Raw genomic sequence first — 54587 nt, 5'->3', positions numbered from 1 at the left:
TCCGCTTCGCTTCTTGCGTTCGCGGCTGCGCCTGGCTCTGCGGGGCTCAGGCACTGAACGCATTCCGCTTCGCTTCTTGCGTTCGCGGCTGCGCCGCATGATCACAGAGAAAAGGAGGCGGATTTGAAAGCGAGCTTTCAATCCGTCACCCTTTCTCTGTGATCATGTGCCTGTTAGCTAACGCGAAATATCAACCTTTGGGTTGATGGACCCTTGCTTTGAAACGTGTTATAATGGTGGAAATCATAATTAGGGAGGTATGTCATGTCCAATCGATTGCAAGAACTGGGGCAACGCATGGGCGAGGGATTCGCGGCTTTTAAGGAATCCGTCGAGGCCAAGCTGTCTGCAGAAAATGCCATGACGCCGGAGCAACGTATACGGAATGCGGAGGCTGAGCTGGCAGGACGCCGGGCTGCGGAGAGTTCGGCCATGCGTAAGCTGGAGGATTGTCGGGACGAATCGGAGAAGTACAAACGCTATGCTGAGGAGGCGGATGCGTCCGGGGATGGTAAGGCCCTGCGGCGTTACGAATCCGCCTTGGCGGATCTGGCGGCGAAGCTGCCCCAGCTGGAAAAGGACTACCAGGATGCCGCAGTGCGTCGGGAGGCTTGTGAAGAAATCATTGCCGGCTTGGGCCTGAATGCCCAGCAGAATGAGGTTTAGCCCATGGCAGAACAAGTGAAAACCGAAAGCTTCATCTGCCCTTCCTGCGGCGGACACATGAAGTGGAACATCAAGAAGCAGGCCTTTGAGTGCGAATCCTGCCGGACCCCAGGAGAGGTGGATCTCTCCGGCGCGGGTATTGTCCACCACGATTACGCGGATTATACCGACCGGGAGGCCAAGAGTGAAGGCTATCCTGGCGAAACCACCGCCATTTGCCGCAATTGCGGTGCGGAAATCACCTTTGCTGCCAATGAGACGGCGACGGTCTGCCCCATGTGCAGCTCCCCCCAGGTGGATGCGCAGAAGCAGATGGCCGGAGTCCCTCCGGATGGGGTGGTGCCCTTTAAGGTGGACAAGGCCGATGCCCAGGAGGCCTTTAAGAAATGGGTGAAGAGCCGCTGGTTCGCCCCCAATAAGCTCAAGGAATCCTACCAGCAAGGAAAGCTGGACGGGGTCTATCTCCCCTTCTGGACCTACGATGCTCACACCGAAGCCCAGTATTGGGGCGAAGGCGGAACCTACTATGAGGACGAGGATGATGAAGGCAATACCTCGACCACCACAGTATGGACCCCGGTGAGCGGCCACGTATCTGCGGATTTCGACGATATCCCTGTGTGCGATGGCTCCGAACGCACCCAGGATGTGGTGGATGGCATCCTGCCTTACTCCACCGAAGGTGGGGCCTGCGTTTATAGCCCCGCCTTCTTATCCGGGGTGGGTGCCGAGCATTACGACAAGGGTGCCGTTGAATGCTTCCCCAAGGCGGAGGCGCAGATGGAAGCGACCCTGCGCAGCATGGCGGACCAGGAAATCCGGCACAAGGGCTACGACACCGCCAATGTCAAAAGCCTGGAGATGGAGCACCACGACTTAACCTACAAGCACATCCTGCTGCCCGCCTGGGTGTCTGCCTTCGCCTATCGGGGCAAGGAATACACCTACATGATCAACGGGGAAACCGGCAAGGTCAGTGGCAAGCGCCCGTACAGTGCCCCCAAGATTATCGCGGCGGTTATCGCCGGACTCATTGCCCTCTTCCTCATCTACAATATCTTTTTAAAGGATGCGGAAGCGAAGGAATACACCTACCCGGAACCCACGGTTTCCGTGGTGGAAATGCAGCAGCCCCAGGCCGCTTCTACCCTGGTGGATGACGGCGGGACCGGGATCCTTTGGTATTCCCCCGCTGCCTGATACACGCATTCAACTAAATAACGCATAAAGGAGATACACGACTATGGCTTGGTTTGGACAAGGTAAAGACACCATCGAATGGGAAGAATTCCGCGATGACGTGTTATTCTATAAGTGGCCCAAGAAGGAAATCAAAAAAGGGGCCAAGCTCATCATCCGCACGGGGCAGAAGGCCATCTTCTACGCCAACGGCGCCGTGGAAGGGGTTTTCGAAAATCCTGGCACCTACGATATCGCCTCGGAAATCGTCCCCTTCCTCTCTACCCTCAAGGGCATCATGGACCTTCGCGGGGATTCAGGCATGCGGGCGGAGGTCTACTTCGTCAACAGCAAGGAGCTGCTCCTGCCCTGGGGCACCCGCCAGCGCATCATGATTCCCACGCCGGAGGTACCCGCCGGCATCCCCGTGGGCTGTAATGGCAACCTGGTCATTACCTTCCGGGATTACAATATCTTCATCGAAAAGGTAGCAGGCATTAAGGATACCTACGCCCTGGAAGATGTGGCGGAACGCATCCTCGGGGAGCTCAACCCCATCGTGGCGGAAGCCATCCTGGGCGGCCAGGGCTGCATCGGCGTCAACGCCCTCCTGGGCCTCCAGATGAACAGCCGGGCCCTCAGCAAGAAGGTCTGCGAGGAGCTGGATAAGGAGCTCTTCGATATCGGCCTGGGGGTGGCGGATGTCACCATCCAGAACTTCAACTACCCCGAAGAGGTCCAGAAGATGGCTGAAAAGGCCGCTGGACAGGCCTTTGTGGGAGATGTGAATAAATACGCCACCATCGCCATGGCCGACGGCATGGCCCAGGGTGGGGATAATATGGGCGCCATGGGGGCCCAGATGGCCATGGGCATGCAGATGGCCCAGCAAATGGCCGGGTCCATGGCCCAGCCCCAGCAGCCCGCCGCCCCCCAACAGGCGGCCCCTGCCGCCGCACCCGCTGGCGACCGCTTCTGCCCCAACTGCCGCAAGATGGTAGCCGGCAAATTCTGCCCGGACTGCGGCACGGAAACGGTGTAGGTCCGCCGTTAATTACTAAAATTATTATGGTTTATCACTAAAAGAGGGGGGCGCTGACGAACAAAGGGAGACCTCTTATTCGTCAGGGCCTAAAACTTTGGTTCTCGTATTTTTATCCGCTCCCTTCCCTTGGTTTGTCGGCAGTCTGACCAGGGCCCTTAACCAGGGCCCTGGTTTTTTGATGGTGGAGAGTGCCTTTACCCGATACAGTTCATAATGATATTAATCATCATCTCTTTCTCTTCCGGCCGTGATTCAGCGATCATGATGGTTAGTGCAACTAATGTATAATCTGCAAGCTGTGGTTTTTAGTCACCAGATACAGAAGGTTGGCTGCTTTTTCTTCTAGGGACGGGTAAATATCCTCTCCGGCAAAGCTCTGGTAGATATTGCCAATGCTACCTTTGAAGGAATCATCCTTTTCTCTTCCAAACAGCTCGGATTCTGAACCGAAGCGCATGGCATCAATGACACTTTTACACTCTCCATAACCTAAGATGTAGGTGGCGTCCTTCCCACTTGGCTTCTCCATTCTTTGATGATCATAATCATCCAGCAAATCAAGGGCAAGGTTATATTTTTCAATGACAGACAGTACTTGCCTGGCTTCCAGGGCGTTTTCGGCACGCTGCATTAGCCGCACTACCTTCCCCAATTGCTTCAGACGATTGTCGTTGACGGCGTAGCCTTTGAGGATGTAGTCCTTCAACACCGTGTTGGCCCAGCGGCGGAATGCGATGCCACGTTTGGAGTTGACACGATAGCCAACGGAGAGAATAATATCCAGATTGTAAAAAGCCACGGTCTGCTTAACGCCATCAACACGCATTTTTTGCGTGTTGTTCCCACGGTCAATTTCACCATCGGCAAAAACCTTGTTGATGTGCTTCCGGATGGTTTTTTCATCCCGGTCAAAGAGCTGCGCCATTTGATTGGCAGATAGCCAGACGGTTTCCGCTTCTGGGGAAAATGGAACGGCTAATTGGATATCCTGATCCTCAAAAAAGACGATTTCTTTCATGTTTTCATTTGCTCCTGAATATTCGATATTTTCATTTCACCTCGCCTAAATGGACAAATCCTGTTCTTCGAAAGAACGGCATCCTTTTTTATATGCCAGGCTATTGCACAGGAGAAACACCACGGCCCCAAGGGCGAGGACCACGCATTTCGGCAGGAGATGCTGGGGATCCGGCGTGTCCAGCACATCCCGCACATAGGGGATGGCGAAGGTGCTGCCCTCGAAGACCAGGGCCACCAGCCAGTAGACGGTGGTCGCGATGACGAAGCTGCGGCCCACCTTGTTGATGGCCTTATAATACTGGGTGAAGAAAACCAGGTTGAAGATGCCGAAGAGCACCAGCCCTGCCCCCAGGAGGGTGAGGTTGGCTTCCAGTCCCGCCTGATTGGGGGCGCTTTCGATGGCATTGCGGAGGATGGAGAACCCCGCCACCAGCAGCACCTGGATAAGCTCGATGATTATGACGAAGGCCATCCGCCCCCGGACCACGTCTTTTTTGGTGATGGGTAAGCCCACGGAGTAGGAGATATCCCCATTCTCCCGGCCGATCATGCAGGTGAAAAAGACCCCCAGGGTGGTATAGAAGAAGATGACCGTGTAGGGGTAATTGGGAATCAGCACCATGGCGGAGAGCAGCATGAAGAGGGGGACCACCGGGTGCATGGACAGGACGAATTCTTTCTTTAATAATTGTGCGAGCATTATTCCGCCACCCTTTCGATATGAATCATAATATCCTCCAGATCCGCCGCCCGGCAGGGCAGGCCGGAGCCCGGGGCTTCCGCCGCCGGAATGAGGGCAGTGTCCCCCTGCTTGCTGCGCTTATAGCCCACCAGCTTCTTTTGGAGGGTCTCGGGTACCCCGCCTTCGGGCAGGGTGGCCACCTGATAGCTGGTGAGGAAGTCTTTCATGGGCTGCTCAGCGATGATGCGCCCCTTTTTAATGTAGATGATATCGTCGGCGCATTTGTCCAGGTCCGAGATGATGTGGGTGGAGAAGAGAATGGATTTTCCCCGGTCGCACAGCTCCAGGAAGACATCCAGCAGCTCATCCCGGGATACAGGGTCCAGGCCACTGGTGGGCTCATCCAGAAGGAGCAGCTCCGCATTGTGGGAGAGGGCCAGGGCCAGGGCGTATTTCACCTTCATCCCCGCGGAGAGCTGGCTGGGGGTCTTGCTCCCATCCAATTCGAAAAGCTCCATGTAATGGGCGTAGGCCCCATCGTCCCATTTCCTGTAGAAGGCCCGGGTGATGGCCGTGATCCGGTCGAGCTTTTTCCGGGGGTAATAGCTCACCCCGCTGCCCACGAAACCAATGCGTTCTTTGATGGCCAGCTCCTGCTGGGTCAGGTCCATATCGAAAAACCGAATCTGGCCAGCATCCGGATGGACATAGTGCAGGAGCGCATTCAGGGTGGTGGATTTCCCCGCACCATTGCGTCCGATGAATCCGGTGATTTTCCCTGCGGTCAGATGAAAGCTGACATCCTTTAGCGTAAAGGCTGGATAGGTCTTGCATAGCCCCTCTACGGTGAGTACGCTCATTCTTCTTCCCCTTCTTCCCTTTCTTTTGCAGCTTCCCCTTCAAAAATCGCCTGGGTGATTTTTGTCAGCATGGTCTTCGGTGGGATAGCGATCCCCCGTTTTTCATCCCCCAGGACAAGGATACTGTCTCCGGGATGGATATCAAAAATCTCCCGGGCCTCTTTAGGGATGACGAATTGTCCCCGTTCTCCAATTTTAACCGTCCAGGCATACTTGCCCTTTGGTGTTTTCTTTGTCATGGCGCACTCCTTTTTATGTGAAAAGTATGATTTATATGATTATTATGATAATCCTACAGTTTCTATTTGTCAAGCCGCCCCGTCAAAAAATAAAAAAAGAACCGAAACAGGAAGTTGTCACGCGTTTCGCTTCACTCGGATTGCTTTGGTTTGAATCAGCAGAGGGGGCCGGGGGTGCGGCCCCCCGGCCGAATCAAAGAGATGGTCTTTACCCTTCGGTAAAGAAAGAGGATTTAATGACACCTGCTAAAAAGCAGCAGATGCAAAAAGATTTAATTAAATAGGAATGACCAGTTCTTTGAATTCACAAAAAATCCCCCTCCGGATTGGAGAGGGTTTAAGGCGACACGCTTGTGCTTTCTTAAACGCTCTAAATCGGAGCATTGTAAGAACCAATCACTGTGCCGGTCTTCTGGCTTAGCAATATCATCCGGATTCCCTTCCCATCATACGACAGTGGTATTGAATCAGGCATTTTGCATTACAGCTGCGATTACAGCGGAGGCATCTCACCTCACTTCCAAAACACAGGATCATTCGTATTTAACTGATTTCAGTATACTGTATTGGGTCCTAAAAGTCAAGGGACCTTGGGATCATTTTACGATGACTTCGGATTCCAGGGCGGCAACGGCTGCGGTCATCACCCCAGCGATATCCTCGTGGATCACCAAATCCGCCCGATTATCCGCAGAGGTCGTACTTTTATTAATCAAAACGAGATGCTTCCCTCTAAAATAATCAATGAGTCCCGCAGCGGGATACACCACCAAAGAGGTCCCCCCAATAATCAGCGTATCCGCCTTGGAAATCGCCCGAATTGCCCCATCAATCACCTGGTTATCCAGACCCTCTTCATAAAGAACGACATCCGGCTTCACCACACCGCCACAATGCACACATCTGGGAATGCCCTTGGCCGATAAAATGAAGGTCTCATCGTAAAAGGCATGGCACTGGGTGCAGTAGTTGCGCAGCACCGATCCGTGAAGCTCGTAAACCACCTGGCTTCCCGCCTTTTGATGAAGGCCGTCGATATTCTGGGTAATGACGGCCTTTAATTTCCCCATGGCCTCTAACTTGGCCAGGGCCAGGTGACAGCCATTGGGCACGGCTTCAGGATACACCAGCTTATCCTTATAAAAGGTATAAAAATCTTCAGGGTATCCCTCAAAATACGTATGGGATACCAACTGCTCCGGTGTAAAATGCCGATTCAGTCGCGCATTAAAGAGACCGTCTGAACTCCTGAAATCAGGAATCCCAGAAGCCGTCGATACACCCGCGCCACCAAAAAATACAATATAATGACTTTCCCTTAAAATCTGTGCTAAGGCCTCACCATTCATGTAATCCTCCCCAAACCCGTTCTTTTTTTAATGATCCTTTGATTCTATTCGATTTTTCTTAAGGTTTTGTTAAATTTTATAGCGGACACCGCTTCCATTCCCCCATATTTCTTGATATAATTCTAAAGAGTTAAAGTAGACCGTTTATACGGCAATTTTGGAATTGATAAAGGGAGTGTAGGACATGGACACAAAAATGATGCTCATCGTGGACGATATGGATGTCAACCGAGAAATTCTTTCCGAATATTTTTCGAAAGACTTCCTCATCATCGCTGCCCTCGATGGAGAGGACGCCATCCAAAAAATTGAGCAGTACGCCCATCGGATCACCATCATTCTACTGGATATCATCATGCCCAAAATGGATGGGATTGCCGTTTTAAAATGGATACAGGCCTCGCCCTACAGATCCATCCCCATTATCGCCATTACGGCAGAGTCGGGCTACCAATTGGAAGCCTTGGAAAACGGTGCCTGGGACTTTATTGGTAAACCTTTAGACCGCCGGATAATCCAGGCTCGCGTGCATAATATCCTCGGACGTTATGCCCTGGAGAATGCACAACAACGTAACGCCCAACTCCTGCAAGGGAAACGCGAAGCCGATCATCTCATCAATAGTATCCCCGGGGGGATTGCCATCTACCGATTCGTTGACAACTGCCTAAAAGCCCAATATTTCTCAGACGGCGTTGCCCAACTGACAGGTCATAGCCGGGGAGAATACGCTCAAATCATTGCCGATGATGCCACCGCCCTTCTTTATGATGGGGATCAGCGCCGGCTTTTAGGCTCTGCGACCACGGCCCTTAAAGAGGGGCATCCCATTGATGAAATCTACCGATTCTATCATAAAGATGGGAGCCTTATCTGGGTCCGAATGACGGCCATGCCCATTGGGGAGGAAGAGGGTTATCCCATCATTCATGCCGTTTTCCAACGGCCCACACGGATGACCGAGCTGTATGATAATCTTGTTAATGACAGCCAAAACCTCATTTATGTCAGCGATATCGCGACCTATGATCTGCTTTACATTAATCGAACAGGACTCAAATCCATCGGCAGAGAGCAGGAAGATTACACCCAGAAAAAATGCTATGCCTTTCTTTTTGGCCGCTTGGCGCCCTGTGATTTTTGTAAAATCAGGGAAATGTCGACCACCTGTTTCTTAGAACGGGATTACGAATACCCGGTCACCGGGCAAATTTTCACCCTACGGGGAAAGCTTATTGAGTGGAACGGCATTCCTGCCCATGTTGAATACATCGACGATGTCACCGCAGCCAGACGCACAGAGCAGGAACGCTTGAGGTTATCCAAGCAGCTTGAATCGATGATGGAAAATATCCCCGGGGGAATGTGCGCTTACCGCATTGATGATAGGGGTATTCACCCCGAGGTCCATAATCAGGCCTTTTTCGAACTCTTTGGTTATTCTGAAGAGCACCAGGCTGCGGTTATGAATCAAACCAACTTCCTTGGCGTCCACCCTGAGGATTTACCCGAACTCAAAGAACGTCTTGGGGATACCATCGCCCAAAATGGAAAAATCAATCACACCTATCGCATTTTCAATGATCGGGAAGGGCGTTACTTATGGGTCAACCTCAATGGCGTCGTTATTCCCCAAAAGGATGGAACAAAGCTGTGCTACGCCAACTACACCAATGTGGACAAACTTAAGGAAGTTGAGCAGGCCCTGCTTGAGAACCAACTCCGTTACGAGGTTGCCGTTAAAAGCTCCGGGATTAACATTTGGGAGTACGACATTCAGGAAGACTCCCTTTTTGTGATTTCCAACTCCCCCCGAATTAAACAAAATTGTTTTCAGATTCCCCACTATACACAATCGACTTTGGAAAACGGCTTTGTCCGAGAGGACGCTATCCCGACATTTTTAAATCTCTTTGACCGCCTGCGCCAAGGCGTGCCGGAAATCACAGCGGATATTTGGTACAAAACCACCGACAAAGCCGGTTTTTGGTGTGAGCGGGTCACCTATACCAGCACCTTTGATGCCAACGGAAACCCCATTAAAGCCTTTGGTGCCGGCCGGGATGTGACCCGGGAAAAAGAAGCTGAAAAAAAATTCCAGGAAGAATTATCCTACCGCAAGGCCGCCCAAAGCGATAACCTCGTGACGATCATTCTTGATTTAACCGATAACCGCGTCCTGGAAATCAGCAGTATTTTCCAATGTGTTCGAGATTTAAAGGGCAATACGGCATCGCACTATTTTGAAGAAACCGCCAAGCACATCACCGGACATCACCATTACCAACAATTCAAGGATTTATTTAATCGAAAAGCCCTCCTCCACAGCTTTAGCAGCGGAAATTATCTGATTTCCATGGAAGTGACCCGTCTCTTCGATACGCCAAAGATCTTTTGGCTTCATTACAGCGCCCATCTGATGCAAAACCCAAGGACCAAGCATATCGTCGCCCAAATTTCGTCAATTGATATCACCCAGAAAAAGGTGATGCAAACGGTTATGGAGACAGTGGCAAAGAAGGACTATGATTTCCTGGTCGTGGTCGATGGTTCTGTGGATTCGGCCCAGGATTATGCAGTCAAATCAAAAGAGCAGCTTTATGATCCAACGCAATCCTATGAGCAACAGCACCAACACTTTATTCACACCTATGTGTGCCCAGAAGATCAGGTCCGGGTCTCCCGCCTGTGTAAAACAAAGGATGTTTGGTCTAAAATCAAAAGCGGCAACACCTACAAAATCAGTTTTGGACTCTTACTCCCCAATGGACACAAACGGCATAAACAACTTCAATTCACCGCCATTGATCGCTTGCGAAAGACTTTTTTAATGTCCTGCATTGATGTCACAAATATTTACGAAGAGCAGGAAGCGGCCAAAGCAAAACTAAAGCAGGCTTTAGAACTTGCAGAGCACGCCAACCATGCCAAAACGGATTTTTTGAGCCGCATGAGCCACGATATCCGGACGCCGATGAACGCTGTTCTTACCCTGGCCTCCCTGGGACAAGATAGCCAGGATTTGGCTGAAATTCAAGATTATCTTGAAAAAATCGAGACCTCTGGCCGTTATCTCCTGGCCATTATTAATGATGTCTTAGACCTGCGGAAGCTCGAAAACCATCCCATAGCACTGCACCCGGTGGCTGTTTTTCTCCCGGATTTCATTCAAGAAACCATGGCCATCGTCCGCCCCACCGCTTTAGAAAAACAGATCGATTTACAGCTCCAGATCCAGGGAATGGCGTGCCATTATCTGATGCTTGATACCACCGCGGTCCAGCAGGTCATCGTTAATCTGCTTTCCAACGCCATTAAGTTTACACCCATTGGCGGATCGGTTACACTCATCCTCAATGGCATTTCCCGGGACAAGGGCTTTTTTCACAGCCAGGTGACCGTCCTTGACACCGGGATTGGGATTGCGCCTGAGTTTCTTCCCAAGCTTTTTCTCCCCTTTGAGCAGGAAAATACCCAGGACGATGTTACCCGCCAGGGAACGGGTCTGGGGCTTTCCATCGTCAAAAGCATCATTGATCAAATGGGAGGACGCATTTGGGTGGACAGTACCCCGGGCCAAGGCAGCGCCTTTCACGTGGATTGGCAACTCCCCGAGGCGACTGCCGAAGATTGTAGCCAGATGCCACCCAAACATCCCAATATCGCCCTTGACATTCTCTTTGGAAAACACATTCTATTGGCTGAGGATCATCCCCTCAATGCGGAAATTGCCCAGCGGCTGCTGTCAAAAAAGGGGATGAACGTGACCATTGCCACCAATGGTACCGCGGCACTGGAGTACTTTGACCACTCTGTCCCCCACACCTTTGATGCCATTCTCATGGATATTCGAATGCCCCAGATGAATGGTTTAGAGGCTACCCGGGCAATTCGACACGTCGATCACCCCGATGCTAAAACCATCCCGATTATTGCCATGACGGCCAATGCCTTCGAAGAGGATATCGATACCGCCATGGATGCCGGAATGGACGCCCATTTGTCCAAGCCCATCGATCGTCAAAAATTATATCAGACCCTGGCCAGGCTCATTGAACAGTCTGTCTGGGACAAACAAAAACCACTGCCCTGAATCAGGGTAGTGGTTTTGATTTGACTATTCTCTTGTTTTTAATAATCCTTGGCGGCTTCGCCCTTTAACATCCCCACGGCAGAGGAGGTGCCAATGCGGTCGCAGCCCAGGTCTAAGAAATCCCTTAGATCGTCCACGGTTTTCACTCCGCCGGCAGCCTTCATCCGCACCCCCGGCCCAATATTCGCTTTAAAGATTTGAATATCCGGGATGGTGGCCCCGCCGGTCCCAAAGCCCGTGGAAGTCTTAATGAAGTCTGCTCCGGCCTCGGTAACCAGCTGGCTGACGGTGGCTTTTTCATCATCGGTCAGATAGCAGGTTTCCACGATGACCTTTAAAATATTGTCCCCTACGGCCTTTTTTACGGCAGCAATTTCATCCCGGACGAAGTCGGTGCGTCCATCCTTCATGGCCCCGATGTTAATGACCATATCAATTTCCGTCGCCCCTTCTTTCACAGCCTCAGCAGCTTCAAAGGCCTTAACGGCAGTGGTATTATACCCTAAAGGGAAGCCGATGACCGTACACACGGTGAGTTTGTCCCCGTATGTGTCAGCCACTCTTTTCACATAGGCTGGCGGGATACACACCGAGGCGGTGCCATATTCCACTGCTTCATCGCACAGCTCGGCGATCTGGTCCCAGGTGGCAAAGGCCTTAAGCTGGGTATGGTCGATATGGGATAAAATTTCCTGATTATTCATGGGTTCTCCTTCTTTCCGATTGACAAATTTCGGCCTTATTTGGCCATGGTGTCCTTTAATTGGTCATAAATTTCAACATAGGTATTAAATACTTTTTGATACTTCTCATAATGATCTGGGTTCGGCTCCACACAATAGGCTTCCTTAACCATGCCCTTCGTCGCTTCTTCAAAATTGTCATAGGCGCCAGATCCCACGGAAGCCACAATGCAGCAGCCCAGACCACCTGCACTGGGGTCTACCGTAACAATAATGGGTTTCCCCGTGGCATCGGCAATAATCTGCATCCAGGTGGCATCCTTGGTGACACCGCCGCAGCCCACGATGCTGTCAATGGGGCAGCCCTGGGATTCAAAATTGTCGATGATGTTCTTGGTGCCCAATGCCACGGATTCCAGCAGTGCCCGGTAGATGTGGGCCTTGGTGTGGCTTAGGGTCAACCCGTAGATGACCCCCTTGGCATTGGGGTCCTTATAAGGGGTGCGGTTCCCCTGGAAGAAGTCCAGGGCCACTAACCCCTCTGCCCCAGGCTCGATTTCCTCGATCATAGCATTCATATGGGCGTAGGGATTGTCCAGCTTGTTTAAATCCCACTCCCGCATGAACCATTTCACAATGGAGCCGGCAGAAATCTGTCCCCCCTCTAAAAGCCACAGGTCCGGGACGATGGGATTGTTGTAGGGACCCCAGATACCATCGAGCACCAGCTTTTTATCTGAGAAGCAGAGCTGCACAAAGCTTGTCCCCATAATCATGGCCAGCTTGCCAGCCTTGGCAACCCCCATCCCCAGCATTCCGATATGGGCATCGATGCCGCCCTCCACCACCATCATATTGGGATTGAGGTCGTATTTTTCGGCGAAGGCTTTATCAATTTTGCCTAAGGGTTCCCCCACATGCTTCACATCTAATACCAGCTTATCGGCGTAATCCTCTAACCCGATCTGGTTAAAGAAGTCCGCATTCCATCCCCCTTCACATTCCACGTAGTTCCACTTACAGGCCGCCTGACAGATGGAAGTAGCGTAAACACCACACAGCTTGTAGTTCATCCAATCCAGCTGTTCGATGATCTTATAGCTTTTGGCATAGATATCTGGCTGATTGTTTTTAATCCACAATACCTTGGGGATCATCCATTCCACGGAATCCTCACCCCCACAGTATTCTAAATAGGGATGATTGGTAGCATTACAGGTTTCCATTTCTTTGACCGCCCGGGTATCCATCCACATAATCGCATCCTGGAGCGCTTCCCCCTCTGCGTCCACAGGTACCACCGTGGACGAGGTGGAACATACGCTAATGGCTTCGATACTGTACCGAATCCCCATGGACAGCTTGCTGGTAACATTTTCCACTGCCGTGTTAAAACAGCGCCACCAGTCATCGGGCTTCTGCTCTGCCCAGCCTGGCTTGGGATAATAGGTTTCATAGGCCTGCTCATCTGAGGCCACCACATTCCCACTGATATCTGTTACAACCACACGGACACTCTGAGTCCCCGTGTCCACACCCATAAAATATTTTGCATTTTCCATCATATTATCCTCCTCTAAATTGGTTTATTCCAGTTTATTCCTGTCCCCACGGGAAAAACATAACCTTATTATAGAAATAGCCACCCTTCGCAATCTCTGCAAAGACTGCAGGGCATTCGTCCAGGGGCAAGCGATGGCTAATAATATCCTTCGCTGTCATCCCCCGTTCTGCAAACATCTTTACGGATTCCGTCCAGTCCACACCGGGATAAGGGGCGGTAAAGGAATTCCAGGAACCGATGACAGAAAGCTGGCTGCGCATGATGGTATCCACTTCCTTCTCAGAAAGCTCCAGCCCCTTGTGGGAGATACCCAGGAAGACCACCCGGCCCATTTTGGCCGCCATGCGGATGGCCTGCTTTTGAGCCGCTGGCACCCCAGAGAAATCGATGATGAGGTCCACGCCATGGCCATCGGTAGCATCCATGACAGCCTGCACTGCGTCGGTTTCCATGGAATTAATCACAACATCTGCACCCACCCTTTTAGCGATGTCCAGCTTTTCATCCCAGACATCCACTGCAATGACCTTAGAGGCCCCCTCCAGCTTAGCATACTGGGCTGCGAAAAGGCCGATGGGGCCGGAGCCAACAATGGCAACACTGTCACCTGGTTTAAAATTCCCCCGGGAAAGTCCGTGGTAGGCATTGGCACAGGGATCGATGGTGGCCGCATCCTCATAGGACACATTATCCGGTACCTTCAGCAGGTTGGATTCTTTTACAGAAACATATTCCGCCAGGGCACCATCCCGACGAGAGCCGTAATAATCATAATCCTCGCAGAGGGAGTAGTTGCCCTTCTGACACCATTCACACTTCCCACAGGGGATCAGCGGCGGTACCACCACCCGGTCCCCGGGTTTGAAGCCTTTGACATCGGCCCCCACCGCTTCGATCTCACCGGCGAATTCATGGCCAATGGTAATGGGTGAAACATGAGCCCCATAGACCAACGCCCGGGGAATATCCGAGCCACATAACCCCACGGCACGCACTTTCACCATGACTTCATCTGATAGCATTTCTGGCTTTGCCACTTCTTCGACCCTTAAATCTCCGGGTTTGTACATCCGCACTGCTTTCATGAATAAACCTCCTGAGTTTTTCGGAATGGTGATTCCGTTTGATATTTACGTATTTATTTCCTTTGCCGTAAATTATAAACGAATTATACACCCTCACGTCTACGATGTCAATATCATATGCGTTAATTTTTTACGTTTTTTTATCCACACCATTTTACTTTTCCCCTCTTTTTCGTTATAATAAGATTCAGAAATGAAAATTTTGGAGGTCCCATGGTTTCTTTACTCCCTTTAATTCGAACAAAATACAATACTTTTTCTAAAAACCAGAAAATTATTGCTGATTATATCCTCAACCATACCGATTCTGCATCCATGCTATCCATTACGGATCTCGCCAAGTACTGCGACACCAGTGAGACCACAGTCATGCGCTTCCTTAAGAAAATGGATTATGATTCTTATCAAACCTTTCGCATCAATTTAGCCCGGGAGGTCTCCAAGGATCCTTCGGGTACCATCAATGATGAACTGCGTCCCGGAGATTCCATCCATGAGATCAAGGCAAAGGTCATCAGCCACAACCTGACGGCGGTCAAGGATGTAGCCCATTCTCTCCCCGATTCCCTGATTCAATCGGTTCTGGATACCCTCTTTCAGGCGGAACGTATTTTCTTCTTTGGGGTGGGTGCCTCTGCTGCTATCGCTTCAGATGCCCTCCATAAGTTTGCAAAAATTGGGCTGAATGTAAACAGCTTCCCCGACCCCCACCTCATGAACATCCTGCTATCCCATGCTGGTCCTGGAGATGTGCTTTTTGCCATTTCCCACACGGGTGAAAGCCTGGAGGTTTTAAAAACGGTGGATATTGCCAAGAACAGAGGCGTCCAGATTATCGGAATGACCAGCTTTTCCAACTCAACTCTCGCAAAAAGTGTTGATTTTTTTCTGTCCAGCTCCACCAACGATAAAAAATACCATTCTGAGGCCATGGCCTCCCGTCTGGTTCAACTGACCATTATTGATATTTTATATCTATCTTTATTTATGTCCCATGAGGACGTTTTTTACACGGCCCTGGATGAATCCCGCCTGGCTGTAGCAAAAAATAAAACCTGATCAAAAAACAAGCCCCAGCATTCCGGGAATTCCGGGAATACTGGGGCTATTTTGCTGATTGAATTCGCCTTCGGGCCTGCTTGCTTTCTCGCAGCTTACATCACGATGCCGCCGTCGACGTGGATGATGGTCCCGGTGGTAAAGCTGGCTTGCTCAGAGGCCAGGTAAACGTAAGCCCCAGCCAGCTCCTTGGGGTCGGCCATCCGTCCCAGGGGGGTGAAACCTTTAATGGCGGCCATGGTGGCGTCGTCCACGAATTCGGCAACCATATCCGTAAGCACCGCCCCGGGGGCCACTGCATTCACCCGAATATTATAGGGCCCCAGCTCCTTGGCACAGGATTTAGTCAAGCCATTAACCCCAAATTTTGAGGAGGAATAGGCGGTCTGCATCTTTCCACCGTAAGTCCCCACCATTGAGCTGGTGTTAATAATGGCACCACCTCTCCCCACCATTTCCTTGGCAACGGCACGGATACACTTAAAGGGCCCCACCAGATTAATGCGAAGAACCGATTCAAAATCATCATCGGTCATATCAAAAATCTGCTTTGTCGAGGTCACCCCCGCATTATTGACAAGAATATCGATTTTTCCATAATGAGCCATGGTCGCCTTCACCATGGCATCAACACTTTCCGTATCCGATATATCCACGCCGATGGGCAGAATATCCGCCTCTGGGTACACTTTTTTTAACGCACCCGCCGCCTTTTCCGCCGAAGCGATTCGGCTGCCGCACAATGCCACCTTCGCCCCCTCTTCAATATAGGCCTGGGCAATAGCATAACCAATTCCCCGGGATGCGCCGGTAATAATGGCAACTTTATCCTTTAACTGCATTATGAAACCTCCTTCTCATTAAAATTCAATGGATCTTTATCTGTAATTATAATAAGTACATATAAAGTCGTCAACCTTTTTCTCCTATTCCCCATCTCTTTCAGACTCCATTCAGATAAAAAAAGAACCCAGAAAGGGTATCTGAGTCCACGAAGATCGTATTCTACTGTTTTATTTTATAAATTGATCAATGGCTTTACTCAGGGCATCGATTTGTGCCATATCGTCATCCCGTACGGCATCGATAATACAGTGCTCCAAATGCCCCTTCAGTATAACTTTCCCGGTGTTGTTAATGGCTGAGCGCACCGCTGACAGCTGAATGAGCACCTCGCTGCAATCCCGATCCTCCTCCACCATCCGTTTCACCGATTCCAAATGGCCAATGGCTTTGGATAAACGATTGATGATGGCCCGCTGTTCTTTGGCGCTGTGGTGATGACCATGATCGTGTCCATGGTCATGGTTATGATCGTGATCATGGCTATGGCTACATTTATCGTCCTTTACTAACATCCTGGACCCCCTTCATTTTCATTTTAACCGATTGTTTATGATGCCTATTGTAGCCTTTTGCAGATAAAAGCGCAAATTTTTTTTGTTTTTTCATTCTGCATAACCCCCTCCGGGGCTTGTGCAATGGCAATAATCGCCGTATAATCAACTTGTAAACACAAGTTAAAGAAATGATGGAAAGAGAGGTATAAATTATGCACATGGCAGATGCTTTGGTCTCCCCAGCCGTGGGAGGGATTATGTTAGCCGCCAGCGCTGGCTGCGTCGCTTATTCTGCGTATAAATGCAAGGATGAAGTGGATGAAAAGACCATTCCCCTCATGGGTGTTTTAGGGGCGGCGGTCTTTGCTGGTCAAATGATTAATTTCACCATCCCGGGGACAGGGTCCAGCGGGCACATCGGCGGAGGGATTTTATTAGCGGCGACACTGGGGCCATTCCCGGCCTTTCTGGTGATGACAGCGGTCCTCCTCATCCAGGCCCTGTTCTTTGCCGACGGTGGTCTCCTGGCCCTGGGATGCAACGTGTGGAATATGGGCTTTTATACCTGTCTTCTCGTTTATCCCCTGATCATGCGTCCCATCCTTAAAAAAGGGCTGACCAAAGGGCGAATCACCTGGTCTTCCATTCTCTGTGTGGTGCTGGCCTTATCCATGGGGGCCTTTTCCGTTGTCTTAGAAACGACAGCATCTGGCATCACCGCCCTTCCCTTTGGTGTTTTTACCGGTCTGATGCTCCCCATTCATCTGGCCATTGGCCTGGTGGAAGGGATTGTCACCGCCGGTGTCCTGTGCTTCATCCAGCAGATGCGCCCGGAAATCCTCACAACTGCCCTTGAAGGCACCGCCCTTCCCTCTAAACTGGATACTAAGAAAGTAGTCATCAGTCTTCTGGTATTCGCCGTCCTCCTGGGAGGAGGCTTCTCCCTCTTTGCATCGGCAAATCCCGATGGTTTGGAATGGGCCATGGAAAATGTGGCCGGTACCACAGAGTTGGAAAGCGATGGGGGTACCCACGAAAGCGCTGCGGCGATTCAGGAATCTACAGCCTTTATGCCGGATTATGATTTTTCCGGCGGCGAGGGGAGTGCCATGGGGACCACTACCGCAGGTCTCATTGGTGCCGGCATCACACTGCTTCTGGCTGGAGGGACCGGGTTTGTTATCACCAAGGTAAGAAAATCCCATAAATCTGCTTAAGGTTCCGCTTTCAGGAGGTCCCAATGACCGATTTTTCTCAGTCTTTAAATACACTGACCAGCATTGAAGAGCTGGTGGATGGCCATACCATCATCCACCGGCTCCACCCGGGGGTCAAGCTGGCCCTCACTTTTTTATATCTGGTTCTTGTGGTCTCTTGCCCCGTGTATAATCCGGGGCTTTTGGCCGTTTTTGCCTTCTTTCCCTTTGTCCTGATGGCTCTGGCGGAAATTCCCTGGAAGCCGCTTTTTAAACGGGTGGCCATCGCCCTTCCCTTCGTGGCTTTTGCTGGGATTGCTAACTTAATTTTTGACCGACAAGTGGTGGCGGTCATTGGCTTTGTGCCCATCACCACCGGCGGCCTCTCCTTTTTAACCATTTTGCTCAAAACCTGCTTTTGTGTGTCGGCAGTCCTGATCCTCATTGCCACCACTGGTTTACCAGCCATTGCCTATCAGCTTCTGCGCATCCATGTTCCCCGAATTTTAGTGGAGCAAATCCTGCTGATTTACCGATACATCTCCGTTCTTTTGGGGGAAGCCTCCCGAATGACTACGGCTTACCATCTTCGGGCTCCCCAGGAGCGGGGAATCCGCATGAAGGATATGGGTGTTTTCTTAGGTCAGCTTTTACTCCGGAGCTTTGATCGGGCGGACCGGGTATACCACGCCATGAAGTGCCGGGGCTACGATGGCTCCTTCCTCCAGGGACGGCCTGCCCCAGCAAATGCGGCGGATTACACTGTATTTTTCCTCGGTGCCAGTGCCCTCCTTCTGATGCGCTTTTTTCCATTCCTTCTGACCCAAGTATTCCTTCCACTCTTTTAGACAGGCGGTATTTTATGCAACCCACATCCATTACCATAGACGACCTTGTTTTTACCTATCCCGATGGCCATGCCGCCATCGATCATCTCTCCCTAAAGGTTGCCCCGGGAGAATGTATTGCCCTGGTTGGGGCCAACGGTGCCGGTAAATCCACACTCTTTCATTTATTTACGGGCATTCTTTCCCCCACAGAAGGGGGAATCACCATTGGTGATACCCCTGTTGAGAAAAAGAACCTCCCGGACATCCGCCGCCTTGTGGGCCTTGTCTTTCAAAACCCGGATGATCAGCTCTTTACCACCCGGGTGAGCGAGGATATTGCCTTTGGGCCCCAAAACATGGGCCTTTCCCCGGAGGTGGTTGACGCCCGGGTAACCCAGGCCCTGACTCTCCTGGGAATTGAAAAGCTCCGGGATCGAATGCCGGCGCATCTTTCCATTGGGGAAAAACGGATGGTGGCCGTGGCCTCAGTCTTGTCCATGTCCCCGGAGGTCATTCTCTTTGATGAACCCTCCTCCTTCCTGGACCCCTGGGCCCGCCGCCGTCTCATGGAGACCATCAGCACCATGCCCCAGACCCGAATCATCGCCACCCACGATCTGGACATGGCCGAGGAGCTGTGTGACCGGGCCATCGTCCTCCGGGAGGGGGCCTGTGTAGCCGATGGGGCCTGTACCCAGATTCTATCCGATGCACCACTCCTTGAAAACTGCCATCTGGAAATGCCCTTTAAATTTCAGCGCTGTGCGAGTTGTTCCCATGGCTATGAAGCTATTCTCTCATAATTGAGAATTTTTTGACACCATCCTGGTTCCCATCCACGCCAAGGGACCAGAATGGTGCCTTTTTTATCCCCTTGCCTTCCTAAGGTTTATTGTCTAAAATAGGAGGATAAGCTTGTCCACGCACGAAACAAATACAGACGATGGAAAATAGGAAGGATATCATGAAGAAATTATGGATACTTTTGACCCTTTTCTTGGGGGGCATTATTTTAATTTCAGGATGTCGAAAAGCACCTGAAATCCACTATGCCATGCTTGGCGATTCACCCCAGCTCACTGAGAATAGCTACACCTACGGCATGTATGAAGGCCTTAAAACCTTTGAGCGCAATAACCCGGACACCGCCGTGAGTTATTTGGAGTCCCAATCCCCAGAGGACTACCTGGCCAATGCGGAAAAACTGGCCGACGATGGCAACACCTTAATTTGGGGAATGGGCGGCCCCACCGAAGAGGCGCTATTAACCTCTGCGGGCTACAATCCCGGTATACGCTACATGATCTTAGATGCCAGTGATACCCAGACGGTTCTTCCCCAGAATGTGAATACCATTGTTTTTGCCTCGGAGCAGGCTGCCTTCCTGGCTGGTTATGCTGCGGGAACCGCCACCCAGAGCAACCATGTTGGGTTTATTGGGGGCATGAAAATCCCCGCCGTTGAGCGTTTTGAATACGGCTACCGTTATGGCGTTGAGACTGCGGCGAAGGAGCTTGAAAAAAACATCCAATGCGACATCGTCTACACCGATTCCTTTAACGAGGCCGCCCTTGGTCAAAAAAAAGCGACCCAACTCTACCAAAGCGGGTGTGATGTCCTCTTCCCGGTTGCTGGTACCACTGGAACCGGCGTCATCGAAGCGGCTATAATGGCTGACAAATGGGTTATTGGGGCCGATATCGATCAATATGAAAATGCCCCCAGGGTTATTCTAACCAGTGTGGTCAAGCGTACCAATAATGTGGTCAAATACTTTACCCAACGCTTCCATGATGGTAATCTTGAAGGGGGCACGGTCATTGTCCGGGGTCTAAAGGAAGATGCGGTGGGTATTCCCAAGGAAAATCCCAATATAAATGCCCATTTCCCCCAGCTGATGACCCGTCTTGATGCCTTAAGTCTTGAGATTAAAAACGGTCAGCGCACCATCCCCGCCACCCAGGACCAATACCAAAGCCTGTCCGATACTTCTCTATAATCCAACAATGGAAAGGATGATTCTTTTATGATCATAACCCTGGATATGATTCAAACCCTGGGTGTCGCCGCCGCCGTTCTTTATCTCGGAGAATTTCTCAGAAAACACATTTCGATTCTCGCCCGATTTTGTATCCCTGCGCCAGTGGTGGGTGGCCTCCTTTTTTCCCTGGTCACCCTTCTGGGCTATACCACCGATTTCTTTCAGATTTCCTTTGATCTCACCCTCCAGGAAGTCTGTATGACGGCCTTCTTCACCTCCATCGGATTTGGTGCTTCCTTCAAATCCCTCAAATACGGCGGGCTGCCGCTCATTCTCTTTGTCATTCTGGTCGTTGGACTGATTCTGCTGCAAAACCTTGTCGCCCTGGGCATGTCTTATGTTATCGGAGTTTCCCCGCTGCTCGCCCTCTGCACAGGCTCCATCCCCATGGTGGGCGGTCACGGCAGTGCCGGTGCCTTTGGGCCCATGCTCAAAGCCGCTGGCGTCAATGGGGCCACCAGCATCGCCATGGCCGCCGCCACCTTCGGACTGGTTGCCGGCTCCTTACTGGGAGGACCCCTGGGAAAACGGCTCATCGATACCTTTAATCTCACCCAGGGGCTGGAAGAACGCCATGTTATTCTTGATACTGAAGTGGACGGGGATGCCCCTTCCATCCTGGCCGGAAACCTCACCCGGGGAATTTGCCAATTAGCGATTGCCATGGGGATTGGAACCTTCATCTCCTGGGCCATCGCCCAGTCTGGTCTCAATTTCCCCTCCTACATCGGTGCCATGATTGCAGCTTCGATCCTCCGGAATATTTCCGATGGAACGGGGGCCTTTCCGGTGTACGATTTTGAAATTGCCGAAGTTGGTGAGGCCGCATTGTCCCTCTTTTTAGCCATGGCCCTCATGAGCCTCCAGCTTTGGCAGCTGGCTGCCCTGGCCATTCCCCTCATTCTGATGCTGACCGCCCAGGTTCTACTGATGACACTTTTTGCCCGCTTTGTGGTGTTTCCACTGATGGGCCGGAACTACGATGCGGCCATCATCACAGCGGGTACCTGTGGTTTTGGTATGGGGGCAACCCCCAACGCCATGGCCAATATGCAGGCCCTTACCGAGAAATATCTGCCCTCAGAAAAAGCCTTTCTCATCATCCCCATCGCCGGAGCCTTTTTTGTCGATTTTTTTAACAGCATCATCGTAACCTTTTTCATTAATCTCTTAAGCTAAAAAGAAGCTAAAAGAATTATCATCGTTATATAAGGAGAAAATCAATGAAACGTCAATTAAAAATTACCCTGCTTATCGCACTATTATCTGTTTTACTGCTCGGTGGCTGCGCGGCACCCCAAAAGGAAGCCAACCCAACCCCTGAAAAAAGTCTGGTGGGGTCCTGGACCATTTCTCCGGAATCGGCCAAAAACCTAAAGAAAGTCATTGGGGACGTATCTTTACGCATTGTCCTCAATGCCGATGGCACCGGTTCTGTGGATGCCACCATTAATGGTGACTCCAAAACTTATTCCGGAACCTATACCAAAACAGATAAAACCATCACCATTTCTTCGGCTGATCTGGATGCTCCCCTCACCATTGGCTATGCTTTTAAGGGGGATGACATCATTGCGACCTATTCTGCAGTACAGGTCACCCTGGTGCGTGGGAATTAGTGGATGAATGCACTCCGTCTCCCCATCACCCGATCCAAATCCCCAACAATCCCGCCATCAATTTGATGTTTTTCTACCATTTTTGACATCATTTTTATGGCTACGGCGTGGGTTAACCCAGACTTATAGGGTCTTGGCTCGGTAAGGGCCTGGTAAATATCGACACAGGCCACCAGACGTTCTTCAAAGTCCAAATCCCCGGCAGAAAGCCCCTTAAAATACCCAGAGCCATCCAGCTTTTCATGGTGCTGGCAGGCCCATTTTCGAAGGGTTTCAAACCCTTCAATATGCGATAGTATCCCATCGCTTTTTTCAGCATGGGTCTTCATTATTTCATATTCTCCGACGGTTAATCGCCCTGGCTTTTCCAGCACCGCGTTGGGTACCATTAGCTTTCCAATGTCATGAAAAGCCCCAGCCATAAACAGATCCATACAGCCCTCAGCATCATATCCATAATAGCGCCCCATTTGTTCCAGCTTTTCTGCAATACCCATGGAATGCTGGCAGGTTGACGCCGATTTATAATCTGTAATACGGGCAAAGAGGGTTGCCATATCCCGAAACTGTTTATGGGAATAAAGGGCGGTACGCCGGGGAAGACGGGCTTCAATCCGCGCTTCCAATGCTCCACCCTCCAGGCTGCTCAGGTCCGAAAGGGTAAAGGTATCCCAAAAGAGATCCACGAGCTCTCCTGAAAAGCAACGATCTCGATTCATTGATAAATACCCTTGAATGACCGCTGCTTTTCCCTCCTCCCAATGTCCCAAATCCAAAGCGACATCCAGCTGATCCGCCAAATGGATGATTTGGGCCGCCAAGGGTGTCTCCTTTGCTGTTCGACCAAAGGGACCACTGCCATCGGCATTTTCATGGTGGTACAACACCGCCCCATCTTGATTTGTCGCCATGGGAAGACAGGCAATATTGCGCTCACCGAGCTTGCAGTGAATGCCTATATCCATCCTTTGATGGGTATCCGTCCCCCGGAGCTCCGTGGCAATATACTCGGCCAGGGCATTGTCATGGAGGAGGGCGCAGGCCACCAGATCGATTAAATCTTTATCCTCCATCCCCAAGGCGTTCCCAAGCTCCATTCCCATCCAGGCTACCCTTTTCGAATGGTGATCGGTGGCTCCCAGCAGTTCATACTCCACATAATCCAAAGCTTGGGAACACGCAAATAAAACGTCGTTAAAACAAATTTCTTTCATTCCTCTACTCAATCCTCCCTTTTCGATTCCCCTTAATTAAAAACGCCCTTTGCTGTAAAGTCCTCAATTTCTGTCTCCGAATATCCCAGTTCCTTTAAAACCGCCTGGGTTTCTGCCCCCAGGGCCCGGCCTCCCTCGGTGTAGGATACCGGACAGGCTGATAGCTTAATGGGGCACCCCAGCTGCTTGATGCGCACCTCCGGATGCTCTGGCATCGGGACGTCAACAACCATCCGCCGGGCTTGAACATGGGCATCGGTCAGCAACGCATCAGGCAGGCTGAGGACTGGTTCCACGCACACATCCGCCGGGTCAAAAATAGCCTGCCATTCCTTTTGGGTCTTGGTTCTGAAAATTGCCCGGGCCTCGGCCTTGACCGCCTGCACATCCTCAGGCCAGACGGTCTTCTCCACCCAGTCCGGCCGGCCTATGCACGCACAGAAGCCTGCCCAAAACTGAGGTTCCAGGGCCCCCACACTCATATACTCACCATCGGCTGTTTCGTAAAAATCATAGAGACAGCCGCCATTTAAACGGGTCCCCTCCCGGGTGGGACGCTCCCCAGATGAAAGAAAGGCTGCGCCGTCCATGGCGTTAAAGGGAATGAGCCCATCGTACATGGCCACATCCACCCATTGGCCTTCCCCGGTAACCGTCCGATGATGAACCGCCGCCAGAATGCCCACCACTGAATTCATGGAGCCCACCGCCAAATCCGCAATCTGCATATTGGTCAGCACCGGCCCCGTGGTTTCCCGGCCAGAGTAGGCCATATTCCCGCTCCGGGCCAAATAGTTAATATCATGGCCCGCCCGGTGGCTCAGCGGGCCGTCCTGACCGTATCCCGTCAGGGAGCAATAAATCAAACGGGGATTGACCGCTTTTAAATCCCCGTAGCCCAGTCCCAGACGATCCATCACCCCTGGCCTGAATTGTTCGATGACGATATCGTACTCCATAATCAGTTGTTTCACCATGTCCACTGCTTCGGGTGCTTTAAGATTTAAAAACATGGAGCGTTTATTCCGTCCCAGCCAAGCCTGATTGGCGGATATCCCCGTATCCGCCACCATCGGCGGATAATCTGCGACGATATCCGGCCGGCTGCCAGAGGCTATCTTAAGCACCTGGGCCCCCAGGTCTGCGAGCATCAGGGTCGCATAGGGCCCTGGTAAGAGTGTCGTAAAATCTAAAACCTTTAAATCCGATAAAGCGCCTGTATTCTCACTCATCTTATACCCTCACTTTTTATACTAAAAAATTCATCCTTATTTCTACTCTCCCAGTATACCGACCCAGCTGCAATTTGTAAATCTTTCTCTGGGATTTCTCCCTTTTTCTGATGTATAATAAAACTAAGAAAATAAATGATAGGAAACGCCATGACTGTACAAAGCAAGGAACAGATTTTAAAACACTATTTTGGGTACGATGCCTTCCGGCCGGGACAGGCGGACCTCATCGATGCGGTCCTCTCGGGACAGGACGCCCTGGGGATTATGCCCACCGGTGCGGGGAAATCCCTCTGTTACCAGATTCCTGCCCTGATGCTTCCGGGACTGACCCTGGTGATCTCCCCCCTCATCTCTCTCATGAAGGATCAGGTGGGGGCCCTGGTCCAAAGCGGCATTCCCGCGGCCTGCCTGAACTCCTCCCTGACGGATGAAGAATACCGTCAGGCCATGGAGGATGTGGCCTCTGGTGCCTGCCGGCTGCTCTACATCGCCCCGGAACGTTTAATGGCCCAGGATTTCATGGCATTGATCAATGGGCAAAGCGTCAGCATGATCACCGTGGATGAAGCCCATTGTATTTCCCAATGGGGTCAGGATTTCCGACCCGCCTATTTGGCCATTCCAGATTTCATTCAGAGCTTTCATACCCGCCCGGTGGTTTCCGCCTATACCGCCACAGCCACAGCCCAGGTCCAGGAGGACATTGCCGTCCTTTTAGATTTAGTGGAGCCCAGGCGCCTGGTCACCGGCTTCGATCGCCCAAACCTGAACTTCGAGGTCCACCACCCTGATAAAAAGCTGCCAGAGCTCCTCCGCCTGGTGGACAAGCGCCGGGATAAAAGCGGCATCATCTACTGTGCCACCCGCAAACAGGTGGAGCAGGTTGCCGATGCCCTGGTGGCCCAGGGTATCCCCGCCGTCCCCTACCACGCCGGTCTCTCCGATACTGTCCGCCGCCGGAATCAGGATGCCTTCATCTACGATCAAAAGCCCGTGGTAGTGGCCACCAACGCCTTTGGTATGGGCATCGATAAATCCAACGTCTCCTATGTGATCCACTACAATATGCCCGGGGATATTGAAAGCTACTACCAGGAGGCGGGCCGTGCCGGCCGGGACGGAGAGCCAGCAGACTGCATTCTGCTCTACAGCCCCCAGGATGTGAGAACCCAGCAGTTCTTCATCGCCCATTCCTTTACCGAATCCGGGGATGCGGACCCCCAGGCCCTCCGGGCCCTGGATGAGGAACGGCTTAAAACCATGACCTTTTACTGCCACACCGAGGACTGCCTGAGGGGGTATATGCTGCGGTACTTTGGGGAGGATGCCCCTATAGAATGCGGCCACTGCGGCAACTGCAATGCCGAAAAGGAAACCCTGGATATGACCGTACCTGCCCAGAAGATTTTTTCCTGTATCATCCGCACGGGCAGCCGCTTTGGGGCCAAGATGGTCATCGATGTCCTCCGGGGGAGTAAAAGCAAGCGCCTGTCGGATTTAGGCTTTGACACCCTCTCCACCTACGGCATCATGGCCGAGGACTCCGAAAACCGACTGCGCCAAATCATCCGCAGCCTGACGGGTTTAGGGTACATTGTCGTAGAGGAGGGACAATTCCCGGTGCTGCGCCTGAGCCAAAGGGCCCGACCCATCCTGAAAGGAACGGAAAGTCTGACCCTCACCCTGCCTGTAGAGCGTCAAATCAGCCGGGCCAAGGACCGCAAAAAAGGGAAGGGTAAGGGGAGTACCCACGCCCTCCATCCCGAGCTTTTCGAAAGCCTTCGGGATTTGCGCAACCAGCTGGCTGAGGAACAGAGCGTTCCGGCCTATGTGATTTTCTCCAACGCCACCTTAACCGATATGTGTGCCGTCCTGCCCACCACCACCGAGGCCTTCCTGTCCGTTTCCGGTGTGGGGCAGGTGAAATGTGAGCGGTATGGGGATGCGTTTATGGCGGCCATCCGGGATTGGAAACAGAAGGGGGAAAGCCCTTCCTAAAGCATGCAAAAAAGAACAAGAGACCCCCAGGATGATGGAAGACTGGTGGTCCATTGTTCTATGGATTCGGTGCTTTCCAGGTATTCCCTGGACGTGATCTGGGTTATGGAGGTGTGAATTCCACCCAAGGCTGCGTGGGGTGATGGTGTGAGTATCACCCCACACAAAGGATTGAGCACCATGTCAAAAGGGGCCCCGGGGCAGAGCATTATCCTGCCCCAGGGTCATTGGTTTATTGCCGTAAGGATTCCTACTCCTGCCAATTGGCGGGATAGACAAAATAAGCATACCGGGCTTTGGAGGGCGTTTTAAAAAAGATATGGCTGCCCTTGGGAATATAAAGGATATCCCCAGGTCCACCGGAGATGGTCCGGCCATCAATTTCAATTTCCAGCTCCCCATCGATGACCATGTCGTATTCATCGTAGGTCAGGGTCCACTCAAAGCGGGTGTTGTCCAGCTCCATGATGCCGGCCCCCATACGGGGTGCCTCCTCCAGGGAAAGGATATCCCGCAGGCCGACCCCAAGAGTTTCCCCAAAGGGCTCACACCTTACAGTATCGGTTTTAACCTTTATAATACCGCTGGGATCCTGATCTTTCTGAAAGGGGGCTATAGACGGGTTGAACTGCTCCTTTAGCACACTTTCCACAATTTGCTTAATCAAGGCTTCACTCAGATTCATTCTTCTTCCTCCTGCCCGGTTTCCTGGGTTGCTTCAATTTTACTCAGCAGCTTCGGTGCCAGCATATTGGCTAAAATCAAGGCCGTAATCCCGGCCACCAGCTTTCCGACGATAACGGGGAAAATCATCTCCTGGTTTACCCCGGCGGTAAAGCCCAGGTGATCCCCAAAGACAAAGGCCGCAGACACCGCAAAGGCGACATTGAGGAGCTTTCCTTTTCCATTCATTTTATCCATGATGTTAAACATGGCAATATTATTGGCCAGGCTGGCCACCAGACCCGCCGAGCTGTTCTCGTCGATGCCCAGCTTTTGGCCCACCTTTTCCAGGGATTTTCCAAAGGTATCTGTAATCCACTTGACCATGGGAAATGCCCCAATTAACACAATGGCAATGGTCCCGCAGATCAACAAACCGGATTCCAGGGGAATGACCCCGGCGGCATCGGGAGTCACCATAATATCCATTAAGGGGAAACGAATTCCGGTCATGTATTGAAAGACCGCTACCGCCGTAAAGAAGGTTATGACCGTCGTCACACCGGTCCCGAATTTATTGAAGCCACTAATCATTTTAGCAGGCTTAAACCATAGGCCAAGGACGATAAGCCCGGAAATGATGATAACAGGAATCAGATTGACCAGAATGGTCCCAATATCCATTTTATAGGGGGTCAGGTTCATGACCAGGCCACCGACAATACAGCCGATGGGAATGGTAATCAGCCCAGCTAGAACCCCGGCACCCAGGTAGGGGCGATCCTTCTTCTGGATAATAGAAAGGGCCACGGGGATGGTAAAGACGATGGTCGGCCCCATCATCGTGCCCAGAATCAGGCCCGAGAAATTCCCAATGGTTTCATTGGCCGCCATATTCATGGCCAGAGGGTACCCCCCCATATCACAGGCCAGCAGTGTTGTGGCAAACATGGAGGAATCCGCACCGACTAGGTTATACACCGGCACCAATATGGGTTTTAGAATAATAGCAAGCACTGGTGCCGCCGCCACCACCCCGGCCATGGCCATGGCCAGGGGGCCCATGGCATTAAAGCCCTCTTCAAATTGTTCCCCGTACCCCAGCTTGTTCCCCCGAATTTTATCGACGGCGCCGACAATCATGAAAATCATCATGATCATGATAATAACGGAGTTTACGGAAATATTCCCAACCCACTCCCCGATGCTTGACGTAAAGACATCGATATTTGTAATATTTTGCATCAATTCATTAAACATTCTTTTGTCCCTCTCTATTCTACATTACAATAAGGAATCCACCAGTGCTTCCGCTGGCCGCGGAATAACAGCCGTCTCCACCAGCAGCTCATCGGATAAGTTGGCTGCGGATACTGCTGCCTTAACAGCACCCACATCCCCGGTTAAGGTGACAAAGCCCTTGCCCCCAATGGCATAGCCGATCCGCACCTCCAGCAGCGTCACCTGGGCCGCCTTCACCGCTGTATCTGCGGCGGTGATGGCCGCCGCAATGGAATAAAATTCCAGGACGCCCACAGCCTCGGTCTCAACCACCTGAACCGTCCCCATCAGGGATGGCACCAGCTGCTCGTGGATATTGGGAATCAACAATGTATTGACCACATAGGCGGCGCCCACATGGATTCCGGCCTCCATGGATGCCCTGATTTCACCCACGTCCCCGGAAATCAATACAATATATTTCCCGGGACATACCGTGGATGCCCGAACCAGGTCCACCTGGGCCGCCTTCAGCATGGCATCCGTCGTTATGATACCTCTGGCAATACTGGTCAGCTCAATCATTCCAAGTGCACGCTTCATCCCCGGGTACCTCCTTTTCCTTCAATGGTAATCCCATAATCTGTCACTTCCGTAACGGTGCCCGCCATACTGGCATGGAGGTTAACCGACAGCCCTTCCTGGGCTTCACCGATTAGCTGCCCCAGGGCCACCACATCCCCCACCGCCACAAGGGGCCGGGCCGGACTGCCAATATGCATCTTCAGGGGAATGCGCACCCGAGACGGTAACCATTGGCCGCACTCCCTGGGCTTTTGCCCTTCGTAGGCCTGTAAATTGATCCTGGCAATAAGCCGATGGGTGGGAATCCGACGATGGGCAATCATGGGATGTTCCCTTGGGTTCGTCCCCCTTTCGATGGTCAGTCCCCGTTCCCGGATCTTTTCCTTAAAATAGCCATTCATCCGACGGGGGGATAAACCCATGGGACAGGCAAACAGCTCACAAATCCCACAGTCACAGCAGTTGACGGCACTCCCAAAGGCCCGGATAAAGGCATCGTCTCCCAGGCTGTCCTCTTTAAAGGCATGGCGCATGACCTCGTGGGGCTTGACCCAGTGGCCAATGAGAAACCGGGGACATAAATCCGTACACATCTGGCACTGGATACAGGCACTCAGGGCCTGACCCTTGATCCCCTGGATGGACCTCGTCCCCCGGCGCACCAGCTCATGGCTCCGGGGAAGAACCAATAAATTGCCCAGGGTTTTGGTGACTACCGCCCCATCAATATCCCCGGGATCCGTCAGGATACGCCCCATCATGGGGCCGCCTAAAAGGACGGCCATTTCCCCGGATTTCATTTTGGCCTGGGCCAGGCATTCTTTAATGGGGGTCCCCAGGGGTACCTGGAGAAGGGTGGGGTGATCCACCTCTCCCACAATGGAGAGTATTTTATGGGTTACTGGCTTTCCCTGGGCAGCATCCCAGACATCCACCACGGTCCCCACATTATCCACCACAGCCCCGACATCCAGGGGCAATCCCCGCTCTGGGACGATTTTTCCCAGCACCGCATACACCAGGCTTTGCTCATCACCCGCCGGATAAAAGGGGGAAAGGGTCACTATTTCGATAGTCGCCTTTGCCTCCTGAATGGCTTTTTCAAGGCAGGCAATTTCTTCCACATAGCTTTCCTTAAGGGCAATAATCAAGCGCTTGGCGCCCAGGACCTGGCCAATGACCTGGATCCCCTTGATGATTTTATCCGCCTCCTGGCGGCACAGATATTTATCCGTCGCAATGAGGGGCTCGCATTCCACGGCGTTGACAATAAAGCATTCTGCCTGGGCACCAAGCTTAATATGGGTGGGAAATCCAGCCCCGCCGGCACCGACGACCCCCGCCGCCTGCACTTCTTTCACTAAATCCACGACATCCCCCTATCCTATCCATCACTTCGGTGGATTTCCATATCATCAATAATACCGATGATGGCGGCATCCACGGGGCAATGGGAATCCTCTGCGGCACCCCGGGCGGAGCTGCCCCCAACCACGATGACCCTTTCTCCAATGCCCGCCCCAATGGTATCCACGGCCACAAAGGGATCCCCCTGGCCCTTGCCGATTTCCACCTGATAGGGCTTGACCAGCATCAGCTTAAAGCCACTTAGCTTCTCCATTTTCCGGGTCGCCCAAACACTGCCAATTACCTCTCCCACCTTCATAGGGTTACCTTCTTTCGACGCTGAATTCACAGTCATCGATGAATTCCTGGGCCATATCCGTCAAAATAGCATTGCCCGGAATATAGATAATTTGGGGCTTTTCCCGGTTGGCCTTCACAATATCCACCTCGGTGATAATATGCTTTTCAATGGCAGCTACCTTTTTTTCCTCTGGAATTTCCTTTGGGATTTCCTCTGATCCCTTAGGGGACTGGGGTTCATTTCCCAGGCAGTACATCAGCTCCACCTGGTCACAAACCTCCAGGCCCAGGGTCTTAAGAGCCTCCAGCTGCTTCTCAAAAATCCGCCAATAGGGGCCCCGTTCATTTTGGGGGACACCAAAGAGCTGAATGCCCTCCCGGGGAACCACAATCCGCTTCCCCAAAAGCATGGCCGACATAATGGTCTCCACATAGGGACTTCCCCCGGTGCCAGCAGCCAGCTGGCCCATGGTGCTGCAGCGCAGCCCCTTTAAAATAATGCCCGTATAAGCCCCGAAAGCCGTCCCCGAATCCTCAGAAACTGCCTCCAGGCAGTACTGCGCCTTCAGACCCGGGTCCTCCACCAGGGAAGGGCCGCCCTCCCCCTGGGGATCAGTCAGGACCAGCCATCTGGGCTTCTGGGGTTCTGCTGCTTTTTTTTGAGCCGACGGCTCCGTTTCTGATAATTGTGTGGCCACCCGGGCCATCACTTCTTCGATTAATTGATTGACATCCATTGTTTCTCCCTAAATCCTGCAATTCATGGCAATCCCCGTTGGTGTCACCAAAAAGGGATTCTGGGGCTTGACCGTGGGAATACCGGTTTCCCTTTCAATAACCCCTTCCATCCCGGTCAGGCAGCAGGTTCCGCCGCACAGATAGATGGCATCGACACTGCGTCCCAGGGCGTATTGACAGATGATGCTGGCCATCTTTTCCACAACAGCCTTCACCACCGGTAATATCTCCCCATGCCTTCCGTAATCCTGCTTGAGAAGCTCTGCCTCCTCCATGGTAATATGGTAATTCCCGGCAAGGACCATGGAGAGATGGACGCCACCCGTCGGTTCATCCTCAATATCCGTCACGACGCCGTCCTCAAAAAAGGCCAGCCCCGTGGTCCCACCCCCAATATCCACCACCAGACCATCCTTAATCTGATAAAGGGCATTGGCCGCGGTGGGCTCATCCAGTACATTGGTCACCTCGAAGCCCGCCCCCTCAGCTACGTAGCGGTGGGTTTTAAGGCTGGACTCGGTTCCCGCCGGCATGGCAATGGCGCAGTTTAACAGCTCACAGCCAAGCCGCTCCTCTAATCGTGCCTTAAGGGATTTTACGATATTCAGGGCTCCGATATAATCCACCACAATGCCATCCCTCAGGACCTGGGCCGCCTGCTTTTCACAGGCCACCGGCTCATTATCCTGATCCAGGACGACGATGACGATGTAGGCCGTCCCCAGATCCAGGCCAACCTTCAGCTGCTGTGGATCAATGGGACCCTCCGGGGTGTGGGTGATGGATCGCTCAACACCACAAATATGCTGCTCAATCCGTTCTAAATCTAACATACGCCATCTCCTTTCACCCCAGGATGCGTCCCAGGGTAAATCCGCTAATCCCGGCAGCATTGGCTTCGTCCATATCGATGTGCATCCGGTTCTTAAATGCAGGATTCACCCGAACGGTCACATTTTGAAAGGTCATCAGCCGTTCGCTCAGTGCCTGGACATCGACACGCTGTTTATCCACGAGACCAAAGCAGTCGGCGCCCTCCGGAGTCAGATGAATATGGTTGCGGGCGATAATGGCCCCTTCTGCCACATCGATTTGACCCCCTGCTGCCTGTAATTGAAGACCGCCGGAACCCATTGTATCCCCGGACTCCCGCAAGGGGGCATGGATCCCCAGCTTTCTGCAGTCACTGTAGGCCAGCTCAATCTGGGTGCACTTTCTGGCTGGTCCAAGGATTGCCGTTCGCTCCAGCTGTCCCCTGGGACCCAGGAGGGTCACCCGCTCTTCTGCTAAAAATTGACCCGGCTGGGAAAGGGGCCGCTGGAAGGTCATGGCCTTACCCACGCCGAAAAGATGTTCAAAATCCCTTTGGCTCAAATGGACATGGCGGGCAGAAACCTCTATCTGGATCAGCTTTCCACGGATCATGGACGCCAACACAGTATCCATTATTTCCTTCATTTCATCCTCCTATCCGTTATACATTCCCGCCAGATATTTGCACATCATGATATGTACTGCGCTGGACAATCGATTCAGCCCCTCCACAATATCCCCATGATGAACGGTTCTGCCCTGTTGATAGGCCATGATGGCACTGATCTCCACCTGTCGGATTTCTGTCCGGATCATATTCAGGCAGGCATATTCTTCCCCCAGGCTTTTATCGGGCATCACCATCTGCTTAATGTTAAAATACGCCATGGGGTCGTGGGACTGTGCCCGAAGCTGCCCCTGGTCCAGGCCAATAATGGTTGCCTTAACAAAAGGAGTGTCCAGCACCTCGCTGCGCATCATCTGGCGGAGAGTCTCCAGAATATCCTCCAGTTCCTCAATGAGTATTCCCCATCGGCCACTGGCCATAAGCCCGGCTTGGTTTCTGATGATGACACCCTGGAGATAGTCAAGCTTTCCCCGGAAGATAATCCGGGGATGGGTTTTCATAACCAGGACATTCCCATGGAGCTGGGTCATATACTCCGGCTTCTCCATGAAGAAGGCCCCGGTCTCCCCATCGATGTAGCGTGGCTTCTCCGAAGGGGGAAGGGCTGCAGGGGGAGCAGCCGACCTCCCTTTTTCTGATACGGCCTGGCACTCACGAAGGACTTTTATTTTTCGTTGGGAAAGATATTCCTGGGCAGCCGGTGACAGGATTTTCCCCTGTTCCAAATGGTATACCGTCTCATTCGCCTTTAGCTCTTGGCGCAGGGCGGCCTCTGTGATCACTTTCATGCCCTGTCATCCTCCCCATCTATTCGAGTCTTGGTAAAATAGCTTCGACCTCGCTATGGGGCCGGGGGATGACATGGACGGAAATCAGGCTCCCCACCTTATCCGCCGCGGTGGCACCGGCATCCACCGCCGCCTTAACCGCCCCTACATCCCCACGGACCATCACCGTGACCAGTCCGCCGCCCACCAGCTCCTTGCCAATGAGGGTGACGTTGGCCGCCTTCACCATGGCATCTGAAGCCTCCACCGAGGCCACCAATCCCTTGGTTTCAATCATTCCCAGTGCTTGATATGCCGACATACTATTCTCCTTTAATGGGGTTATCTAAATGGGGCAGGATGGCTTCAACCTCGGTATGGGGTCTTGGGATGACGTGGACGGAGACAATTTGTCCCACCCGCTCTGCCGCCGTGGCACCGGCATCCACCGCCGCCTTAACCGCGCCCACATCCCCGCGGACCATCACCGTGACCAATCCGCCGCCAACCCGTTCCTTGCCAATTAAGGTGACATTGGCCGCCTTCACCATGGCATCCGATGCTTCAATGGATGCAACTAAACCCTTTGTTTCAATCATTCCCAATGCTTCAGATGAGCTCATTATAATTTCCTCCTGTTATTTAAAATGGTTAAATTGCCTGAATCCGTTTGATAATTTCTGCGACCATTTCGTCCACATCTGCCTCGGTGAGTTCCGATGGAACCATACAGCCACCCTCCAGCAGCGCCGCAGACTTTCGAATCTCTGAAAGGGACCGACACCCATGGGCAACATGACGGATATCCATGAGATTCTGGGGGCCAACATTTTCAGAGGTCGCACTGCCGCCAATGGCACCGCACCCCAGGGTGAGCGCCGGCATAAGGCCAGTGGTCGCTCCGATTCCCCCCAGGGCACTGGGGGAATTGACAATAATCCGGGAAGCCGGAATCCGGGCTGCAAAGTAGTCCACCATGGCCTCATCCTGGGTATGGATGGCAAAGGTGTGGCCTGCACCCTCGTAGTGCAGAATTTCCTGGCACATTTCACAAACTTCCTGATACCCTGGTGCGGTAAAGAAAGCCAGAATGGGTGTCAGCTTTTCATTGGAATAGGGATGTCCCCGGCCCACACCATCCTCCCGGGCCACCAGAACCCGGACATCCTTTGGGATGGTCAGTCCTGAAAGCTCAGCAATGGTTTGGACATCCTTCCCCACGATCATGGGGTTCATGGTCCCATTGGCCCTTAGGATAAAGGCCCCCAATTGCCGCTGCTGGTCATCGTCCAGAAAGTAGGCCCCCTGGGCCTCCATTTCCTTTTGAACCTGGGGTGCCAGGGCATCCTCACAGATGACGGATTGCTCTGAGGCACAAATGGTTCCATTATCAAAGGTCTTGGAATCCATAATCTGAGATACAGCCGCTGGAATATCCGCGGTTTTTTCAATATAGGCCGGGCCGTTTCCAGGGCCCACGCCAATGGCTGGTGTCCCCGATGAATAAGCGGCCCGAACCATGGCAGACCCTCCGGTGGCCAGAATCATGGAAACGATGGGGTGCTTCATTAAATGATCCGTGGCCTGCATGGTAGGGATGGTAATACAGGATACTAAATCCTCGTTCCCACCCCCTTCTGCAATGGCTTGGCGGATCACCTTGACGGTTTCCATAATGGACCGCAGTGCCCCGGGATGGGGCGAAAAGACAATGGCGTTCCCCGCTTTAATGGCGATTTCCGCTTTGTACAACACCGTGGATGTGGGATTCGTGGAGGGCACCAGCCCCGCAATAACCCCTACGGGTACGGCAATGGACCGCACCTTTTTCTCCTCATCCCGATGGATTTCACCAATGGTTTTCATATCCCTGATATAGTCATAAACCCCCTGGCTTGCGAATATATTTTTGATGACCTTATCCTCTACCCGGCCAAAGCCGGTGTCCTCGTAGGCCAACTGGGCCAGGCGTCTGGCATTGCGCACCCCGGCCTCTGCAATGCTTTTAACCATTCCATCCACGGCCTCCTGACTTGAATTCGCCAGCTCCTCCTGGGCCTCCTGGGCTTTCTCCAGGAGTTCCCGAACCTCCTGAACCGACAGCAAATCCTTATCGTATAGCTGCATATGCTCACTTCCTTCCGTTTATCCGATGATGTTTCATCCCTCCAGGGGGTTTTCCGCCACGTATTCAACGGCGGTGGCAAAGGCATCACAGGCTGATTTACAGGCAGACTGGGACCCGGTGAGCAGAGCCCCCCCAAAGTTCGTTTCAGAGGGTGGGGCGTACAATTCACACAGCTGGACATCTGCGGCCTTCATGGCCGCATCCACGGCGTACATGGCCTCCAGGGGTGGAGCGATGAGGTAGGCCAGGGCCTCCCCCTCCCGGACACCGGCACCCTTGGATAAATAGCTCCCCGTCCGGGCGATGCAGTGGGCGTAATAGCAAATGGAGTCATCGGCGTTGGCTGAGATGAAATGGGCAGTGTTTTCAATGGTATCCACACAGGCATCCAGTCCGCTTTTAACCTCCGCCGGATTTTCCCCGGCCAGTATTCCAATAATTTCTCCGGCCAGCTTGGTGTTGGCATTATCTGCTCCTCCGTAAAAGCTTTTGGCATACACCACCTGGACCTCAGCCTTTTTTGTAGCTTCATCCAGGGCCGTGTAGGTGACATCATCACAGTCTGCCGTAATCAGAGCCAATGCCTTTAGGTTTTTGGGCAGCTTCAGGGCCTTAGCCATTTCCGGGTTAACATTGGGAATCAGCTTTGTCGCGAGAACATTCGTTTTTAAAAAATCACCTTTCACGCTTTCCTCCTATAGTTTTAAATCTGTTCCGCTGTTTTTTTCTTCCAGCATCTTTTTCAGCACTGCGGCAATATGTGCCCCGGCCTCTGCCGGATTGGTCCCAGCCCGATGGATATTGGAAAGCACATTGCGCCTGGCCTCGGGCATTCCCACCCTGGCCTTATAGGCCATGTAGGCCGACATGGACTGGGCGGTGATAAGCCCGGGGCGCTCTCCGATGAGTACGCAGGTGACATCCGCCCCGGTAATTTCTGAGACCTCATCCATTACAGCCACCCGCCCATATTTTACAAAGAAGGGCGTTCCGATTTGGATGCCATTGACCTCAAGGCCCTGGATAATGGCAGGCAGAACCTCGTTGACATTGGCCTCCACCGCCGCAGAGCTTAATCCATCTGCAATAAAAATCTGAACCTGGGGATTGGGCACACAGCGCGCCTTAACCATGGCGGCTCCCTCGGCGCTTAAGCGCCGGCCCAGATCCGGGCGGGTCAGATAGACATCCTTGTTCTCACACTGGGTCTGGACGGTGAATACCCCAAGGCCATCCACAAAGGCCCCATCCACATCGGTAAAGACCGCATCCTGGGCGGCGGAATGGGCGGCCCGGAACTGGAGGACCGGATCGGTTTTATACCGGGCCCCGGCCTTTCCAATGCCAAGGCGGCAGGGCGCATTGGCCTTAAGCTGTGCGTAGGCCTCCTTGTGCAGGGGGTTCTCTACCAAATATTGTGTCGTAATATCGACGGCGGTGACATCCGGGATCATGCCCGGCGTCAGGGAACCTTCTTCTTCCTGGGTTGCCACCAAAGGTGGTGTCATCATCCCCTGGGGGGTTCCTGAAATATCCATCCCGGCGATGACATCCTTGACGATTTTCCGCAATTCTTGTTCACTAATCATCACACTCTCCTGACTATTTAATGAAGACCGAGGCATCCCCGGCTAAGGGAGTCAATCTTCCATTTTCTGAAAAGCCCATCTTCTCCATCCAGGCATCAAAGGGTGCCGTGGGACGCAGGTTGAAAATCTCCCGAAGGGCCGCCGCTTCATGGTATCCCGTGCATTGATACATGAGCATGCAGTCGTCCCCCTGGGGAACCCCCATGATATAATTACACCCAGCAGCCACCAGCAAGGTGGCCAGATTTTCAATATCATTTTGGTCCGCCTTCATATGGTTGGTATAACAGGCGTCACAGCCCATGGACACCCCTGTAAGCTTACCCATGAAGTGATCCTCCAGGCCCGCCCGGATCACCTGCTTGGAATCGTACAGGTATTCCGGTCCGATGAACCCCACCACCGTATTGACCAGGAATGGATTGTAACGCTTGCCCAGGCCGTAGCACCGGGCCTCCATAGTCAGCTGGTCCCAGTCGTTGTTGGCATCCGAGGACAGCTCTGCCCCCTGTCCGGTTTCAAAATACATCACATTGGGACCGGTACTGGTGCCCCGGCTGAGCATTAAGTCATGGCCGTCCTGAAGCATTTGTGCAGAAATCCCGAAGGCCTCGTTCCCCTTCTGGGAGCCGGCAATGGATTGGAACATCAAATCGATGGGGGCATTCATCTTCTCAATGGCCTCCATTTGGGTGGTCACATGGGCCAACACACAGATTTGGGTGGGAATCGCCCATTCATTTTTAAAGGCATCAAAGGCCTTTAAAACCCGGGTAACATTTTCCACCGAATCATCCACTGGGTTCAGACCCAGAACCGCGTCCCCACAGCCCAGGCTAAACCCCTCCATGGTTGAAGCGATGATGCCATCGATATCGTCGGTGGTGTGGTTGGGCTGGAGTCGTGATGAAAAGGTCCCCGGCAGTCCGATGGTCGTATTGCAATGGGCGGTAATCCGTATCTTCTTTGCCGCATAAATCAGGTCCAGATTCCCCATGAGCTTACACACCGCCGCTACGATCTCGCTGGTAATTCCCCGGGAGGCCCGGCGGATCATTGTCCCGTCGGTTTTTTCATCCAATAGCCACTCCCGGAACTCTGCCACCGTCTTATTCTTCAGCTCCTTATAAATGCTTTCATTCACATCATCCTGGATGATGCGTGTGACCTCATCCTCCTCGTAGGGAACTGCCGGATTATTCCGTATCTCCCCCAGGGTAATGTGGGAAAGCACCGCTTTGGCTGCCACGCGTTCCTCCGCAGACTCTGCCGCAACCCCCGCCAACCGATCCCCGGATTTCTCTTCGTTCGCCTTCGCCATGACCTCCCGAAGAGACCCAAAGGAATAGGTCGTCCCAAATAGCTTTGTTTTTAAAATCACTGTTTTTCCTCCTTCTCTAATGCCGATTGCCTACGTGTTAAAGACCATTGTTTTGATAACGACAGGGCATACCCTCCCTCCTGCAACTGGTTTTCCGATATCAATATAATCCCCGTCCTGGGCATAGACGCCGTCCAGGCAGATAATGTCCTTCTTGCCGCCCAAAATGCTGTCCACCGCATTCCCCAGGACCTTCCCGATATCACACTCAAGAATCAATACCAGGGGAATCGCCCATTGAATAACAGCTGCGCAGCCCTCCAGGATTCCCCTGGCCAATGCCTGAATGTCATGGAAGCTTTCATAGGCCGATGCCGATAGGGCAATGGCCACAGGACCCGGCCCATCCCCCTGGATGAACAGGGGGAGGCGACGCTTAATTCCCAGGATTAAGCCGGGGATGGTGGCTTCCTCTTCATCGGAAAGCTTTAAAATCGGGATATTCTTCATGGGAAGGACCGCCTCCACATAATGGATGGTGCTTCCGCTGACATTCATGGTATGGCTGCCGGCTCCCACCACCGTCGCCCGGATTGTCTCCCGGGCGGGGTATCGCGCCACCTTTTGAAAGGCCGGATGGCTTTCAATGGCCTCCCCCAGTAAAATCCCAATATCCCCATAACAAAAATCCTCCTGTGTCTCCTGTCCCATGCAGTCTGCTACCCCTCCGGAAAGGGTGAGGGCATCGATTTTCAGTCCCTCTGGCAGGGGGGGACCATCGTTGGTATACAGCCGTCCATGGTCCGGCTCCCTGGGCATCAGCCCCAGGGCCTCAGCTAAATGGTCCGCCATCAGCCGGCACAGCTGCCCCAGAACATCAGCATCGGCATTCCTATCCATTTCGAGGGGAAGTCCGTGTTCCAGGGCCAGGGCCTTGAGCTTATGGTAAATCCCACTGATTCGTCCCTCCTCAACACGCACCAGCCGTCCCCCAATATCCAGGCAGGTGGTCCCCACCAGCTTACCCTGATCAAAGACGGCGATGTTGCTCGTACCCCCGCCAATGTCAATATTTGCCACACAATTGTGATGTTCTTGGGACAGTACATCCGTCCCGGCCCCCCGAGCCGAAAGGACGGACTCCAAATCCGGGCCGGCGGTGGCCACCACAAAATTTCCGGCCATTTCACTGAGGGCCTGGAGGACCGCATCCGCATTCTTTTTTCGTGCGGTATCCCCGGTAATGATGACGGCTCCGGTTTTTAAATCTCCGGGCGAAATCCCTGCCGCTGCGTACTCCTTCAAAATCAAGGCCTTTACCGCCTCCGCGTCGATCTCATCCTCTGCCTTAAGGGGGGTGAAATAAATTTGTGATCGATAAAACACCGCTTTATCCACAATACTGATTCGTGGAACAGTAAAGCTGCTGGCCAGATTTTCGATGGTCAATTGACTGAAAACCAGCTGGGTGGTCGATGTTCCAATGTCGATTCCCACACTTTTTATAACTTCCTTCACTGGATACCCTCCATTTTTTCCAACAAAAAAACCTGGACATCGGAATCTTCATCAATTCCCATTGCCCAGGCCGCTTCACCAAGGTATTGGAGTCCTGCGCCATTGCAGGCTCCCTTATATATTCAGTTTAATTCAAAGGCCTTAAACGGCACAATTATTTTGCACATCATGCATCTGTGTTGAAAATTCAAAGGCAATCCGAGTTCCCCGATCATCGGACTCCAGCTTTAACGTCCCGTGGAGCTTATCCCGCACCAGGGATTTAACAATGGACAGCCCTAAGCTCTCTTTTTTAACTTTCTCAATATCAAAGCCACAGCCATCATCAGCCACCTCAATACTGGAATACAGCCGCCCCTGGGTAATCTCAATGGAAATACTTCCCCTCTCCCGGTCCACAAAGGCATACTTAAGGGAGTTTTGTGCAATTTCATTGATTACCAGAGCAATGGTCGTCGCAATATCCGATGAAATATAGAAATCATCCCCTTCTAAATCTACCTGAAGCTCAAGGCTAGGATCACAAATCCGCATGAGATTATCCCGAATATTGGAAATAACAGCCATCACCTTCACCTGGTCGATCCCATTTTTCGCCAGCAGCTCGTGGGTTCGGGCAATGGATAAAATACGGTACATGCTTTTTTCCAGATTTTCCCGGGTCTCTTCATTTTCAGAGCGTCGGCTCTGAAGCCGCAATAGGGAGGCAATGGTCTGAAGATTATTCTTTACCCGATGGTGGATTTCCTTGATGGCAACCGATTTTAAAATCAACTCCTGCTCCTGCTTTCGCTCCCGGGTAATATCCCGGATAATGACCGCGAAGGAATCATCGCCCTTCCCACTGCTGACATGGCGAATATTGAAAAAGTGGTTGGCCAGCTCGGTCTCCTTGTTCGCCAGGGTTCCTGGTAAATGGCCGCAGTCCATACTGACCAAGCGGACATTTTTATAGGACTGACCGACAATATCCCCCACATACCCTAACTCCTTATATAAAGTGGAAGCACACTTATTGCAAAACCTAACGATGCCATTGCGATCCACCAGAATCAGGCCCTCTTCCAGATATTCAGCCAGCCACCACTGCTTATCATCTTCAATAAAAACATCGGGGTAAAGACCATCCATGGTAAAGGGCTCGGTCTCCAGGCCCTTTAGCTCACCCATGGCCTGCTCCCGGATTAAAACGCCAATTACCTTGCTGTCGTTGAATATAGGTTCCACCGATTGGATAACGCACCTGCCTTCCTGGGTCATTGCTTTCATATGTTTGGTTGGTATTCCAAGTCGGAATGTCCTCGCCACCGCGGGTTCATTATCCTCCCGGGCAGACATACCTAAAACGCTGTTTTCATAGGAGGAAAAGCTCCCCAGGGGCTTTGCTTCGGCCACCACCAGCGCATCCCCGGACCGGGAGATACAGTCGATGAAAATATCAGCGTCCTCCATATTGGCAATGGGCTGAAGGATGGCGGTCATGGCCTCAATGGTTAAAATTTCCTGTTCCGTTAAATCGGTGTGGAGCTGGCACAGGCTTCTCGCTGTTTCCATCTCATCCCCCTGTCTGCATCAACACATATTCGGCTACCCGCCGAATGGGCACATTTTTTTCCTGGCTAACCCGGCGCAAATAGCCGTAGGCATCATCCTCCTGGATTTTCCCCCGCTGCATCAGGCGCCCCTTGGCCTGTTCAATAACAATCCGGCTCTTCAGCCGTTCAGAAACCTTTTCCATATCCCGGCGGAGCTGCTGCACCTCATTGCTCCTGGCCATGGCCAGCTCGATGGTTGGAATAATGGCCCCCTCCACAATTGGCTTGACCATATATCCCCCTACGCCGTTTTTCTTAGCACCCTCGACATATTTCTGATCCGTATAGGCCGTGAGTAAAATAATGGTCCCTGCCAATTTCTCTTCCATGATAATCTGGGAGGCTGACATCCCGTCTAAAAGGGGCATCTTGACATCCATAAAGACTAAATCCGGATGATGCTTTCGACACAGCAAAATGGCATCGAAACCATCATTGGCCTCTTCAATGACAATGTACCCCTTCCCTTCTAAAATCTCCCTCAAATCCATGCGCGTTATGGGCTCATCGTCAACAATAATGACCGTTGCTCTTCCATCATCCATTACGTCTCTCCTTTTAATTTGAAATCCTTCATCCATCGCCCCAGCACACCCCTCGCAGCAATGGATGAACACACCGTTTCAAAAAAGAAAATGCCCCCTTGATTTGTATCAAAGGAGCTTCATCACTCTAAACATTTTTCATTTGTATCGATATCATTATGATAGCAAACTATTGATTATCCGTCAACGGGTTATTGATCGGTTAAGCTTACATTAAGTTTGCATGACACAGAGTCCTTTCATTGAGCACCATTTCATGCTATGATAATAGATAATTCCCAAAGGAGACATCTATGTTTAAATTCATCAAACCCCAAATCCAAGCCGATCAGGAAAAAATCTTTCGTCAGCTTAAATTAAAGCCCGGTTCCAATGCTGCCGAACACGCTGCCCATTCCCTCCCCCAGCTTTACGACCTAGCCCGGAATTGTCTGGGGGTCACCACCTGCTACGCCGTGTTGCCCAACCAGTACCAGGGCATTCTCCCCGGCGTGGATTGCTGCTCCCACATTGTCATTGGACTCATTACCTGCTCCCGGGATTTTGAGACCATCGGCCAACAGAAAATGGCTGAGGGCCAGCACTTGGAGGCCTACCTTCTGGACCACCTCGTCAGTGAAATCCTCTTTAACGCAGCAAACCAACTCAACGCCATCATTGAAGCCGCCCTTCTGTCCCAGGGGCTAAACCTCACCTGTCAATATTCCCCGGGAGAAAATGGCATCCCTCCGGAAATCCAGGGTGCCGTTCTGGAGCTCCTCAAAGCCGAAGCCCCGGAAAACCATCCCCTGGATGTGGATATGACAGAAAGCTATATGCTCATCCCCGTTAATTCGCTGCTGTATTATTATGGCGCCGATGCCGGTATAAAGGGCCAGTCCACCCTTCACGACTGCAGCCAATGCGGGGCTGTTGGATGTTCTTTTCGGACAGAAAAAATGGATGATGATCGATTATAATTTTAGGAGGAAGTACAATGCAAGTATATTATTTTTCACGTACTGGAAGAAGTAAGGCAATTGCTGAGCAACTGGCATCCCGTTATCAAACCACAGCAAGAATGATTGATGATCATAAGAATTGGGATGGTAAAGTAAATTATATGAAGGCCGGAGCGATGGCACTCAGTGGAAAAACGATACCCGTCGACTACCTTGAACCAGATATGACGGATAAAATTATTGTGGTGTTTCCTCTATGGGCTGGAACGATGCCCCCGGGTATAAAGAGTTTTGTGGAGACGGTGGGAAAAGAAAATATAACAGCAATTGTCACTTCTTTGGGGAGTACAATGAAACAAAGGGATGGATTTAAAAAAATAATTGATTTGGTTGGAGAGAACATAACGCTCCCAGATATTATAGAATAGTCTGCTAATAAAAAGCCAGGCAAAAAATACGGATCCCCCCCTTTGATTCCTGTGAGTCCCTCGGAACAGAGGATTAGGATATCCTGGTTTTCCAGCTTGTTAAAAATGGACAGTGCTTCTTTCGGCCTCCTGTGATTGATTTTATTTTATCACAGAAGGCCTTTGTTTTTTAGGGGAAATTTACAGCCCCTCCGCAGCCGCCATCCTTATTTTCTTTCCGATCACCCATTGGATTCTGAACCATCGCCCAATTCTTCAGAATCCAAAGGCTCTTTTGCAATCATTTGGCAAAAGCACCTGCCAATCTCCGGATCATACTGCGACCCCAAGCCTTCAAGAATCTTTTCACAGGCAAGGGATTGACTCATCCCCTTACGATAGCAGCGGTCCGTCACCATAGCATCATAGGAATCCGCCAGTGCAATCATCCGTGCAACATAAGGAATATCGTCGCCCGCTAAGCCATAGGGATAGCCACTGCCATCATAAAACTCATGGTGGTATAAAGCCCCTTTTTCAATATCTGGAAGGCTTTTAATATCTTTTAAGATTTCGCCGCCCTTTATGGTATGCGCCTTCATGACAGTATACTCAGCATCGTCTAGGGGCGCCGGTTTATTTAAAATGGCTTCTGGGATGGCAATCTTCCCCACGTCATGGAGCAATGCAATCTGATGGAAATCCTCACATTGGGTCCGATCAAATCCCATACATTCTGCAAGGTCCCGAACATAAGCCGCCACCCGCTCAGAATGGCCATTGGTATAGGCATCCTTGGCATCAATGGTATTTGCAATGGTACGGATGGCCTGGAAGGCCATGATTTCAACCTCCCGCTGTTTCTCACGCACTTTTTGTTCCAAGTGTTTTTGGAAGTCTTCATTTTCCAGGATTCGCTGAATCCGTACCTTTAACACCTCGCAAACAATGGGCTTGGTGACAAAGTCAGAAGCGCCTAATTCGAAGCATTCCTTCTCAAATATCGGATTAACCTCGGCGGTTAAGAACACCACCGGAATCTCACACCACTGCGGATGCTCCTTCAACTTTTCAATGATAACCCGCCCATCTTCTCCCGGCATCCATAAATCCAGCAAAATTAAATCCACTGTTTTTTTCTCAAGAAAGCGATAGGCCATACTAGCACTCTTTGCTGCAAGTACCGAATAATTCGGCGACAGCATATCCTGTACAGAAGCTAAAATCGTCCTGCTGTCGTCTACAATCAAAATCGTCTTCATATATCATCCTCCTTCCATTGTTTGATTAGCGCGTCCAATGCCTCAAATTCAAAAGATTCATAACACGCAATGAGATCATTTAATAAACATTGCTGCCGCTCTGCATATTGATATTGATCCAATTCATCCAGTATTCCCTTGATTTTCGTGTACTCTAATTCTTCACTACACTGGCGAATTTCTGCCAACAGTCGATGGTCCAAATGCTTTTTCGTCCGTTTGTTCTGGACATTTTCCTGGGCGTAATACGCAATGATTTCTATGGTTTCTTCTGCTTTTTCTTTAAAAACTGGGAAACGCCTTTTAATGGTTTCAAAATCATCTTGATTGCCCAAATCCTCCAAAGCTTTCGCAATGAGTGAAAGCTCATTAGCCCCAACTGCCTTCGCTGCCGATTTCAGACCATGGATGCCAATGGTGAATTCATGCAGGTCTTGTCTATCGAGATCACCCTTCAAAGCAATCAAACCATCCTTTAGCTCCTGGCTAAAGGTATGGAGTAAGGTATGATAAACATCCTCTTCGATCCCTGATTTTTGAACAAAAACCTCTGGCTGAAACGCCTCATTCTTTAGATTACTGTTCCCCAATGAACTCTTTCCCTTAAAATGATGTTTTTCGGTCCCTAAATAAACGTTCATAATTCGATCCAAATCATAGACATCAATGGGCTTCGGCAAATAGTCCTGAAATCCCTTGCGTAAGAAACCAGCTTTCACACCTGGTCCACCATTGGCCGTCAAGGCTACGACAGGTGTCACCGAACAGCCTTCAATCTGTCGAATGGCTCGGAGTGTCTCGACCCCATCCATCTTAGGCATCCGATAATCTAAAAACACTAAGTCAAAATGCTCGGCTTTCACCCGTTCCACAGCCTCTGCTCCACTTGAAGCCAATGCTACTGAAAGATGATAAGGCCGCATCAATTCCTTCGCCACCATCCGATTGGTTGCGGTATCATCAACGATGAGTACATTGAAGCCAGAAAGATCCGCCATTCGATTGACTTCCAAGGTTTTTTGACGATAACTCACTACAATCTCTTCCCCCTTCAAGAAATGCATCATTTGCAGGGGAAACAGATGGGTGGACATTTTAATCATCCCAGGAATGGGTACCTCGCTTCGGTGGGTGTAATCCTGGAGCAAGATAATTTGCTCTGGCTGAAAAACACTAAAAAAATTAAGATTAGCCGTGTAGGCGGCATTATCAGTAATCACATATGTAAAGGGTAAGCTCAAACTATGGCTGGCAGATAATGCCCTTAAATCAAGGGGAACCGCTGAAATAGACATTTGCTCCAAATTCCGGCAAACCATCTCTGCAGTGGATGCCTCCTCCAGTAGGACCAAACATCGCTCCGCCTCATAAGCATTGACATCCAGCATCGGCCAATGACTATCACATTGCTGCCAGAGAGTCACTGTAAAGGTAGTCCCCTCACCATAAATCGAATCGATGCTTATATCACCGTCCATCAATTGAGCCAGACTTTTTGAGATGGTCAGACCAAGGCCAGTCCCTGTTTTTCCGTTATCCTTCTTGCTGTCTGCTTGATAAAATTTTTCAAATAATCGTTTCATATCAAAGGCTTTAATGCCAATGCCAGTATCTGAAATCATAATCTCAAGCTGGACCCGATTCCTTTTGCGTTTTTTGATGCCAATTCGTAAACGAATGTTTCCGTGCTCGGTAAATTTAACGGCATTTCCCAGGATATTTAAGAGAATCTGTTTAATCCTTAGGGCATCCCCAACCATCGTTACTGGAATTTCTGGTGATATTTCCATTAAAAGTGACACATCTTTATCTACCAGCTGGATGGAAATCATGTTTAATACATTTGTCAAAATCATTTCGAGCTGATAGGGATGATTCTCTAATTTAAATTTTCCGGATTTAATTTTAGATAAATCCAGGACATCATTAATAATCTCAAGCAAGCCTTTCCCTGCGTTCTGAATACATACTAAATCATCTTTTATCGTCTCTGGGACATCCTGTCTTAGGATTACCTCCGATAAACCGACGATGGTATTCATTGGCGTCCGTATTTCATGGGAAAGGTTGGCTAAGAATTCACTCTTTGCCGCATTGGCCTCTTTGGCGTCCTTAATGGCTGCCTTTAGTTTCGCACGATCCATTTCCTCTTCGTGGATATCCTGAACGATATAAACGATGCGGCTCTGATCCTTTTTAAAGAAAAAATATTCAATCAACTTCCAGCGTTTCCCACGACGCTCTTTTAGATTGATTTTGATTCGCACCTGTTTTTCTTCCTGAATCCGCGGTACGATTTCATCCAAGCTCAGTAACCTGAGATTTTGATTCGCATCCCCATCTTTCTCCCGCTTGAGCAAAAACCGTTCCAAAGCATCCTGGTAATCACCCTCATAGCGTTTTTTCCCCCAGGCATGGGGATTGCATGGAAAAAATTGGTAATAACCGGTCTGAGTGTCAATTACGCCCAATGCATCATTTTTATTGTACACAGTAAAGTCGCAGAGTTCATGTAATAACGAGTTTTCATTTTCCAGAGACTCGATTCCCTGCTGCTTTTTTGTAATATCAGTAAAAACCCCCTCCATAATCCGCGCGCCGTCAACTTGTCCGATCACCTCGCTGGAAGCCAAACACCAGCCGATACTGCCATCCCGGCGATAATAACGATGCTCTAAATCATGCAGGATGGAATCACCGCCTTGAAAGTAACCAGACATCCGTAATAAATCATCCTGATGAATAATTTTAAAAAGATTATCCGGTATGGTCCCTTCCTGATCATAACCTAATATCTTTTTAGCTTTTTCATTGAGCGTAATGATTCGCCCATCATCAAAATAGACGATAATACCACAGATTCCAGAACGGAAAAGAATGCTCTCCGTCAGGTTCTTGTTAATTTCTTCAATCCTCATATTAATTCATGCCTAATTTCTGCATATAAGCCTTCACCTCTTGCGTATAAGTCCTCCCAATGGGAACGGATGCACCATTTTTTAAAAAAAGTAGGTTCCCATCCTTACGTACTATGTTTGATATTTTGACGATAAAAGACCGATGAACCCGATAGCACGCGTAAGGTTCCAACTGTTCTTGCAATTCTGCCAGGGACATATAAAAACCGAAGGTCTCATCATCCCCATAATAAATTGTCACCTTTTTTTGCCTGATTTCAAAATAATAAATGCTATCCACATCAATATTTCGAAATTCGCCATTCCCCTTCAAAAGTAAATAGCGTTTTTTTCTTCGGCTGATTTTCTCGACGACTTCTAAAAAAACGGCTTCAAACCGTTTTCGATTCGTTTGGTCTTTTAACAGGTACTGGTACGCTTGTACGCCATATCCATCCAGCGCTGCTTCGGGATGCCCTGTTAGAAAAATGATTTCCCCTTTATACCCGACAGTCTCCCGCAATTCATTGGCCACTTCCACCCCATTCTTTTTCGGCATTTCAATATCCAAATAGATGAGATCAATTGGATTATCATCTAAATCCAAATAAAACAATAAATCATTTCCATTATGAAAGGGCATTACTTCTGCGGGAACCCCATGTTTTTGTGCGAGCTGGTTGATTAAATACTCATAATACTGCAATGTGGTCTGACTATCTTCACAAATAGCAATCCGCATCTTTTAGATACCTCCTTTTCTTACGCATTCCTTAATTTTAGTATATTCACTTCCTTCTTCTTTGTCAATTAAGTTATCCTTAAATTATGCTATTCCCAAATGAATTAACGCAAACACCCAAAGATGCAATGGATATGCCAAGTAGAAAAACCATTTAGAAAATGCATTCTTCGGACCCGATTTTCCATTGTACAGTGCAATAAAAGGAATGACCCAAAACTGCATCCAATCACTATTTACAATAAAAAGCATGTCTATCTGGGAAAGATCCTGCGAAAAGTACAGTGTTGCCATCAGCAAAGAAAAGGTAATGATTATACAATACATCCACCCACGATGTGCTCTTAGAAAATAAAATATTAGCATCATTGGCAGCATTTGTATTGCTCCTTTAAAAATTGGTAAAGCTATTCCTCCCAATAAACCAACGAGCAATAATATCATCGATAGCGCATAAAACATACATTGCCTTAGTCCATTATTATGGCGGCCTGTATCAATACACCAAATAATGGAAAATCCCAAAGCCAGCGTCAGGATAATTGTATGGCCAATCAGCGAGGTTCCCGTAATTTTAGAAAAAAAGATATTTCCAATCGTAACAAAGATTCCAAATCCCCATAAACGGAAAGCATACCTAGTTCTATTTTTAGTGTAATGAAAACCCTCAACAACTTTTTATTGACTGTCTTAGAGCTTAAAATGATTGCCTCTTGCCTTACTGCGTACAAAATGGAAAACCCTCGTACGATTTGCACGAGGGTTTCCATTTATAAACTTAATTTAGGAAGAAAAGAAAACCTATTTTAAATCCGCGTCAACTTGAGTAAATGTATAGGTCAGCGTATCTTTATACTGCCCCTTGGTACTGGCGTTTCCCGTATACGTCGCTGTACCAGACACCTTCTTTTCCTGGCCGGCACCGATTCCTAGTGGAGCCGTAACCTCCTTTTCGTCTGTTCCTGCAGTAAAGGCAGCATCATTACCCGTCATATTTACTTCGTACTTCGCCCCACTACTTCCAACCGGCCCAGACATCTGGAATCCACCCGCAGACTTAACCTTTGTAGTAACCTTCAACTTGGCAAAGTCATCCAGTGAGAACCCACCAACTCCGACAATCTCAATATCTGCTGCGGCTGTTTTCGAGGCATCGGTAAACGTAATGGCCGTGGGGATAATGGTACCATATCTGCCATTTCCATTGACATCAATAACCGCCCGATTCTCGTAGACAACCGGTGTTTGATTTTCTGCCGCGTGAACAGGTGCCATCATTGATAATGCACCAGATGCTAAAATTGTTGCCAACGCTATAGTTCCGACCATTTTTTTTGCTAATAACATATTTATTCCTCCAAATTGTTTTTTGTTTTCTCTGTGTATGAAATCTCACATTCGTTTTCTAAATACCAATTTCTATTTAATCTATACCATTTTAAGAAACACTTTTATGCCTCGATCATATATTCACCTCCCGTTTCTTATTATAAGTATATTTAATGACACAGATGTGCTTTTAAATATTATTGAAATTGAAAAATTAATTCATGTGGCTTCATTCAACTACATTCAATTTTACTTCAACATCTGATCCATTATAATTTGTCTTCTGATCCTCTAAATCGACAGATTGGAATTTCAGCACTACATTATAGGTCCCCACCTCATTGAATGTCTTTGATAGCTTAATGGGAGATATTCCCTGTCCCGGGGGTACCAATCGGCTTTGATATAGGACATCACCATTATCTCTTTCTATAATTTCAAATTTAAAGAAACAGGGATTCCCTTCCGGATTGAACAATACACTTTCAATGGTATCGCTCCCTTTTTTCATCGTCCATTCACCATAGCCAGGAATCAGTATTTTTGACTGGCCGATGTTCTCCGGCCGTTTTAATGAAGACTCATAATTCCCCGCATTCGGATCAATATCGATACTGCGGTTTTGGAGAGCAAACCATACTCCACACGCGAGCATTATAAGTAATAAGGCAACCGCCACAATAATAAACTTCTTCTTTTCATTTAACATGAACTACACTCCCCTATTTTTTACTTCTTGAATATTTTTCTTTTGCCTAGAAATACAACCGTCGAGATTGCTAAAAATGCCAGTATAACTGTTGATTCCCTTTGACCGAGAAATCCTGTGATACCGGTTCGAACACTTGATTGATTACTATTAAACACAATCAATAAGTGCTGTGGCTTTTCTTGCCCCTTAATAATAACCCGATCATTTGCAATGCTATTGGTAATGTCTTTATCATCCAGGGTAATGGATTTTATGCCATCCCCCTTATCCGGATATAATTTAAAAGACGCTTCTTCATCCACTTTCAACAAGTACACCTTCTGTGAACGCCGCAGGATATCATCCTCAGAACCATCCTTGCAACAAATCTCACCGTCGCCACGGACTTCTACCGATAGGGCATACGCATCACTTTCCTCTTTTACATAAGAAACCGGTATGCCTATTTCACTTTGGGCATGCCCCATGATGATGGCCAGCGAAGCGATACATATAAAGCTTAAGCCGGTTAACACAAGGATCCCCAAAACAATTACCCACCTTATCTTCACCCGTTTTCCTCCTTTTTAATTTCTATCCAAATAAAACGTAACATTTCCGGTCCATCTACCCTTGGAGTAATCTGCCTGGGTACTGGATGCCGAGAAATTAATTATTTTGCCATTTCCTTGCCCATTCGTATTTCTTATTTCACCAATGCTGAGTTTATTATCCGTTTGTTCCGTCGACCCATCAGCTGAAGTATTTACCTCTACCTGATTTGTCACATCCGATTCCTTTACAAGATTAAAGGTCTTATCAACAGACAAATTATAGACAACATCCGTAGCATTTTGATAATTTGCAAAGAAAATTTCATCTGTTGCCGCCAGCATCCCTGGTTCACTTCTTTTTAACTCAATGGATTTAGGGATGACGATAAAGCCAGACGCCCCATTTTCTTCGGTTCGATCTTTGGTATTATAACTCCATGAATTTTTTTGAACTCTTAAAAGAAAGCTTTGGTCTGCCTCGCCGTCTCCTGACCCTAGGCTAAGTGAACACATGTACGTTTTCGGTACTGGATTACTGTAATCTAAGGTGCTGCAATCCACAGTTACATCAGCGAGTTCAAGTGATTCACCACCTTTATCAATGATGCCTTTAACCTCCAGCTGTTTCTTAATCTCATTTTTTACTCCTTGTTCCCCCAAATAAGCGATTTGTGTTTCCGATAAGTTAAGCGTTATATCATTTGTTAAAATAAAGGTACTCTCATCCGTGCTGTGGGTTACAAACTCTGCTACAAACAGTTTTCCATAGGCGGTCGTTTTTAACGCATCCTCTTCCTCGGTAATCTGTTTTTCTCGACGACTGTCTTTTACTGTAAATTCATAGCCATATACGGCCATACCATTATTTAATGCCTCAAAATCATGCTGGCTTGAATCGGCCCATTTTTGTGTTGCAAAATTATATACTCGATACTTTTCTTCTATACATTTCAAACCGCTCGCTGTTGACGATTCTGAAAGCCTATGAAAATTAACATCATCATAGCACCGAGCCAATCCTAAATTATCTTTCGCATAACCTGCTGGCAAACTTGTATCCATATCATTCCAGACCAAATTTTTTCCCTTTGCTATCGGGTGAGTAATAACTGCCATTGTCTGTGTCAATGGCGTATTGCCAATAATATTTCCACCCTCAAAAGAAGCAATAAAGGTTAATAATGGCAGCTTCTGATCCAGTGCCTGAGTGATGTCCAATGATACGGACTCTGGGATAATTACCTTTAAATTGATATTGCACGATGTGTTACTATCCCCAGGAATAACCCCTGTGAATGTCCTTTCAGCGATAGTCTGACCATTCCCCTTCTCTGGCAGCTGATCAGAGTAATCCTGACCACGAACCAATACTGAGGTTATATCACACCAGGTATCTCCAATCTTCAAATCATTAACTTTAAATTGTCCAGTAATATCAACGCCAGTCGGAATCAGATTAACATATTTCAACTCCAATTCAGCTTCTTTTCCAGGGCGGATATACTTATCAACTGACCCATCATAAGTACTGGGAATATCTATATAACCTTCACCATTTTTAAACCGTACATATTCAACACTCACCCCTAAGGGATAATTCACTACACCTTCTGACGAAATCGTTAATGATACTTCGTTATTTTGGGCATTCCGATATTTCGTTGCAATACTAACACTCTTATCAGCCTTTATTGTCACTGCACTAATCTGATCAGCACCTATCTTTCCACCATCTGGCAGTGCAACTACCTCGAAAGCGCCATTAGCATTATTTTTAAATTCTGTGGTAGTCTCATTTTCATATTTAATACAAATGGGTGATAGCTTCAAGTCAGCGTTGATAACAATTTGGGATGGGAGTGTAACCGTTTTGAGATCGCTATTTACCACTGCATCAGGAAAATCTACGAATCCAGGAACCACTTTCCCTTCATTCATTTTAGGCACCATTTCTTCAATACTTATTTTTCCATCGATATTGGGCAGCTGAACGATTTGTCTGGTTTTAGTATCGCCCACACGTCCCCAGGCATCAGTCACATCATATTTTGCTTCCCAAACACCTGGTGTTGTGTTACTTGCTGGTCCGTTGGTTACGCCAAAGGTTGTTTTTCCATCTTTCTTTGTTATCTTGAACCCTCCACCAACATACTCCCCAGCCATATCGCGGTCATCCTTAAATTCTATTCCGTTGTAATAGGGATGAAGAATTTCTTCCTGTCCTGCTATGGTTCCCCATGTCGCTTGGTTGTATTTTCCGTACAAGGGTGTTTCATTCCCGGAAATCGTCGGCTTTTCATTGTAAATTTCTTTAAATCCATTCGCTGTCAGTTCATAAATCGAATTATTCCCTTTTTCCCCTCCAACAACTTCAGCAAGCGGATCTTTACCTTCACTATCCCCAAGTTGGAACTTACCTTCCGGACAAAGAATTTGAATCATATCTCCTTCTGCAAAATTGTATTCTTCAATTTTCTTATAATCATCAAGTGCAACATTATCTGTTCCCAACACCTCCATCAGTTTGTCTTTCTTATTCACCTCATTCACTTGTGTCAGCGGTGTCCCTTTTTTTATAGCAAAGATGGTATAGTAAGGTCTATTGATGAAATAATTGTGATACATGATACCCACACGTACATCGCAACTCTTGATTTTGAACGTTGTAGTATCTAAAATCAACTTCGATTTTTCATATTTCCCCCCGTATGCAAGACCATTCAAAGTCATTGACTGCGGGTATGCCTTTGCTTTTGTCATTTCACCAGTCGCAGAAATATGTATAACGAGCTTTTGTTGTGTCTTCTTGTCGTTATAGAAAATCTTTATGCTTTTATCCTTTAGAATGTGTGCCCTTTCAATTTCATCGGCTTCAACTTTACTGTTATCTGGCAATTGAACTTCTGAGAAAGTCCCATCTGTTTTATTGATAAATTTCGTTGATTTGCCACTATTATAAACAACATCAGCCATCGGTTTACTCGTATCAGCATTAATGACAACGCCAGA

General features: G+C 49.9%; 52 protein-coding genes, 1 pseudogene and 1 riboswitch. Of the genes and pseudogenes, 15 read left to right on the top strand and 38 right to left on the bottom strand.

Annotated elements, in window-relative coordinates; genetic code table 11:
• The first annotated feature begins 264 nt into the window (after nt 1-264).
• The 3 genes from BLU30_RS11230 to BLU30_RS11220 are packed head-to-tail and all read left to right on the top strand — an operon-like array spanning nt 265 to nt 2887.
• A complete protein-coding gene (locus tag BLU30_RS11230) occupies nt 265-666 on the top strand; it encodes a hypothetical protein (RefSeq protein WP_090246446.1) in 402 nt (133 codons plus the stop codon).
• A gap of 3 nt (nt 667-669) precedes the next feature.
• Entirely contained in the window at nt 670-1866 is a 1197-nt protein-coding gene (locus BLU30_RS11225) for a TFIIB-type zinc ribbon-containing protein (RefSeq protein ID WP_090246445.1), read from the top strand.
• A 43-nt stretch (nt 1867-1909) separates the two neighbouring features.
• Nucleotides 1910-2887 carry an SPFH domain-containing protein gene (locus BLU30_RS11220; protein ID WP_090246443.1) on the top strand — a complete coding sequence of 326 codons (978 nt, stop codon included), beginning with the start codon at nt 1910-1912 and terminating at the stop codon, nt 2885-2887.
• Between the two features lie 280 nt (nt 2888-3167).
• On the opposite strand, the gene rhuM is transcribed toward BLU30_RS11220, so the two are convergent.
• From rhuM to BLU30_RS11200, 4 genes are read right to left on the bottom strand one after another with little or no spacing between them, the layout of a single operon-like run.
• Entirely contained in the window at nt 3168-3908 is a 741-nt protein-coding gene (gene rhuM, locus BLU30_RS11215) for a RhuM family protein (protein WP_242873575.1), read from the bottom strand.
• A gap of 45 nt (nt 3909-3953) precedes the next feature.
• Nucleotides 3954-4610 carry an ABC-2 transporter permease gene (locus tag BLU30_RS11210; RefSeq protein ID WP_090246441.1) on the bottom strand — a complete coding sequence of 219 codons (657 nt, stop codon included), beginning with the start codon at nt 4608-4610 and terminating at the stop codon, nt 3954-3956.
• Nucleotides 4610-5452 (bottom strand): ABC transporter ATP-binding protein, encoded by an 843-nt coding sequence (locus BLU30_RS11205; protein WP_090246439.1) that lies wholly within the window; start codon nt 5450-5452, stop codon nt 4610-4612. The genes BLU30_RS11210 and BLU30_RS11205 overlap by 1 nt, the downstream gene beginning before the upstream one ends.
• Nucleotides 5449-5691, bottom strand: a complete 243-nt coding sequence (locus BLU30_RS11200) for an AbrB/MazE/SpoVT family DNA-binding domain-containing protein (RefSeq protein ID WP_090246437.1) — start codon at nt 5689-5691, stop codon at nt 5449-5451. The genes BLU30_RS11205 and BLU30_RS11200 overlap by 4 nt, the downstream gene beginning before the upstream one ends.
• 26 nt (nt 5692-5717) lie before the next feature.
• Between BLU30_RS11200 and BLU30_RS11195 the strand changes: the two genes are divergently transcribed.
• Nucleotides 5718-5975: a hypothetical protein gene (locus BLU30_RS11195; protein WP_090246435.1), complete on the top strand. Its 258-nt coding sequence runs from the start codon at nt 5718-5720 to the stop codon at nt 5973-5975.
• A 101-nt stretch (nt 5976-6076) separates the two neighbouring features.
• Nucleotides 6077-6270: riboswitch (cobalamin riboswitch) on the bottom strand.
• A 17-nt stretch (nt 6271-6287) separates the two neighbouring features.
• Here the strand turns inward: BLU30_RS11195 and BLU30_RS11190 are convergent.
• Complete coding sequence (locus tag BLU30_RS11190; RefSeq protein WP_090246432.1) at nt 6288-7040, bottom strand: NAD-dependent protein deacylase; 753 nt, start codon at nt 7038-7040, stop codon at nt 6288-6290.
• 184 nt (nt 7041-7224) lie between these two features.
• Here BLU30_RS11190 and BLU30_RS11185 point away from each other — a divergent pair, with 184 nt between their 5' ends.
• A complete protein-coding gene (locus BLU30_RS11185; RefSeq protein ID WP_090246430.1) occupies nt 7225-11133 on the top strand; it encodes a response regulator in 3909 nt (1302 codons plus the stop codon).
• Between the two features lie 38 nt (nt 11134-11171).
• On the opposite strand, the gene deoC is transcribed toward BLU30_RS11185, so the two are convergent.
• Genes deoC through BLU30_RS11170 form a run of 3 tightly spaced genes read right to left on the bottom strand, consistent with a single transcriptional unit; the run spans nt 11172 to nt 14465 of the window.
• Nucleotides 11172-11837, bottom strand: a complete 666-nt coding sequence (deoC, locus tag BLU30_RS11180; RefSeq protein ID WP_090246428.1) for a deoxyribose-phosphate aldolase — start codon at nt 11835-11837, stop codon at nt 11172-11174.
• A gap of 35 nt (nt 11838-11872) precedes the next feature.
• Nucleotides 11873-13381 (bottom strand): FGGY-family carbohydrate kinase, encoded by a 1509-nt coding sequence (locus BLU30_RS11175; RefSeq protein ID WP_242873574.1) that lies wholly within the window; start codon nt 13379-13381, stop codon nt 11873-11875.
• A gap of 31 nt (nt 13382-13412) precedes the next feature.
• On the bottom strand, nt 13413-14465 hold the full coding sequence (locus tag BLU30_RS11170; protein WP_090246426.1) for a galactitol-1-phosphate 5-dehydrogenase: 1053 nt from the start codon (nt 14463-14465) through the stop codon (nt 13413-13415).
• A gap of 213 nt (nt 14466-14678) precedes the next feature.
• Between BLU30_RS11170 and BLU30_RS11165 the strand changes: the two genes are divergently transcribed.
• On the top strand, nt 14679-15524 hold the full coding sequence (locus tag BLU30_RS11165) for a MurR/RpiR family transcriptional regulator (RefSeq protein WP_090246424.1): 846 nt from the start codon (nt 14679-14681) through the stop codon (nt 15522-15524).
• A 95-nt stretch (nt 15525-15619) separates the two neighbouring features.
• Here the strand turns inward: BLU30_RS11165 and BLU30_RS11160 are convergent, their stop codons facing one another.
• Together BLU30_RS11160 and BLU30_RS11155 are read right to left on the bottom strand one after the other, a co-directional pair.
• Nucleotides 15620-16366 carry an SDR family NAD(P)-dependent oxidoreductase gene (locus BLU30_RS11160; RefSeq protein WP_090246422.1) on the bottom strand — a complete coding sequence of 249 codons (747 nt, stop codon included), beginning with the start codon at nt 16364-16366 and terminating at the stop codon, nt 15620-15622.
• 171 nt (nt 16367-16537) lie between these two features.
• Nucleotides 16538-16882 carry a metal-sensing transcriptional repressor gene (locus BLU30_RS11155; RefSeq protein ID WP_090246420.1) on the bottom strand — a complete coding sequence of 115 codons (345 nt, stop codon included), beginning with the start codon at nt 16880-16882 and terminating at the stop codon, nt 16538-16540.
• Between the two features lie 194 nt (nt 16883-17076).
• Here BLU30_RS11155 and BLU30_RS11150 point away from each other — a divergent pair, with 194 nt between their 5' ends.
• From BLU30_RS11150 to BLU30_RS11125, 6 genes are all read left to right on the top strand, one after another.
• Complete coding sequence (locus BLU30_RS11150) at nt 17077-18081, top strand: energy-coupling factor ABC transporter permease (protein ID WP_090246419.1); 1005 nt, start codon at nt 17077-17079, stop codon at nt 18079-18081.
• 23 nt (nt 18082-18104) lie between these two features.
• Complete coding sequence (cbiQ, locus tag BLU30_RS11145) at nt 18105-18908, top strand: cobalt ECF transporter T component CbiQ (protein ID WP_090246417.1); 804 nt, start codon at nt 18105-18107, stop codon at nt 18906-18908.
• 14 nt (nt 18909-18922) lie between these two features.
• Entirely contained in the window at nt 18923-19693 is a 771-nt protein-coding gene (locus tag BLU30_RS11140; protein WP_090246416.1) for an energy-coupling factor ABC transporter ATP-binding protein, read from the top strand.
• A gap of 161 nt (nt 19694-19854) precedes the next feature.
• Nucleotides 19855-20889, top strand: coding sequence for a BMP family ABC transporter substrate-binding protein (locus tag BLU30_RS11135; RefSeq protein WP_176770917.1), 1035 nt, complete (start codon nt 19855-19857; stop codon nt 20887-20889).
• Between the two features lie 27 nt (nt 20890-20916).
• Nucleotides 20917-22110, top strand: coding sequence for a sodium/glutamate symporter (gene gltS / locus BLU30_RS11130; RefSeq protein WP_090246412.1), 1194 nt, complete (start codon nt 20917-20919; stop codon nt 22108-22110).
• Between the two features lie 44 nt (nt 22111-22154).
• Complete coding sequence (locus BLU30_RS11125) at nt 22155-22550, top strand: hypothetical protein (protein WP_090246410.1); 396 nt, start codon at nt 22155-22157, stop codon at nt 22548-22550.
• Here the strand turns inward: BLU30_RS11125 and BLU30_RS11120 are convergent.
• Nucleotides 22547-23764, bottom strand: a complete 1218-nt coding sequence (locus BLU30_RS11120) for an HD-GYP domain-containing protein (RefSeq protein ID WP_090246408.1) — start codon at nt 23762-23764, stop codon at nt 22547-22549. The two genes, BLU30_RS11125 and BLU30_RS11120, sit on opposite strands and share 4 nt — an antisense overlap.
• A gap of 32 nt (nt 23765-23796) precedes the next feature.
• Complete coding sequence (locus tag BLU30_RS11115) at nt 23797-24996, bottom strand: CaiB/BaiF CoA transferase family protein (protein WP_090246406.1); 1200 nt, start codon at nt 24994-24996, stop codon at nt 23797-23799.
• Between the two features lie 150 nt (nt 24997-25146).
• On the opposite strand from BLU30_RS11115, the gene recQ reads away from it, so the two are divergent.
• Nucleotides 25147-26997, top strand: a complete 1851-nt coding sequence (recQ, locus tag BLU30_RS11110; RefSeq protein WP_090246404.1) for a DNA helicase RecQ — start codon at nt 25147-25149, stop codon at nt 26995-26997.
• 250 nt (nt 26998-27247) lie between these two features.
• Here recQ and BLU30_RS11105 read toward each other — a convergent pair whose 3' ends face one another.
• The 18 genes from BLU30_RS11105 to BLU30_RS11020 form a co-directional block, all read right to left on the bottom strand.
• On the bottom strand, nt 27248-27682 hold the full coding sequence (locus BLU30_RS11105) for a cupin domain-containing protein (RefSeq protein ID WP_090246402.1): 435 nt from the start codon (nt 27680-27682) through the stop codon (nt 27248-27250).
• Nucleotides 27679-28845: an ethanolamine utilization protein EutH gene (locus BLU30_RS11100; protein WP_340148145.1), complete on the bottom strand. Its 1167-nt coding sequence runs from the start codon at nt 28843-28845 to the stop codon at nt 27679-27681. The genes BLU30_RS11105 and BLU30_RS11100 overlap by 4 nt, the downstream gene beginning before the upstream one ends.
• 99 nt (nt 28846-28944) lie before the next feature.
• Nucleotides 28945-29484, bottom strand: a complete 540-nt coding sequence (locus BLU30_RS11095) for a BMC domain-containing protein (protein ID WP_090246398.1) — start codon at nt 29482-29484, stop codon at nt 28945-28947.
• Nucleotides 29481-30836 (bottom strand): 4Fe-4S dicluster domain-containing protein, encoded by a 1356-nt coding sequence (locus BLU30_RS11090; RefSeq protein WP_090246396.1) that lies wholly within the window; start codon nt 30834-30836, stop codon nt 29481-29483. The genes BLU30_RS11095 and BLU30_RS11090 overlap by 4 nt, the downstream gene beginning before the upstream one ends.
• Nucleotides 30837-30850: 14 nt before the next feature.
• Nucleotides 30851-31132, bottom strand: coding sequence for a EutN/CcmL family microcompartment protein (locus BLU30_RS11085; RefSeq protein ID WP_090246393.1), 282 nt, complete (start codon nt 31130-31132; stop codon nt 30851-30853).
• 4 nt (nt 31133-31136) lie between these two features.
• Nucleotides 31137-31850 (bottom strand): hypothetical protein, encoded by a 714-nt coding sequence (locus BLU30_RS11080; RefSeq protein ID WP_090246390.1) that lies wholly within the window; start codon nt 31848-31850, stop codon nt 31137-31139.
• Between the two features lie 9 nt (nt 31851-31859).
• Complete coding sequence (gene eutJ, locus BLU30_RS11075) at nt 31860-32684, bottom strand: ethanolamine utilization protein EutJ (RefSeq protein ID WP_090246388.1); 825 nt, start codon at nt 32682-32684, stop codon at nt 31860-31862.
• Nucleotides 32685-32697: 13 nt separating this feature from the next.
• Nucleotides 32698-33309: a phosphate propanoyltransferase gene (gene pduL / locus BLU30_RS11070; RefSeq protein ID WP_090246386.1), complete on the bottom strand. Its 612-nt coding sequence runs from the start codon at nt 33307-33309 to the stop codon at nt 32698-32700.
• A 9-nt stretch (nt 33310-33318) separates the two neighbouring features.
• Nucleotides 33319-34080, bottom strand: a complete 762-nt coding sequence (locus BLU30_RS11065) for an ATP-binding protein (protein ID WP_090246385.1) — start codon at nt 34078-34080, stop codon at nt 33319-33321.
• A 19-nt stretch (nt 34081-34099) separates the two neighbouring features.
• A complete protein-coding gene (locus BLU30_RS11060; RefSeq protein ID WP_090246383.1) occupies nt 34100-34381 on the bottom strand; it encodes a BMC domain-containing protein in 282 nt (93 codons plus the stop codon).
• A 1-nt stretch (nt 34382) separates the two neighbouring features.
• A complete protein-coding gene (locus tag BLU30_RS11055; RefSeq protein WP_090246382.1) occupies nt 34383-34682 on the bottom strand; it encodes a BMC domain-containing protein in 300 nt (99 codons plus the stop codon).
• A gap of 28 nt (nt 34683-34710) precedes the next feature.
• Complete coding sequence (locus BLU30_RS11050) at nt 34711-36186, bottom strand: acetaldehyde dehydrogenase (acetylating) (protein ID WP_090246380.1); 1476 nt, start codon at nt 36184-36186, stop codon at nt 34711-34713.
• Between the two features lie 33 nt (nt 36187-36219).
• Nucleotides 36220-36873 (bottom strand): ethanolamine utilization microcompartment protein EutL, encoded by a 654-nt coding sequence (gene eutL / locus BLU30_RS11045; RefSeq protein ID WP_090246378.1) that lies wholly within the window; start codon nt 36871-36873, stop codon nt 36220-36222.
• 9 nt (nt 36874-36882) lie between these two features.
• Nucleotides 36883-37773, bottom strand: coding sequence for an ethanolamine ammonia-lyase subunit EutC (gene eutC / locus BLU30_RS11040; RefSeq protein WP_422717900.1), 891 nt, complete (start codon nt 37771-37773; stop codon nt 36883-36885).
• Nucleotides 37774-37789: 16 nt separating this feature from the next.
• Nucleotides 37790-39157 carry an ethanolamine ammonia-lyase subunit EutB gene (locus tag BLU30_RS11035; protein ID WP_090246375.1) on the bottom strand — a complete coding sequence of 456 codons (1368 nt, stop codon included), beginning with the start codon at nt 39155-39157 and terminating at the stop codon, nt 37790-37792.
• Nucleotides 39158-39187: 30 nt separating this feature from the next.
• On the bottom strand, nt 39188-40615 hold the full coding sequence (locus BLU30_RS11030) for an ethanolamine ammonia-lyase reactivating factor EutA (RefSeq protein WP_090246374.1): 1428 nt from the start codon (nt 40613-40615) through the stop codon (nt 39188-39190).
• A 141-nt stretch (nt 40616-40756) separates the two neighbouring features.
• Complete coding sequence (locus tag BLU30_RS11025; protein WP_090246372.1) at nt 40757-42169, bottom strand: sensor histidine kinase; 1413 nt, start codon at nt 42167-42169, stop codon at nt 40757-40759.
• A gap of 1 nt (nt 42170) precedes the next feature.
• A complete protein-coding gene (locus BLU30_RS11020) occupies nt 42171-42755 on the bottom strand; it encodes an ANTAR domain-containing response regulator (protein ID WP_090246370.1) in 585 nt (194 codons plus the stop codon).
• A gap of 293 nt (nt 42756-43048) precedes the next feature.
• Here BLU30_RS11020 and BLU30_RS11015 point away from each other — a divergent pair, with 293 nt between their 5' ends.
• Together BLU30_RS11015 and BLU30_RS11010 are read left to right on the top strand one after the other, a co-directional pair.
• On the top strand, nt 43049-43714 hold the full coding sequence (locus BLU30_RS11015; RefSeq protein ID WP_090246369.1) for a hypothetical protein: 666 nt from the start codon (nt 43049-43051) through the stop codon (nt 43712-43714).
• A gap of 17 nt (nt 43715-43731) precedes the next feature.
• Nucleotides 43732-44124, top strand: coding sequence for an NADPH-dependent FMN reductase family protein (locus BLU30_RS11010; RefSeq protein ID WP_090246367.1), 393 nt, complete (start codon nt 43732-43734; stop codon nt 44122-44124).
• A gap of 221 nt (nt 44125-44345) precedes the next feature.
• Here BLU30_RS11010 and BLU30_RS11005 read toward each other — a convergent pair whose 3' ends face one another.
• The 8 genes and pseudogenes from BLU30_RS11005 to BLU30_RS10970 form a co-directional block, all read right to left on the bottom strand.
• Nucleotides 44346-45365, bottom strand: coding sequence for an HD-GYP domain-containing protein (locus tag BLU30_RS11005; RefSeq protein WP_090246366.1), 1020 nt, complete (start codon nt 45363-45365; stop codon nt 44346-44348).
• Nucleotides 45362-48283 carry an ATP-binding protein gene (locus BLU30_RS11000; protein WP_090246364.1) on the bottom strand — a complete coding sequence of 974 codons (2922 nt, stop codon included), beginning with the start codon at nt 48281-48283 and terminating at the stop codon, nt 45362-45364. The genes BLU30_RS11005 and BLU30_RS11000 overlap by 4 nt, the downstream gene beginning before the upstream one ends.
• A 1-nt stretch (nt 48284) precedes the next feature.
• Complete coding sequence (locus BLU30_RS10995; protein ID WP_090246363.1) at nt 48285-49004, bottom strand: LytR/AlgR family response regulator transcription factor; 720 nt, start codon at nt 49002-49004, stop codon at nt 48285-48287.
• Nucleotides 49005-49088: 84 nt separating this feature from the next.
• Nucleotides 49089-49655: pseudogene (locus tag BLU30_RS14720) on the bottom strand (TraX family protein); the annotation flags it as partial.
• A 150-nt stretch (nt 49656-49805) separates the two neighbouring features.
• Nucleotides 49806-50351 (bottom strand): hypothetical protein, encoded by a 546-nt coding sequence (locus BLU30_RS10985; protein WP_090246360.1) that lies wholly within the window; start codon nt 50349-50351, stop codon nt 49806-49808.
• 211 nt (nt 50352-50562) lie between these two features.
• Entirely contained in the window at nt 50563-51042 is a 480-nt protein-coding gene (locus BLU30_RS10980; protein WP_090246358.1) for a hypothetical protein, read from the bottom strand.
• A gap of 20 nt (nt 51043-51062) precedes the next feature.
• A complete protein-coding gene (locus BLU30_RS10975) occupies nt 51063-51596 on the bottom strand; it encodes a hypothetical protein (protein ID WP_090246357.1) in 534 nt (177 codons plus the stop codon).
• Between the two features lie 15 nt (nt 51597-51611).
• Entirely contained in the window at nt 51612-54551 is a 2940-nt protein-coding gene (locus tag BLU30_RS10970; protein ID WP_143024237.1) for a hypothetical protein, read from the bottom strand.
• Nucleotides 54552-54587: the final 36 nt, after the last annotated feature.

It is taken from the genome of Eubacterium barkeri, assembly GCF_900107125.1.
Taxonomy (GTDB): domain Bacteria; phylum Bacillota; class Clostridia; order Eubacteriales; family Eubacteriaceae; genus Eubacterium_O; species Eubacterium_O barkeri.
The sequence above is the reverse complement of the archived record's forward strand: the minus strand, read 5'-3'. Positions and strand labels throughout refer to the sequence as shown.

Bases quoted from the DNA above. Each gene is read 5' to 3' on its own strand.
- BLU30_RS11005 (WP_090246366.1), bottom strand. From the start codon at position 45,365: ATGAAGACGATTTTGATTGTAGACGACAGCAGGACGATTTTAGCTTCT.
- BLU30_RS11155 (WP_090246420.1), bottom strand. From the start codon at position 16,882: ATGTTAGTAAAGGACGATAAATGTAGCCATAGCCATGATCACGATCAT.
- BLU30_RS11160 (WP_090246422.1), bottom strand. From the start codon at position 16,366: ATGCAGTTAAAGGATAAAGTTGCCATTATTACCGGCGCATCCCGGGGA.
- BLU30_RS11150 (WP_090246419.1), top strand. From the start codon at position 17,077: ATGCACATGGCAGATGCTTTGGTCTCCCCAGCCGTGGGAGGGATTATG.
- BLU30_RS11010 (WP_090246367.1), top strand. From the start codon at position 43,732: ATGCAAGTATATTATTTTTCACGTACTGGAAGAAGTAAGGCAATTGCT.
- BLU30_RS10980 (WP_090246358.1), bottom strand. From the start codon at position 51,042: ATGTTAAATGAAAAGAAGAAGTTTATTATTGTGGCGGTTGCCTTATTA.
- pduL (WP_090246386.1), bottom strand. From the start codon at position 33,309: ATGAAGGAAATAATGGATACTGTGTTGGCGTCCATGATCCGTGGAAAG.
- deoC (WP_090246428.1), bottom strand. From the start codon at position 11,837: ATGAATAATCAGGAAATTTTATCCCATATCGACCATACCCAGCTTAAG.
- eutJ (WP_090246388.1), bottom strand. From the start codon at position 32,684: ATGTTAGATTTAGAACGGATTGAGCAGCATATTTGTGGTGTTGAGCGA.
- BLU30_RS10995 (WP_090246363.1), bottom strand. From the start codon at position 49,004: ATGCGGATTGCTATTTGTGAAGATAGTCAGACCACATTGCAGTATTAT.
- BLU30_RS10970 (WP_143024237.1), bottom strand. From the start codon at position 54,551: ATGGCTGATGTTGTTTATAATAGTGGCAAATCAACGAAATTTATCAAT.
- BLU30_RS11165 (WP_090246424.1), top strand. From the start codon at position 14,679: ATGGTTTCTTTACTCCCTTTAATTCGAACAAAATACAATACTTTTTCT.
- BLU30_RS11170 (WP_090246426.1), bottom strand. From the start codon at position 14,465: ATGAAAGCAGTGCGGATGTACAAACCCGGAGATTTAAGGGTCGAAGAA.
- BLU30_RS11210 (WP_090246441.1), bottom strand. From the start codon at position 4,610: ATGCTCGCACAATTATTAAAGAAAGAATTCGTCCTGTCCATGCACCCG.
- BLU30_RS11125 (WP_090246410.1), top strand. From the start codon at position 22,155: ATGAAACGTCAATTAAAAATTACCCTGCTTATCGCACTATTATCTGTT.
- cbiQ (WP_090246417.1), top strand. From the start codon at position 18,105: ATGACCGATTTTTCTCAGTCTTTAAATACACTGACCAGCATTGAAGAG.
- BLU30_RS11085 (WP_090246393.1), bottom strand. From the start codon at position 31,132: ATGAAGGTGGGAGAGGTAATTGGCAGTGTTTGGGCGACCCGGAAAATG.
- BLU30_RS11080 (WP_090246390.1), bottom strand. From the start codon at position 31,850: ATGGATGTCAATCAATTAATCGAAGAAGTGATGGCCCGGGTGGCCACA.
- BLU30_RS11000 (WP_090246364.1), bottom strand. From the start codon at position 48,283: ATGAGGATTGAAGAAATTAACAAGAACCTGACGGAGAGCATTCTTTTC.
- BLU30_RS11230 (WP_090246446.1), top strand. From the start codon at position 265: ATGTCCAATCGATTGCAAGAACTGGGGCAACGCATGGGCGAGGGATTC.
- BLU30_RS11140 (WP_090246416.1), top strand. From the start codon at position 18,923: ATGCAACCCACATCCATTACCATAGACGACCTTGTTTTTACCTATCCC.
- rhuM (WP_242873575.1), bottom strand. From the start codon at position 3,908: ATGAAAGAAATCGTCTTTTTTGAGGATCAGGATATCCAATTAGCCGTT.
- BLU30_RS11055 (WP_090246382.1), bottom strand. From the start codon at position 34,682: ATGAGCTCATCTGAAGCATTGGGAATGATTGAAACAAAGGGTTTAGTT.
- BLU30_RS11135 (WP_176770917.1), top strand. From the start codon at position 19,855: ATGAAGAAATTATGGATACTTTTGACCCTTTTCTTGGGGGGCATTATT.
- BLU30_RS11225 (WP_090246445.1), top strand. From the start codon at position 670: ATGGCAGAACAAGTGAAAACCGAAAGCTTCATCTGCCCTTCCTGCGGC.
- BLU30_RS11120 (WP_090246408.1), bottom strand. From the start codon at position 23,764: ATGAAAGAAATTTGTTTTAACGACGTTTTATTTGCGTGTTCCCAAGCT.
- recQ (WP_090246404.1), top strand. From the start codon at position 25,147: ATGACTGTACAAAGCAAGGAACAGATTTTAAAACACTATTTTGGGTAC.
- BLU30_RS11020 (WP_090246370.1), bottom strand. From the start codon at position 42,755: ATGGATGATGGAAGAGCAACGGTCATTATTGTTGACGATGAGCCCATA.
- BLU30_RS11025 (WP_090246372.1), bottom strand. From the start codon at position 42,169: ATGGAAACAGCGAGAAGCCTGTGCCAGCTCCACACCGATTTAACGGAA.
- BLU30_RS11195 (WP_090246435.1), top strand. From the start codon at position 5,718: ATGATTTATATGATTATTATGATAATCCTACAGTTTCTATTTGTCAAG.
- BLU30_RS11115 (WP_090246406.1), bottom strand. From the start codon at position 24,996: ATGAGTGAGAATACAGGCGCTTTATCGGATTTAAAGGTTTTAGATTTT.
- BLU30_RS11205 (WP_090246439.1), bottom strand. From the start codon at position 5,452: ATGAGCGTACTCACCGTAGAGGGGCTATGCAAGACCTATCCAGCCTTT.
- BLU30_RS11220 (WP_090246443.1), top strand. From the start codon at position 1,910: ATGGCTTGGTTTGGACAAGGTAAAGACACCATCGAATGGGAAGAATTC.
- BLU30_RS11065 (WP_090246385.1), bottom strand. From the start codon at position 34,080: ATGAAAGTGATCACAGAGGCCGCCCTGCGCCAAGAGCTAAAGGCGAAT.
- BLU30_RS11200 (WP_090246437.1), bottom strand. From the start codon at position 5,691: ATGACAAAGAAAACACCAAAGGGCAAGTATGCCTGGACGGTTAAAATT.
- gltS (WP_090246412.1), top strand. From the start codon at position 20,917: ATGATCATAACCCTGGATATGATTCAAACCCTGGGTGTCGCCGCCGCC.
- BLU30_RS11185 (WP_090246430.1), top strand. From the start codon at position 7,225: ATGGACACAAAAATGATGCTCATCGTGGACGATATGGATGTCAACCGA.
- BLU30_RS11060 (WP_090246383.1), bottom strand. From the start codon at position 34,381: ATGTCGGCATATCAAGCACTGGGAATGATTGAAACCAAGGGATTGGTG.
- BLU30_RS11050 (WP_090246380.1), bottom strand. From the start codon at position 36,186: ATGCAGCTATACGATAAGGATTTGCTGTCGGTTCAGGAGGTTCGGGAA.
- BLU30_RS10985 (WP_090246360.1), bottom strand. From the start codon at position 50,351: ATGTTATTAGCAAAAAAAATGGTCGGAACTATAGCGTTGGCAACAATT.
- BLU30_RS11190 (WP_090246432.1), bottom strand. From the start codon at position 7,040: ATGAATGGTGAGGCCTTAGCACAGATTTTAAGGGAAAGTCATTATATT.
- BLU30_RS11105 (WP_090246402.1), bottom strand. From the start codon at position 27,682: ATGAATCTGAGTGAAGCCTTGATTAAGCAAATTGTGGAAAGTGTGCTA.
- BLU30_RS11175 (WP_242873574.1), bottom strand. From the start codon at position 13,381: ATGATGGAAAATGCAAAATATTTTATGGGTGTGGACACGGGGACTCAG.
- BLU30_RS11095 (WP_090246398.1), bottom strand. From the start codon at position 29,484: ATGAAGCGTGCACTTGGAATGATTGAGCTGACCAGTATTGCCAGAGGT.
- BLU30_RS11015 (WP_090246369.1), top strand. From the start codon at position 43,049: ATGTTTAAATTCATCAAACCCCAAATCCAAGCCGATCAGGAAAAAATC.